Raw genomic sequence first — 57,671 nt, 5'->3', positions numbered from 1 at the left:
GCGCGCAGATTGAATCCGAGTTGGTCGATTTGCCGCCGGAGGACCAGCAGGCGTATTTGAAGGATCTGGGTGTTGAGGAATCGGGTGTCGGCAAGCTGATCCGCGCCGTTTATCATTTGTTAGGCCTGAGGACCTATTTCACCACCGGAGAAAAGGAAACGCGCGCCTGGACGATTCATGTGGGCGACAAGGCGCCGGCTGCCGCGGGTGTGATCCATTCCGATTTCGAGCGGGGTTTTATTGCCGCCGAATGCACGGCCTATGAGGATTTGAAAACGCTGGGCTCCTTTGCCAAATGCCGGGAAGCCGGGAAGCTGCGCATCGAAGGCAAGGAATATCCGGTCGCAGATGGCGACGTGATGGAATTCCGCTTTAATGTCTGATTATTTCGGCAGATCAATCACGGGCTGTTCCGGCTTGTTTTTCAGAGCCTTGAACGTGCCGATGGTTCCCAGCACGCCGCTGGCTGCGGTGATGATGGAGGGCAGGGGAGTCGGGATGGCGGTCAGAATGCCGATAATGATCCCCTTGGCGATGGCCACCTGCCAGGTGTCGCGGTACGCATAGCGTTGAAGGAGGATGCACGGGACGGTGAGGACGGCGGCAACCGCGCAGGAAATGGCCCAGCCGACCGGGCCCAGCGCGGCGTCTTCGCCGAATAGCATGAAGTCCACGGCGATGAAACAAAAAGCCACCAAGGGGTGGAGGCCGAATTTTTGAAGGAGCGGGCTCATGCTTTGATTGGATTCACCGTAGCAGATGGATTTGCATGCGCCAGTTTCAACTCCATTATTTTTAGCTGTGTTTACAAGCCCCGCTATAGCCCGCCCGATTCCGTGGAAAGGGGTCTGTCAACTCCGACATGCGTCGCGAGCGGGCTATAATTGACAGAATTAGCGCCTAAACCCATACTCCATAGTCAGCGGGCAGGCTGTATTCACCACAGCCCGGAGGGCGCCGACGGAACGCTTGCCAGCACACGCGTAGCCCAGTCAATTGCCCCCATGAGCATCACCGAAAACCTCGACGAGCTTCCCAAGCTCAAGAGCGAAGGAACGGCATGTCTTGCTAGAACGGCTCAACGACTTGGGAAACGACGCCATAGAAGAAACTTCTGAAATACTGGCGGCGATTGATGAAGAGGATGCCTCTGCTGACGAGAATGACTTGTCGGCTGAAGAGTTGCGCCAGCGGGTGCCACAGCAGCAAAGACAGGGCTAAAATGTTCATCAACCGTACAGTGAAACATTAGTAAACTGTCCTGCGGCGGTATAGAAATATCTGGGACTTGATCTTCTGAGCTGGCCTGGATAACCGGTCCGACTCGAATCTTTCACAGAATCAATAACTTGCACAATAACCAGGACGGATACATCAGTGGATGTGTGTCTTAAATTCCGCTTATAATGTTGTGAATAACAGCTTATAACTAAACAAATCGTTTCGACCTTCGCACATTTCCGTTCAAAATTGACTCATAGGAAAAGCACGGGATTTACAAGCGCATGTAATAATTCGCCATGAAAAACCGCCTTTCAGTCCATCGCCGGAACGAATCCTCAGAGCGAAAAATCCCCCAGGAAGCTGAGGGGAACGTTGCCCCAAAGCTGCTTGAGTTGCTCAGATTGCGCGTCGCACAGATTCGTCAATGCCCCATTTCCATCATTACGCATCAGGAAGAGTTAAAAGCCAGGGGAGAAACAAACAAGCGGCTCAGTCAACTGGAAACGTGGGCGACATCCGACCTCTTTGACAGCCAGGAACGCGCTGCCCTGGCGTTCTGCGAAAAGATAACGATGGATACGGCAACCCCCCAGTATGAGGACCTTATCCAGGAAATGCGGAATTATTTTACAAAAATGCAAGTCGTTGCCCTGACCCTGGCCATTATCGCGGTGAACGATTTGAATATTTTGGAACTGAGTTCGTGAAAATCAGCGGGAGACGGATTTTTTACGGTGTTCAGGCGGATGCCGGATCATGCGGTACGCAGCTGCATCCAGTCGCATGGCCACCTGGCATGATGAAAGAATACGCAATCAACAAGAGGTATTCTATGAGAAGTGAAAGAAGACAGGAATGGATGCTGTACCAACGAATTCAGGACTCGATAGTGTTTGGCAAGCTGCTGTGTGGCTGGGTGCTCTTTATAGTGTTCGCATGGGCACTCCTCTACACCTGCATTGCAGGCGCAGGTTTTTTGCAAATGTTGTGGATCGTGGTGAGCCATTGGAAATTTTAAGGAGACGGATAAATCAATCTGGCAAAGTTGTCAGTCACATGGAGCAAGCATGGATACAGTATTTAAAATACAAAAAGGCCGTGCCCTGGCGTGGACCCTGAGCCAGGGAGATACCCTCAGGAACCTGCGAGTGGATTCCTATGCCGCGCTCTGCAACCGCGGTGCAATGGAATGCCGCAAAGCCGCGCCCTCTAAGTTGTTGATCTACAATGAAAGTGGAAACGTGCGGCGGGCCATTGAGTTTGCCCTGGATCATGACACGGGCCAGGTCATACCCATGGAGCAGGACCCGTCGGAATTTTAGCCTTATGGGCCCGCGGGGATTCGAACCCCGAACCAAGGGATTATGAGAGCCTGTGCTTAACTATCCATAACCCAATTAATACCAGTGAGTTGCCCGGTGGATTCCGGGGAAAATTTCACGGTATAATTCACGGTTATGGAAGTAGAGCGCATAACAGCACACAAGCTGAAGACCTGGGAGGCAACCAGCGTCCAAGGTATTTATCGGCATAAGTCAGGCCGTCTTTACATGCGCGTTTTTTCCAAGGGTCACGAAACTTGGATGTCGCTTCGCACTCCGCTGATGGAAGTTGCCAAGGAACGCGCTCATGACGTTGCACGCGGTCTGGCGGCCCGTGCCGCAGCCAAGGCTGCCGCAGACAAAGGACGCATGACAGTCGGGGATTGTGTTTTGCTCTTTGAGGAAAAGGTGCAAGCCGGATGGAGTTTCCGGGGGCGAGGTAATCGTAACCGGAGCAGAAACCGCCCCTCCACTAGCCATATGCGGATGCAAACACTGAAAGCGCTTCTCAAAAGCTGGCCGGAGCTGCGTTTCCTCGATGTCCGAAAGGTGACCCCGCTTGATTGCGAGCGCTGGGGTGACCGCTATTGCATGCAGATTTCTCCCGCGCGGTTCAATTCCACTTTGGACACCTTGCGTTATGTCTTTGAGGAGGCCGTCCAGGCCAAGGTACGGATAGACAATCCCGCTCAGAATGTGGGTCGTTGCACGGTTCGGCCCAAACAGGTGACGCTTCCCAATTCGCGGCAATTCCAGGATTTTATCGCCCGTATCCGCAGTGCCGGGGCTTGGTGTTCCCGCGATTGTGCGGATCATGTGCAGTTCCTCGCATATACCGGAGCACGAAAAAACGAGGCCGCGCACGTTGAATGGCGGGATGTTGATCTCTGTGGAGAAACCATCCATTTGCGGGTAACTAAAAACGGGTTGCCGCGCCGGGTTCCTATGATTCCAGCCGCCAAGGAATTGCTACAACGAATGCGCTCACAACGTGCGAGGGAGGCATTGACTGTCCGTGTTTTGCGAGTCCGTGAGTCGCAGAGGGCGATGACCCATGCCGCTGCGAAGATTGGAATGACCAGGATCACCCATCACGATCTGCGGCATCTCTATGCCACGGTCTGCATCGAATCCGGTGTGGATATTCCCACTGTGGCACGCTGGATGGGCCATCTCGATGGCGGGGCGCTGGCCATGAAGACCTATGGACATCTTCGCGATGAGCATTCCAAGCTGTCGGCTCAGAAAGTTTCCTTTGCCATTAACCCTGACGTGGAGGAGGGCAAGATCACGCCCTTTCCATTCCCAGCCACCGCTTGAGCCGGGTTGACGCATGGATTCTTTCCATTTTTTTAAGAACGCTTCCTACTAGACGAAGCTTAATCAAAACCCTACGCTATTTCTAATAGGGCCTGTAGCTCAATGGTTAGAGCAGGGGACTCAAATGGGTCGCTGCCGCTGAAAAGTTGCAGTAGTCAGTCGTAAATTCGGTGAACGGTTTAACCTCCCAACGCCGAGCCAAGTCCCGAGTAATCGGGAAAGGTGTAGAGACTATAATCGACCGCCTGCCCCGAAAGGAATGGCGAAGGCATAGTCCAGACCACGAACGGACCAAACGTCCGGCGGCGAAAGCCGAAGTGGAAAGCATAATCCCTTGGTTCGGGGTTCGAATCCCCGCGGGCCCATACTGTTGTCAGCCTTTGTAAATTTCAGCGGCTTGCTGCACCCGTTCCAATTCAACCCTTGGAATCATCATCTTGCCCATGTCGGGGATGATTTTAACTTTGCCTGCATAGACTTGCCGGTAGGCCCAAGTCTGTTCATGGCCAAAGTATGCGGCGAATTCAGCCGGAGTCAGCGCGACTCGTTCGGATAAGGGCAGGACATGGACGGAAGGGGTGGTTTCGTTCACGGCAATACTTGAACACAAAAAAATAAGGAGCAATAGCGAGCAGCGATAGGTTAACAGAGCCGTAGCTAGACGTTGACCTCTTTAGAAAAGGCTGCTTTTGCCCTTGGGAAGCGGGGCGGGTTTGATCTGGTGGATATCTGACGGAGTAAAAAGAAAAGCATGGAATATTAAAGCAAACAATCTTGGTTGATCTTATAACCGACCGACTCATACCCGCGCACTCGCTTGTCGAACATGGATGCGAGCATGGGTACGCAACCGTCCACATAGTCGTAAACCACGACTTCCTTCTTTTCATCGTGAAGCCGATGCAACCGCCCCACATATTGTTGCAGGGTTCCTTTCCAGGAAATTGGCATGGTCAAAAACAGGGTGTCGAGCCGGGCATCATCAAATCCCTCCCCAAGATATCGGCCTGTTGCCATCAGTATGCGCTTTTCTCCCTGAGGAATTGCGTTGAGCTTTTCCATCATGGCTTTGCGCTGTTTTACGCCCATGCCGCCTTGAAGAATGATCACATTGGGCGTGAAGGTTTCCAGCCGGGAAGCCAGAAACTTGAGATGCTCTGTGCGTTCTGTAAGCAGCAGGGGCGATCTCCCTCGATCCAAAGCATCGCGAATGTCATTTAGGATCATCCTGTTTCGGGCCTCGTCATGAACCAAGGCCGCATAGATTTCGTGAATGGCTTTTTTGCTGCCCGGCGCTTCGGGCAATCTGAAATACGTCAACTTCGGTATAACGATATGCTCGAATGGTCTCGCTGCCGCCTCAATACGGGCATCGACCCGATGACGAATAGGGCCGCACTGCATCATGATGATGGGATGATGTCCGTCTTTACGCATGGGTGTTGCCGTTAACCCCAACACATACTTGGCTTTGACTTGGCGTAACACTTGCTCAAAACTGAAGGCAGAAAGATGGTGGCATTCGTCCACTATGACCTGCCCGTAATTTGCCACCATGTCATTCACCACATTTTTGTGGTTCAAGCTTTGGATAACTGCCACGTCAATATTCCCGTTTGCTTTACGGCGGCCTCCACCGACTTGGCCGATCAATTTGATGGGTAAATCCAAAAATACTGAAAGCCGCTCCCGCCATTGGTCCATGAGTTGCCTGCGATGCACCAGAATCAAGGTGTTGGTTTTTCGCGCTGCAATCATCCAGGCCGCCACTACTGTTTTCCCAAAAGCAGTAGTGGCGGAAAGGATTCCGATGTCGTGCACCAACAATGCATCCGCAGCTTTCTGTTGCTCGGGCCTGAGACTGCCGTGAAATGACACATCGACAGGCTGTCCCAAGAATCTTTCATCCTTCAATTCGACTTCAACCTTGTGCGCTTCCAAAAGTTCGACTACTTCACGCAAGCAGCCACGCGGTAATCCCAGATGTCGGGGGAATTCTTCAGAGCAAGATATGACCCTCGGCTTATCAAAAGTAGATAGTCGCATCGCTTGGGCCCGATAAAATTCCGGATTCTGGAAAGCGGCCAGACGCATCAGGCGATTCAACATGGAAGAAGGAACCCCCTCTTTTTCGATATAAACCAAATTGCCCAATGTAATATGGACTTTTTTCGGCAGGGGTTCCGAGATGGGCTTCTCCTTCTGCTTTTTCGAGGGAGGCAATAGCCAGGGATCTTCCTGTTCGTCTCCATCGCAAAAGCTCGGACGCACACCGATAATATTTCCCCGTTTTTCAGCTTCTTGGACAATTTGCCCCACATATTCGACACTCATTCTTTGGATGGAGGACAGAAAGACCCATTGATCCGGATGAGGTTTGAAATCTTCCGACAGAAAAACGCTATGACCCACGCTTCTGGGGATATGCTGCAGGGGTAGAGCGATCAAATTGCCAAAACCTCCCTGAGGCATGGTGTCTTGATTGGGAAAGAAACGATCATAGGAATCCAAACCCACTTCATGCCGGTGTTCCATCGTGTGGGTGAGAACTGCCGCACCCAGTTTGCGGGCAATACTCGCGGCAACAGGTGTTTCAAAAAAAATCCAAACATGAGCCCCTTGACCCGAACGAGAGCGTTCCAGGCAAGCTGGGATTGCCCATTGAGAGCAGGTTTTTAAATAAGCGGCAACGTCTTCCCGCCATGCCGCTTTGTCAAAATCAGCAGCCAAAAACCAACACCGTTCATCTTGAAGCAACGGATAGATTCCGACCGTCCATTTTCCACTGAGATGGCCATGAATGACCTGATCCGTCAGTGGCAAGAGTTGGCGCTGCGCTTTGGCTTCTGCTTTGGAGATATGAAAATATGCCGAATCTCTGACACATGCGGGCGAGTATCCCGATTTCCCATTTTTGCCTTCCCAGCGCAGGGCATAGACGTCTTCACGCCCGTGAAACAAGCTGCGGAAGAGGTGAATTTTCTCCTCTGTTCCAGATTTGGCATGGATGGAAGGCCGTGTTTTGATAGTCGAATCGAGTTTAAGCCTCGGATACGCAGATTGCGGCTCCAGCAATTTGCCCAACCGGGTATTTTCCGATTTCAACAGCTCAATTTCAGCCAGGGCGTTGGCCAATTTTCGCTGTAGTTCCCCATCCGCATTCATGGTTTAACTCATGAAGTCGAAACTATTTCCAGATAGGGGCGCATTACCATAACCAAGTTTCTGATTCTTTTGTAGCTAGCCCCATTAGACTGTCCATCTCAAGGTCCGTTCTCTCTTTGGCCAGCCACTCTTATCGGTGGACGAAAAAAGGTAATACCTCCTTATAAGGGTAATCATGAGGGTAATGCGTGATCCGGCTCATGGATCGACTCAACCATGATGGCCTTTTTAACTGGTAATAAAGAGTGCATTCCGACTACATTCTTCATACTCGTAATCAGTTGATCTGACTTTGCTATGGCTAATCCTTTCTTTGAGCATCCCATTCTCAACTCTCCTTACGAGATGCCTCTTCGCCATTGGGAGCTTGATGAACACGGGCAGCCGACCCAGCAAATTATTGAACGGCGTCGGCGTGCGGAATTCATCACCCCAATCCCCAAACCAAAAAAGCGTAAGGGAGCCACCGATCAGCAGCAGATTGTTTTTGATGAAGGCAAAGGGCTATCCACCAAAGAGCAGCAGTATGATCCCACATCGATCATCAATGAACTTCGTCAACATGTGGATCAATGGCGTGCTCTTCCGAATCCCAGCCAATGGCAAGTCACTCCAGAGACCACCCGCCTCCTGCAACACTGGAGGCAGCACAAGTACAGCGAGGTTCGCCCCTTTTTTTGTCAGATCGAAGCTGTGGAAACCGCCATTTGGCTGATGGAGGTGGCTCCGCAGGCAGGCAAAGCCGGCAGCCGGATTCTGGAACATCTGGCGAATGCCAATAAGGATGCCAATCCCGAATTGATGCGCTTTGCATTAAAACTGGCCACCGGTGCGGGCAAAACCACGGTAATGGCCATGCTCATCGCATGGCAAACCATTAACGCGGTGCGCCGCCCCACCAGCAATAAATTTACCCGCGGTTTCCTCGTTATTGCGCCCGGTCTCACGATCAAGGATCGGCTGCGAGTCCTCCAACCAAACGACCCAGACAGCTATTACGCAAGCCGAGAGTTGGTGCCAAGCGACATGCTGGATGATGTAAATCGGGCCAAGATCGTCATCACCAACTACCACTCATTCAAACTCCGTGAACGATTGGAGATTTCTTCTGGCGGACGATCTCTGCTCGTAGGCCGGACCGGGGACCCAATCAACACCCTCGAGACCGAGGGGCAGATGATACAGAGGATCATGCCTGACCTCATGGGCATAAAAAATATCCTCGTAGTCAATGACGAAGCACACCACTGCTACCGCGAAAAACCTTCAGAACAGGACGATGAAGACCTGAAAGGGGATGAGAAGAAAGAGGTGGAAGAAGCCAACAAGGCCGCACGGCTCTGGATTTCAGGACTGGAGGCGCTCAACCGAAAACTGGGGATTTTGCAAGTGATCGACCTATCGGCCACCCCGTTTTTCCTCCGGGGTTCCGGATATGCTGAAGGTACGCTTTTCCCATGGACCATGAGCGATTTTTCACTCATGGACGCCATTGAATGTGGCATCGTGAAGCTGCCTCGCGTTCCCGTGGCCGAGAATATACCTGGCAACGAAATGCCAATGTTCCGCGATCTTTGGGAAAATATCCGCAAGGATATGCCCAAGAAAGGGCGTGGAGCAGGAGCAGAGCTTGACCCCCTCGAACTGCCAGCGCGTCTTCAGACTGCTCTTCAAGCCCTCTACGGGCACTACGATAAAACTTTCAAATTATGGGAGGAGAAGGGAATCAAGGTTCCGCCCTGCTTCATCATTGTTTGCCAGAACACTGCTATTTCCAAACTCGTTTACGATTATATCTCCGGTTTCCATCGTAAAAATGAAAATGGCTCCAGCACTCTGGAGAACGGTCGCCTTGCGCTCTTCCGAAACTTTGACGAAAGCTCTGGAAATCCTCTTGCGCGGCCAAACACCCTTTTGATCGACAGTGAGCAACTTGAATCAGGCGATGCGCTTGACGACAACTTTCGAGGCATGGCAGCCGACGAAATCGAACGTTTCCGCCGTGAAATCGTCGAGCGCACAGGCGACCCGCGAGCGGGGGAAAAATTTACCGACCAGGAATTGCTTCGGGAAGTCATGAACACCGTGGGCAAGCCGGGGCAGCTTGGCGGTTCCATTCGCTGCGTGGTTTCCGTCTCCATGCTGACTGAAGGCTGGGATGCCAACACAGTCACCCATGTTCTGGGCATTCGTGCTTTTGGCACACAGCTTCTCTGCGAGCAAGTTATTGGCCGTGCTCTTCGCCGCCAGTCCTACGAACTTAATGAAGAAGGGTTGTTCAACGTCGAGTATGCCGATGTCTTCGGCATTCCATTTGATTTCACCGCCAAGCCGGTCATTGCGCCACCGCAACCACCCCGCATCACTGTCCAAGTTAAGGCAATCCGTCCTGATCGTGATGCCTTGGAAATTCGTTTCCCTCGGGTTGAAGGTTATAGGATAGAATTGCCCGAAGAACGTCTGGAAGCGCAATTCACCCCAGATTCTGTCCTGGAACTAACGCCCGATTTGACCGGCCCCACGAAGAACCGTAACGAAGGCATCATCGGCGAGGGAGTGGATCTTACAGTCGCGCATCTTGGCGAAATACGCCCGCCTACACTTCTTTTCCATCTGACCCAGAGACTGCTTTATACCAAATGGCGCGACCCTGGCGAAGAACCCAAACTCCATCTTTTTGGACAGCTCAAACGCATTACCAAGGAATGGCTGGACGAGTATCTGGTCTGCAAGGGCGGCACCTATCCCGCTCAGCTCATGTATCAGGAATTGGCTGATATGGCCTGTAATAAAATTACCGCCGCCATTACCTTGAAATTCGCCGACTCCCGCCCGATCAAAGCCCTGCTCGACCCCTACAACCCGACGGGCTCCACGGTCCATGTCCGCTTTAACACCTCGCGCACGGAACTCTGGGAGACAGATGCCCGCAAATGCCATATCAATTGGGTGGTGTATGATTCCGATTGGGAAGCGGAATTCTGCCGGGTTGCGGAATCCCACCCGCAAGTCAGGGCGTACGTGAAGAATCACAATCTTGGTTTGGAAGTGCCCTACCGCTACGGTTCCGAGACTCGCAAATACCGGCCTGACTTTATCGTCCAGATCGATGATGGTCGGGGTGAAAACGATCCCCTGAACCTCATCGTTGAGATCAAAGGTTATCGACGGGAAGACGCCAAGGAAAAGAAAAGCACCATGGATGCCTACTGGATTCCCGGCGTCAACCACCTCAAGGAATATGGACGCTGGGCCTTTGCCGAATTCACTGAGATTTATCAAATCGAATTTGATTTTGCCGCCAAACTAGCAGGTGCTTTCGATGCAATGGTTGCCGCGAAAACTGGCCAGGGAATCAATCTTGCGCCCGCACCACTATCGAAAGCAATTAACCCCAATCTGCCTCCCATGCGCCTTCTCGGAGCCGACCCGTTCATCCACATTAGCAAGGCACTATGCCAACGTCTAAGCAAAAATCACGGGCAAAAACTTTCCCTTACGGATATCGACACTGTGGCTCTCCAACTTCAGTGCAGCAGTGAAGACGTTTTAGGGGCTCTCGGACTGATGTCCGCTCCTCCACGCGGACTGTTACGAATGGAGCTTCATACAGTCGGAAACAATAAACGAGTCTCAGTGCCTGAATTCATGGCCAAGCTTCGTGCCTGGTGGCGCGAAAAATCACTGTCTGATGAGGACTGGCATCGCTGGGCTGGAAATATTGAGGTGAGTTGGTGTGCTGCCGATGGAAAGGATTTTCTGACATGAATGCTTTATCGAATAGCGCAGAGCTGTTAATTGAAAGAATCCGCCGCAAAGCGCCGGGCTATCTTGATCTTCTTGCCGCAACAACCGATGCTGAATTTGAAACAGCCTTTGATGAAATCATGGGTCCTGCGGTCGCTCGATTGGAAGAAAACAAAAGAAATTTTGAGAACTTGGACGAAAACGGACTTACAGCGGTACTCGCAGGATATATCGCAGTGCCATGCCTGGATGTTGTCCAGGAGAAAAACTCCAATGGGCATGTCGATATAACTATCGAATTATTAGAAAGCACACCTGTGCGTAAAATGCTTGGGGAGGCTAAAATTTACAACGGCTACGAATACCACATTGGAGGCTTGCGGCAGCTCATCGAGCGCTATTCCACGGGACGTGAAGGCCGTGGCCTGTTGATCATTTATGTTAAGAAGAAAAACATAGCAGGCCTCATTCGGAACCTGCGCCAGAAAATGGATGAAGCATTACCCTGCGAACAACAGGGAAATACGGCTGAACATGTGCATAAATGGTCCTTCTGTTCCAAACATGCCCACTCCAGCGGCGAGTCGCTTGAAGTTGGCCACATCGGCTGCAACCTTTTTGACGGCTAACCCGTCTCAAATACCATGCTTAATAAGCCATTCATTCTCAATCAGTTATACGAAATTCCATGCAACCGAGTGCTTTTAAGCACTTTTATTCTAGACATCTCGTGCTAAAGTATCGATATGTACCCATAAGTGAGCTCGTAGAAGCACACGCTTCGGCGATTTCCTCGATTACGGAGGCATTGGAAAATAAACGTTACGCCATCATGAGCCAGGCCAGCAGATATTTGGCAGGTCCTTGGGAAATGACCCATGCAGGGTTTATTGGCGCAATTTCCGACCACTTATCAAAAGGTTACCGCGTTTTTGAAAAACCCATCAAATCTCCGCCCCCGAATCAACAATTTTACCAGGCAAATGTCCGACTAGACCCCGCTTCCGAAAATGAAGATGACGATGTCTATGTGGAAATCCGCCTTGAGAACAATCGAGTCGTTATTATCTGTGATGCACACAACCACACCACCGGCACCCGACTGCCAAAATAAGCCATGAAAAAAGAAACCCAAGCACTTCTGACCTGTCCCTGCTGCAATAAGGGAAAACTAGAGCCGACAGTCATGGATTACAGAATCACGGTTCAGGATGGGATCGAAATCACGATTCCCCAACTGGCAGTTGAAATCTGCGACCAATGCGGGGAGGTTGCCCTACCTGCTGATTCAACAGTTCGGGTTGACGAAGCAGTTGCCGCACAAAACGAGCAACTGACGCCCAGGGAACTGGAGAATATTCGTGAAAACATGGAACTGGATCAAACCCAGATGAGTGATTTGCTTGGACTCGGAGGCAAAACCTATCACCGATGGGAAAATGGCATCCAAGTTCCCAGCCGTTCCATGGGTTACTACCTCAGGATTTTGGCTGAATTCCAGGAAGCTGCCGACTGGCTGCGGGAACGCGGTTGGAGAAAGAAAAACCGGATTCGGAAGCAACTGAACCTTCCATTTGCGGAAAGCTTCCCGGATCTGGCCAGAAAAAATCCCGGATTTGAACGGACTTATACGGGACTCCAGAATCGGCGCATCAACCCGGCCCGCATCTTCGAGCACACAGATACTAAGTGAAGAGTTATTGGATCACCTTTTATTCCTACAAAGGCGGGGTTGGCCGCACTCTGGCTTTGGCCAATATCGGCGCACTCTTGGCTCGCAATGGCCGCCGCGTAGTTTTGATCGATTTCGATCTGGAAGCTCCAGGTCTGGATAGCTTCAAAGCCTTTGAGAAAACGAAAGGCAAGGATGGCGTAGTTGAATATGTCTCCCAATTCATCCACTCCCACAAAGCACCCAAAATCGAGGACTACGTCTATCCCTGCACATTGGAAAAAAATGTCCGAGGCAAGCTCTGGGTTATGCCGGCTGGCAAGAAAGACTCTGCTTATAACCGGAAACGCTCAGATATACCCTGGTCTGAATTGTTTGAGTCCGGTATCGGACAGCCCTTCATTGAAAACTGGAAAGCCGCCATCGAACAGGCTTATCAACCGGATTACGTCTTGGTGGATTCCCGCACCGGCCTGACTGATGTCGGGGGCATCTGTACCCTCGGATTCCCCAACCTCGTCGTCATGCTCTTTTCGCTAAATGAACAAAACCTGCAGGGCACGGCGGCGGTCGCCAAAGCCTTGGGGAAAGCTGATCCTGAGCGTATCCCGCAAATTTGCTACGTGGCTACTCCGCTGCCGAATCTTACTGCGGATACCAGTCCTCTCATTGCCAGTCGATTTCAAGAAGCCAGCAAAGTTTTAGGAAAACCCATTGATTCCACCATTAGTTATTACTCCGCTGCCGCCCTGGAAGAAAAGCTCTTTGTCCTGATGGAAGAGCAGCCTCGGCCGAAAATCATCGATGATTACCAAACTCTGATCAAAAAGGTCACGCAATACAATAGAACCGGTATCGAATTCTTGACCGAGCAAGTGGATGAGGCTTGCAAGAACCCCAACGACGAACGTATTGATCGATTAATTTCCCTTCTGGAACGGGAATTCCAGCAATCGCCCGATGGAAAATTTCAATTGTCCAGACTGTATGCGGCTCGTCGTGAAATCAACAAAGCGCTCCAATTTGCGGAGGAGTGCCTCGAACTGGACCCTACATACAAACCGGCATTTGATTTTTTACAAGGCCAGCTACAATCCAAGAAAAACTACCAGAAACTCATTGAGCTAATTGCTGCCATTGAGCCAGAGCATGTTCAATTGGGTGGAGAACGATTGGTTATGCTCATGCTGGTTAAGGGTCAAACCTACATGGCTTTAAACAAGGCCGCCGAGGCATCCGTGGCTTTCTCCAGGGCTCACGAGACCAATTCTAAATCTAAAACGGTCACAATTCACTCCCTGCCTTGTCTTTTTAATGTGGCAGAATCCAAACGCCGCTTGACCCAAAAAGTTGACAAAGAGGCTTGGTCTCAAACCGTTAGGGTTTTCGTGGATTCAGGAGCCGCCAGTAGCGCTCCATCTCCAACACAGGCCAATCAACTTCAGGCGATGCACATCCCCTATGCGCTTCATGGTCAACTCCAAAAAGCTAATGAACTTTTGATTAAAGCTCAAAAAGCTGCCGAGTCGGTTGGTGAAATCGATGATATTTTTTGTGTTATTGATTACCAGTTTAATCCAAAATCAGTTTTTCTGGATCACAACAAACGAATGCTCGATGCATTGGACCGTGGTGAACTATGGGACGGCATGAAGCTCCCAAAGACTTAAGCCCAAATCCTGATACATCATGGCCAAGAAACCCTCCAGCCTGAAAACCGTTGAAGCTCTCAAGCATGAGAGTGATAAACGGAAGAACATCCCCACCGCCGAATACCAGGCCATGATCCAGAAGGAACAGGCCGCACCGCTCCAAATCAAGTATCCCCGCAACACTGACCTCGATCCCCAGCTCGTCTGGCGGGGGAAGGATGAACAAGACTGGAGTGATCTCGTCGTACACGCCCCGCCTGTTTATATCCAGGAAAAAGTTCATCCCAAGGTACTGATCGACGACATCCTCCGAACCTCCAAGGAATCGGAGCACGAGGCTGGAACCCTCACACCCGATTTGTTTGCCGATTTCAACGGTATTCCAAAGGGAGTCGATAAGACCGAGTTTTACCAGCACGACCAGAACTGGTCCAACCGCATGATCCTGGGCGATTCCCTCCAGGTTATGGCCAGTTTGGCCGAACGCGAGGGATTGCGTGGCAAGGTGCAGTGCATCTACTTCGATCCGCCCTACGGCATCAAGTTCAACAGCAACTTCCAGTGGTCCACCACCAGCCGCGATGTGAAGGACGGGAAGGCCGACCACATCACTCGCGAGCCGGAGCAGGTCAAAGCCTTCCGCGACACCTGGCGCGACGGTATCCACAGCTACCTCACATACCTGCGGGATCGGCTCACCGTCGCCCGCGATCTCCTCACCGATTCCGGCTCTATCTTCGTGCAGATCGGCGATGAAAATGTTCACCGCGTCCGGGCGTTGATGGATGAGGTGTTCGGGGAGGACAATTTCTGCTCAATCATCCAAGTCCAAAAAACTGGAAGCCAAGCTGGGACGCTTTTGGCGAACACGGTCGATTTCATTCTCTGGTTCGCAAAATCAAAATCCGTCGTCAAATACCGGCAGATCTACAATGAAAGAGTCGTCGGTCATGTGTCATCGGATCGATACGATCAAATCGAACTGACCGACGGAACCGAGCGCCGATTGAAACGTGAAGAACTTGAGCGGCAAGTCACGCTTCCCGATGGACGCATCTTCCAACACACAAGCCTCATCAGTTCCGGCCTCGCTTCGACAGAACAGGTTTTCAAATTCGAGGGCAGAGATTTTCGCCCTGGACTGTCCAGTCATTGGAAGACAACGCTGTTTGGCCTTGAGAAGCTGGGCAAAGCAGGCCGCGTAGCAGCAGGCCCCTCGACCGTTCGCTACAAGCGATTCATCGACGACTTTTCCGTCCTTCCGATCACTGATCGATGGGAGTCTTTGCAGATGGGCACTGGGTTGCTCTATGTCGTCCAGACCGCACCGTCGGTTGTTGAGCGTTGCATTCAGATGGCCACCGACTCCGGCGACCTTGTCCTCGACCCGACCTGCGGTTCTGGCACCACTGCCGCCGTCGCCGAACAATGGGGTCGTCGTTGGATTACGATTGACACCTCCCGTGTGGCGCTGGCTCTGGCCCGCGCCCGCATCATGGGCGCACGCTATCCCTTTTATTTGCTGGCCGATTCTCGTGATGGCCAGATCAAGGAAGCCGAAGTCACCCGCACCGCGCCGAGTTCGCAGCCGGTGCAGGGGAATATCCGCCACGGTTTCGTTTATGAGCGAGTGCCGCACATCACGCTCAAGTCAATCGCAAATAATGCGGAGATTGATGTCATCTGGGACCAATGGCAAACGAAGCTGGAACCCTTGCGCGAAAAGCTGAACACCACGTTGAAGAAAAATTGGCAGGAGTGGGAAATTCCCCGCGAGGCCGATGCCAAATGGTCTGACGAAGCCAAGAAACTTCACGTTGCTTGGTGGGAAGCCCGCATCGCTCGCCAACATGAAATCGACAAGTCCATCGCCGCCAAGGCTGAGTTTGAATACCTCTACGACAAGCCCTACGACGACAAGAAGAAGATCCGCGTGGCCGGTCCCTTCACCGTGGAAAGTCTCAGTCCCCACCGCATGTTGGGTGTGGATGAAGACGGTGATCTCATAGATCCCAAAGTCAAAGAAGATGCCGCTGTCTTCGGCAAGAAGCAGGATTTCCCATCCATGATTTTGGAGAATCTCAAAACCGCCGGAGTGCAACAGGCCCATAAGGAAGACCGCATTTCCTTCACAGCACTGATTCCGTGGCCTGGCGACCTTGTGTGCGCTGAAGGTCGATTCCAGGAGGTTGGCAGCGAAAAGCGAGCCGCTATCTTCATCGGCCCCGAGTTTGGCACTGTACAACGCCAGGACTTGGTCGCTGCCGCCCGTGAGGCTGCCGATGCCAATTTCGATGTCCTCATTACCTGCGCCTTTAACTTTGAGGCCCACACGACAGAATTCAACAAACTTGGCCGTATTCCTGTTCTCAAAGCCCGAATGAACGCAGACCTCCACATGGCGGCTAACCTCAAGGCTACCGGTAAAGGCAACCTCTTCGTCATCTTCGGTGAGCCGGACATTGCCATCCTGCCCGAGAAAGATGGCAAGCTCCGGGTCAAAGTGAACGGCGTGGATGTGTTTGATCCCTCAACCGGGGAAGTCCGCAGCGACGGCGCAGACGGCATTGCCTGCTGGTTTATCGATACTGACTACAACGAAGAAAGCTTCTTCGTCCGGCACGCCTATTTCCTCGGCCAAAACGATCCCTACAGCGCTCTTAAAACGACCTTGAAAGCTGAAATCAACCCCGAAGCCTGGGCCACACTGAACAGTGACACCTCCCGCCCCTTCGCCAAACCCAAGTCCAATCGTATTGCCGTCAAAGTTATCAACCATCTAGGCGACGAGGTGATGAAAGTATTTAAGGTATAAGCTGACAAGAAACTCGTTACCTCGAAGCAAAAAATGAGCAACAACATGCTTGTCGGATCAACGTGGAAAAAGTGGGATCTGCACGTTCACAGTCCTTGTTCCATTGTGCAGCACTTTGGTGGCGACACCAAAGATGCTTGGGAGGGATATCTGGACGATCTAGAAAAACTGCCGTCGGAGTTCAAGGTAATTGGCATCAACGACTATATCTTCATCGAAGGCTATGAGCGGGTTAGGAAAGCAAAGAGGGAAGAGGGAAGACTACAGAATATCGACTTAATTCTTCCAGTTGTGGAATTTCGCTTGAACAAATTTGCTGGTGTTGTCAAGAAGGACGAGCATGGGAAGTATTCACAGTCGGACTGGAACAGAATTAATTTGCATGTCATCTTTGACGAACTCGACCCTGAAATCATCCGCCAGCAGTTCCTTAACGCTCTCGCACCAAGTTACGACCTCATTCCGGATTCAACCCACCTGAAAGGGAAGTGGCAGGCAGTAATTACACGGGACAGCCTTAAACAGCTCGGGCAGATGATCATCGATGCTGCCCCTGCAGATAAAAAGGCAGCTTACGGCACCCCGTTGGAGGAAGGATTCAATAACCTTTGCGTCAGTCTCGAATCCATAAAGGAGGCACTCAATAAGCATCCATTAGCGAATCGCTATCTTCTAGCTGCTGGTAAGACCGAATGGGACAACATGAAGTGGGACGATCAATCGATAGCGGAAAAACGCAACGTCATCAACTGCGTGGATTTGGTATTCACCGCTGCTACAAATCCAGAGTCTTACAAGGCGGCGAAAAAGCGGCTTTTGGAATCAAACGTTAAAAGCACGCTACTTGACTGCTCAGATGCACACGCGCTTAGCGTGTCGGAGAATAAAGATCGAATTGGAAATTGCTTCACTTGGATCAAAGCAGATTCGACATTCGAAGGGCTGCGCCAAGCAGTCACAGAATTTGATCAGCGTGTCTTTGTCGGAGATATCCCGGACAAGTGCAAGCTCGTTTCCAGAAATCGAACCAAGTATGCGTCGAACATCACAATTAAAAAAAATGCGGGGTCAACACTCACCGAAACCTGGTTTGACGTAAACTTGCCTCTGAATCATGATCTCATCGCAATCATAGGAAATAAAGGTAGTGGGAAGAGTGCGCTCGCCGATGTGGTAGCACTTGCTGGAAATACTAAGAACCATGAAAAATTCTCTTTTCTGACCCAGGATCGATTTCGCGACCCCAAAAGCAAACTCGCGGCACACTTTATTGGCACCTTGGAATGGCGGGATGGAACGGACTCCTCGCGGGAGCTTCACCAGAATCCTGCAACGTCCGATGTAGAGCGAGTGAAATACCTCCCCCAGAGCTATCTTGAAACACTCTGCAACGAACTTGGCGGTGGTGGCTCATCCACCTTCGACAGCGAATTACGTAAGATCATCTATACCCATGTACCTGAGGAGGAGCGACTTGATTTCCTTTCTCTCGACGATCTCCTCAATTTCAAGGTGGCTGAGATCGAAACCGAGCGTGGGCAGGTGACGCAGCAATTGTCGAAGCTCAACGAGGAAATCAGCACCATCGAGAAAATGTTAGCGCCGGATTCTCGTCTCAGTCTCGAAACTCGACTGGATAGTAAGCGCAAGGAATTACAGGCTTTAGAAAATGCTAGGCCTGTAACGGTCGATGATCCGACAGCTTACGATGCCGCGATGGTCGAAGCGGCGGCGGCAACCGCACAATTACAGGAACTAGAAGCTCAGCTTAAGGCGATCCGCGTGGAAGAACAAGCGGTGCGCGACAAGAAGGCTTCCGCGATTAAGCGCGCGGCCTTGGTAAATCGTGCTGTACAGTCTCTGAGGAATCACGAAAAAGCTCATGAGCAATTCTTGGAAGGCCTGAGTACAATACTTATAGAAATCGACAGCAATCTATTGATTCATGATGTAGTCTCTCTGCAAGTCAATACCGAGAAACTTGACGCAATTGGCGTCGCAATGAGAGTGGAAATCGAAACGCAAGACAAGATTCTTAACAGCCTGGATATGACCAGTGTTACCAGGCGGCGCGAGGCCGTTGATGCCGAGATCAACGCAATAAAGGGTAGGCTTGGCGAAAAGCAGCGGCTCTTTGTAGTCTATCAAGAGCAACTTTTACAATGGGAGCGCGCGAAGGCGGAACTGTTAGGCCCTAAAGAGAAAGCACACTCGATTGCATGGTTCGATGCGGAAATCCAAGAACTCGCCCGGTTGCCTGAAAAGCGCAATCAATTACGACAGTCTCGCGATGCGACAGTTCGCCGCCTCCATGAGCAGATCGGAAAGACGGTCTCGGAATATAAGCGTCTATACGAGCCAGTGCAGGCATTTGTTCGGTCGGCAGCCAACATGGAAATGCCCCTGCCTCTGGCTTTCAACGTGAGAATTGCTGAGGAGGGGTTTCAGGAGAATTTCCTCTCTCAAATCAATCGCCAAACGCGAGGAAGCTTCTCGGGAGTTGACGAGAGCAATCAACTGATTCACGGCATTCTACTTGAAACTGATTTTGCTGATCCCGAAGCGATAGTTCAATTTGTCAATCGTATTGATGACATGTTACATGTTGATCGCCGCGATGGTAGTACTGAAAATGACATGCAACCTGGCGATCAACTTCGGAAGGGCATAGGGCTTAAAGACCTTTATGACTTCATCTTTGGACTGAGCTATTTGCAACCTCGATACTCATTGACTTATGGTGAGCAGGAGATCGGGCGCCTTTCCCCCGGCGAGCGCGGACTGCTTTTATTGGTGTTCTATCTCTTGCTTGACAATGACGACATACCACTTGTGATCGACCAGCCAGAGGAAAATCTTGATAATCAAACGATCTACAAGATTCTGGTTACCTGCATTAAAGTGGCGAAACAGCGTCGACAAGTGATCATGGTTACTCACAACCCGAATCTGGCAGTTGTCTGTGATGCGGAGCAGATCATTTGCGCTAGCTGTGACAAGACCAACAGTATGTTCGGATATACTTCGGGTGCAATTGAATCTCCCGAGATCAAGGCCAGAGTTGTGGAGATTCTTGAAGGAACGGAGCCAGCTTTCGTCAATCGCAAACGTAAATACGGATTCTGATAACCCATCTTTTTGATCTCGAGTAAAAAATTCAGACCGGCCCCCGCATACTACGCGGTTTTAATGGTGTGTAGGGAGATGCTGGCTGATGGCAAAATCACGAAAGCCCTGCCGTTGCCTTGGCGCATTCTTCCTCAAGGAGTTGCGTGAGATATTGCCAGTAGGAAGCCTTTTCGAGAGTTTCAGCAACCATTGTTGCGGGTAAAAACCGCTGCATCTCCTTCATGAAGTCGCTTCTCATCTCAGACTTTTTCTTAAAATCCGCCAGACGTCCCCGCAGCAGGGAAACAAACTCCGCAGGCTTGCGTCGGTGGTCGTGAATTTTTAAAGGGATTAAAGACACAGGCAATTCAACGCCCTGTTGCTTGAGCCACGCAATATCCCAGAGGTCCCGGTTTTTGAGCCGGTTCGCCCGAAAGGCGAGCGCAATGATCTTGTCGGCCAGAATTTCCTCCCGGCTCTGAGCCTGAATGATGAGGCCGGAGGTGCCCATATCAACGCCATAAATATTGCGCAGCATCATCGGACGTGAGTCATGACTGGGAATGGCGCATATATCGATGTGAATGCGTTGCTGTGGAAGATGTTTTCCCTCGGGACGTGTCTCAACGCTCAGCTTCCAGGTTGCCACCGTCCCTTCTTCCTTAACAGGGTCGCTGACGCTCACTCGAAGGCCGTAACGACTCTTGAGATTCCCCGCCAGAATCCGACCGAGTTCGGAAAGATCACTGCGCTTGAAATGACTCCCGCCCGTAAAGTCAAGATCCTCGCTCAAACGCACAGAACCATAACAAGCCCGCAGGCAGGTGCCGCCGATGAATGTCAACCTGGACAACAGACCCGCGGCACTCATCTCACGCAGGATGTCGTGATGCAAAAGCTCCTTTTCCACAACCGGCCTGAGCGTGGCCAAATTGGGTTGGACCTTGAGGGCCTCATCCACCAGCCGATCAAACAAGCTCATGCGCTGTCTCCATATTCACCAAATCCATGCTGCGGCGGGTGGCCTTCATGTCGCGCAGCGCCTGCCGGACGGAAGCCTTCCAAAGATGGCGTTCCGCATCATAATTCAATTCACTGGCCAAGTCTTCCGGGCGCTGGGCCGTATGCACAAACTCGATGTGGCCAAAATCCCCGCAGTCCACGACATGACTGCGCCCGGATGACATGAGACTGATCCAGTTTATCGGTATTTGAGAAATCACTCCGGCATCGCTCAACGCAGTTTCGAGGCTGATATAGTTGAATTCCTCCGCCCGCAGCCGGGCGGCCGCGTGAAACAAAAGGTGGCCGCCGGGATAATCGGTCCGAGGGTAAAGATAAATGCCGCGACAGACACGCTTGAGAATTCCGGCATTTACGGCACGCGAAAGCAATACCGGCATCTGACGGTAGTCTCCCAAGGCGACAGCCAAGTCCGACGGGGAGAACAAACAGTGATCCCGGTCGGCCAGAGAGTCCAGAACTTGGGCTAGCTTTTTGATGGGCTGCATTCTTAAGACTCTACAAAAGATTACAAAAAGTGCAATCTTTTGTATTGCCAAAAACAGGCCGGATTGCCTTCGAGTGTTTGTTAATGCACATGGAGGCTGATCCCCACTCTTGGTTTCATGGTGGCACGGGCGGCCAGGACCCGTTGCCGCTGCGCCTGCAGGCATCGGCCTGTTCAAACAACCGTTCGCATTCCCGGATATGGGCCGCATCCTGACGGTTTAATTCCATCGCCAATTGTCGGTCTGCATCGGTAGCAAAAGCATCTTTGGCCGCTCTTTCGTCGGAAACATATAGGGCCATGTTTTCCCGAAACCGGGAATGACTGACGTAGGCTTGCCTCAAATTACTGGCCCGGATGCCCTCATCCGACATGATGACAATCCCCCGATCCACGGTTTTTCCCTGGGCTGCATGGGAGGTGGTGGCATAGCCATAAGTGAACTGCCGAAAATCTGTCGGAATCACCCGGCCATCCTTCAACTGGAGTGAACCGTCCCCACCCAAGCCAGACACTTCCACGATGTCCCCGTTTTGCAATTTCTGGAGCTTGCAGTTGCCACGAAGGAGCAGCCTTTCGCCTGAAGCAATGGCCAGTTCCCGTTCCAGCCCGATATCATAGCTGGTAATTTGTTTGGGGTTGAACGCATAGCGGTCACCGTTGGCACGTTCGACCACGACCTGGCGTTCCTGTTTCCCAATGCAGCGCAAAACCTCGCCCTTTTCAAAGACGGCTGTTTTCCGGTGGAAAGCCAGCACATCGCCTGCTTGGTAGTTCCGCACATCTTTTCGTTCCGCCTTGGTCCATTGATGAGACGAGAAGGTTTTGACCGTGTGCTGCTCTGAAGGAAGAAGCTTGGCTTCGCGCAGTTGTACCCGCACCGCATCGGTGAACTGGTGGATTTCAGACCAGACAGGGGAAATGGCCAGGCAGGATTTCCCTTTATGGAGGGTTTTGACGTAATCCTCTGCCGCGCGTTGGAATAATTCCTTCTGGTCTTTGATTTCCCGGACGGCTCCAATGCTGCAAAATTGCTGGAATGCCTGATACGGCTTTTTTGTGGCCAGATACCGTACGGCTATTCGATAGGCCGGATCGACCTGGCGGTGGATGGTTCTTAAACTGGCCACTTCCACCTCGCCGAATTTTTCCAAGGCTCTCAGAGCATCACCCGCCTCCACCGAACTGTGCTGTTTGATGTCGCCAACCAAAACCAGGCGGCAATCGTTTTCTTTTGCCAGACGGCATAAATCCCGCATCTGCCGGGTTGAGATCAAGCCCGCTTCATCAACAATAATGGCCTGTTCCTGCACCCGTGCGTCCAGGGACGGATTGACCAGAAGCTGTTGCAGAGTGTTGGCATCCGCCGTCAGATCTTTTCGCAACACATCGGCGGCACCGGAAGAGGGGGCGCAACAAAAAGGCTTGCCGCCCCTGCGTTCAATCCCTCGAACCACTTCCTTCAAGGTAGTTGTCTTACCCGTTCCGGCATCTCCCTGCAAAACAACGATTCGATCCCAAGAACGGAGGATTTTCTGGACCGCCCGGAATTGTTCCTTGCTCAAATTCGGATTCACTTGGGACGCATCACCCAAGGAGCCCAGTTTGCCCCGGCGCAGCCTGGCCCAGGTGATGTATTCCTGTTCCATGCGGAGTGTTTCCCTGGAAGTGATTTTTTCGCCCTTACGAATCCAAAGACCGGACTTCACCTTTTCTTCAATCTCAGAACGGAGTTGTTCCAATGACACCTGACCACGGCCATACATGAGAGCTTCCCGCAGGATGGCCCGCTCATCGGTCACCGAACACCGCTCAAACAAATGTTCTTCGGCATAACGCACAGATTCCGAAGCTGTGACCGATAAACCGGGGTTGGGCTTGCCATCCGCTGAAGCAATCACCGCTTGAACCGTCGTCAACGCTTCCCCGCTTTCCTTGATCCAACGTGTTTTAAGTTCCGAAGTTTCGATGTTTTGTTTTCCGGAACGGCTGCTTCCGGCAATCTTGTGCAATCCATCCTGGGATTTCACACCCAGGGCGGCGGCTTTTTCGAGGATGTCTTTCCGCCGCTTGCTGAATTTATCCCGCAGTTCAGGTGGGAAACCTTTGACGATGAAACCCAGCGTCCGGGCCTTTTCGAGTTCATAGCCCGCTTCCACCATTCGCTGGGAGAGTTTATTGTAGCAGACTTCTCGGAAATAACCCTGATGCCGATAGAACCCGGAGGGCTCCACACCTTTCCAGCGCTGTTCCACCTCGTCATAGGTCACGTTCATGATGCAGACATGGGTGTGCAACTGGGGATCAAGGCTCCGGCTGGCGTCATGCGTGACAACCGCCGCAACCATGTTGCCGGTCTGACGATTTTCCATCGCCCCGGCTTTACGCACACGGGTTAACGTGGTGGCTTCAATTTCCATCAAGGTGTCTTGTACAGCCTCATTCCACCATCCGGCAATCCGTTCATCGCCACCGACCAAATAGGCAATGGAAACATCTTTCGGTGCCGAGATTTGGCCAAAGAAGCAGACCCTTCGATTCGCCCCCATGTCCCGCACCCCCAGCTTTTCCCCAGTAAACGGATGTTTCCCGGAACACAACTGGGAAAAATGTTGCTCCTGGGCATGGCCCGACAAACCAAGGCGGATCGCTCCTTTCCCCATCCACACCATTTCGGACTGGCCTTGCTGGGTCAGATAATCACCTTTGCCCAAATGCTGGGAAAAGTATTCCATAGCTCCGGCGACATTCCGGCAGGGTTTGTCGAATCGAACCATGCCAACCAACTAAACACATGGCCCACCTTGGCTTCAAAGACTACTTGGTATTACAAAGTAGTATCGGCGTTAGCGACTCGTGAATTCAAACAGTCCCTATCGAAGCATTCGCCAGAACCTTTCAATACTTTGCAACGAACACGCCACTCCGAACGGGGTTCGGTCAAGGGCTGTTCAGCCCCGTTCATTCATGCGTCACGATGCTTCCATGCTGCATCCGCCGTGCTTCATACTTGAAAGAGCCTGCTCCAGTTATGAACCAATTCTGATTCCGCGCCGCTGCCATGCTTGTTCCGTGGTAACTGGCAATGCGGCCCTGCTTTTTCAATCCTGCTTCCATCCTGCATCTGTCGTGCTTCATGGTTCGAGAGGATTTTCCATCGTGAATCAACTCCGCTTCCGTGACACATCGGGTATTCACCCTTGCCAGAGCCATGCCTGTTCTATTCTGACAGGGGGTGACACCGCATTTCATCCATCCTGTTTCCACGTTGCCACTGAATGCAACCCCTCTTCACCCCCTGAATCTGTGCCTCAACAAAAATTGAACCTGCCTCGCCGACTGTGCATCCGGCTCTTTCCTTGCTTCATCCGCGCCGTGACCATCGTACTCCGATTCTGCTTCTTTCATACACTTGCCATGCTTCATGGTTCGAGAACATGCTCCATAATGAATCGATGCTGCTCCTGTGCTGCATCAAGCATTCACCCATTGTTTCATCGTGCCGCCTCCGGCATGGAGCCACGTTGCTCCAATCCTCCCGCCAGATACTGCCATGAAAGGCCAATGCCTCTTTTATCCAGGACGGGCGAAAGAGCGGGCCTTTGGCTTCGCCAAAACCCGCTCCTTCGTTTCCGCCTTTAAATTTCCATTCAAGGCCGCAACCGTGGACGGGCTCGCGCTCGCGTTTTGCACGTCTCGCTCGACCCGTCACCGTCGCTGGTAGGCTTGTTCCAACCAACTATTGGCATTGAATGCCAAAAAACATTCTAATGGAACCATTTCAGCCGACTACTTTTTCAAAATCATGAGCAAGCCCCGCGCCCCTCCCTTGCGTTCGCGTCACGGCGCTTGCTGTCACCGGGAGAGGATTTCAGAACACCCATCCACCGCGCCCCGTGACGGAGGAGAGGCGCGTCGGACGGGTGTTGAATTTTGTTTAGGTGCCCTCATTGCCGGGCGCGCTAGACAGAGAGAGAATGGGAAAGAGATTCTATACTCTTATCCAGCATCGTGCCGCCTGGAGTGGATTTCAGAATACATGCCTGTCGCAGTCAGAAGACGTAGGGCAGGGGAGTCGTTGGATGTTAGGAACGCACACTGCCGGGCTGATTGGAAGATGTAGAGATTGTGAGAAAAAGGGAGCCAAACGTTCACGGTCAAATTCACGGTTATAGGTGATTTTTTGGCAAAACTGCACAAAACCGTGAACAATCACGCAAAACAGAATCTGATATAACCGTCAGACTGGCAAGGTCTTGCAAGAATTTGAAAAACCTTGAAAAAAGCGCTTGCCCCTTATGAGTCCCCTGCTCTAACCATTGAGCTACAGGCCCATTAAAGGGTCAAGGTAGCTGTCGGAAATTTTTCGACAAGTGGAATGATGCAAATCATCAAGCACAGCCATTTCGGGGTCTCCGAACTCCCGGCGCGATGGCCTTGGGCGGAGGCGATGCTTCGTGAGATATTCGAGTCTGCCGACATTCGAATCGGCGGTGGACGTCCGTGGGACATTCAGGTCCATAATGACCGGTTCTACCGGCGGGTTTTGGCCGATGGACTCCTCGGCTTCGGCGAAGCCTATATGGAGGGATGGTGGGACTGTGATGCCATTGATGAAATGTGTTTTCGGGCCAAGCGCGCGAATCTTGAAAAACATTGGGGGAGCAATGTTCGTGTGCTGATGGCGGTAGCGCTTTCGGCAGTGATCAATTTGCAAAGCAAGAGCCGGTCCCGTCTTGTGGGGGAACGGCATTACGACCTGGGCAACGACTTTTTCGAAGCCATGCTGGGCCCGACGATGCAGTATTCCTGCGCGTATTTCCAAAACACCGCCGATCTTGACGAAGCCCAGCGGTTGAAAATGGATTTGATCTGCCGAAAGCTCGATCTTCGGCCCGGCATGCGTTTGCTCGACATCGGCTGTGGTTGGGGCGGATTGGCGAAATACGCGGCGCAGCGGTATGGCTGCACGGTCATTGGCATCACGATTTCAAAGCAGCAGCAAAGCTATGGCGAAGAGTTCTGCCGCGGTTTGCCTGTTGAAATCCGTTTGCAGGACTACCGCGATGTTTCGGAACCCTTCGACCGCATTGTGAGCGTGGGGATGTTGGAGCATGTCGGGTACAAAAATTATCGCCATTATATGAAAGCCGCCGACCGTTGTTTGAAGGACGACGGCCTTTTTCTTTGCCACACCATAGCGGATATTGAATCCATTCCACGTCCCGATCCCTGGATCTCAGAATACATTTTCCCGAATTCCATATTGCCTTCGGCGTCGCTGGTGGCGCGGGCTGCGGAGGGCTTGTTCGTCCTCGAAGACACCCATAATTTCGGCGCGTACTATGATCCAACCCTGCTTGCGTGGGAAAACAGGTTTCGCAAATCATGGCAGCGCTTTGAAAACCGTTTTGGCGGGCGCTTTTACAGGATGTGGCGGTATTACCTGCTTGGGTGCGCGGGCGCATTCCGAGCGCGGGGTATTCAACTTTACCAATTTGTTTTTTCCAAAGGAGGTCTTGTACATGGCTATGTCCCGATCCGGGCATGTTAGCCGGATTTGAAATTCATGTTGCGTGACTTTAGCCCGGATGTTTCACACGCTTCTGAAATCCCGGGCAAAGTGTCCTGCTCCAAAGTGTGGCAGAAACCGAGTGTGTGGCAACATCCGGGCTACAAGCAAAACCGCCTGAATGGGTATTTTGTTTTGATTTTTGAATTGGAACCGCCTTATTTTGAGGCGGTTTTGCAATAACCTGCATATGCTCAGCACATGTCTTGCCGCTGTTACGTCCCGGCGCTAACAGGTTGACCATTGAAATGAGTATGAAATATGCAGGTTAGGCCTTGCGGAACATAATAGTACTCCATGAGCAAGACACTTTCCAAGCCCGACGGCTCAGCGGCTGAATTGTGCATCTATCAATTTTAACCGCACCGGTGTTGTTTCAGGCTTTTAATAGCGGAACAAAGCCGGCCTGGCGGAAATGGTGGTCGGTGGTAAAGGCATCGCGGATTTTCAGTTCATTCATGAGAGCGAAGCTCACGCAATCGGTGAAGGACCATTCCTTGTCATGGTGTTTGCGGAAAACAGAAGCGGCGGCCTGAAACCGTTCAGAATCGACCCACTCCAAGCGAAGGATTTCGCTGGCTTGCATCGCATCGAGAAAGCTGCATGCGGCAGCGTGGCTGTGACGTACCCGTAATAATGTGACAGTTTCATCCACTATATAATCGGTCGTCAGGAAGCGTCGTTTATGGTGTGCCAATTCTTGTTGTAGGCGGACGGCTGAGCCGTGGTATTCATCCGCAGCGTCCCAAAGCGCAAGAAAGCCCGCGCTGTCCATGAATACATCAGCGGCGGCCATAGAGGATCGCATCAATATCTGCGTGGCGGGTTTTGCCCTTGGGACTGGGCTTGGCGCGGGCGCCAATTGTAAGGAAGGGGTCGTTGAGCGGCGATTGGGATGCCGTGGCATGAATTGGCTCCAGTCGAGCGGCGGGCCTGCCGCGATGGGAAAGCAGCATGCGCTCGCCTTTGGCCAGGCGTTTGAGGATGCCTGCGGCATTCCGGCGAAATTCCAGCATGGTCACGGTTTTCATCAAGTTGAAGTTTAAGTTGAAGTTTAAGTTGAAGTTGACTTTGCGTCAAGTCCGGGATGCAGAGATAAACAATTTTGGGCACACAAACAGCAACGCTTTTCAGGATGTCCGGCGTAACTTCCGTTTTTGCTTTTTTCCAGGTTTTCCTGCCGGTGACGGTTTTCGGCGTTTGCTGGCAACTTTTGCAGAGCGCGCGTTTTCCTCTATGATGTCGCGCCGGCCTTTTCGGTTCTGCGCTGTGGCTGCCGGGAAATGGTTCTTATAGGCTTGCCCCACCTTGTTAAGGACGGCGAGGAGACCCTCGGTGTAGCGGGCCTCCTTGAAATGTTCGGCCAGAATAACCATCAGATCATCCCACCACTTTTGACCGACTTTTTCATGTAAAGCGGTACCGCCCACAACCGCGAACTTCTGTGATTCGGGCGCCACAAAAATCAAAAGGCTGTTCTTCCCGCCGACGCTTTTCAAATGAAGCTTCCCAAACGCTTTATGCGCCGCGGCAAGTGGGTCATTCGTCCGGCGATGGCTGATCAACAGTACGATGTCGCCTGTGGTCCCTTGTTCTGCCGCGCGGATTGCGTGCAACACGCGCTCATGTTCGACGCCGTTAAGAAAATGTTTGAGTTTCATGAGATGGATCTCGTCTGATTGGCAAATCGCATCACCAGCCGCCGCCTGCGCCTCCGCCTCCGGAACAGCCGCCACCCCCGCTGAATCCACCGCCACCACCCCCGCCGCCGAATCCTCCTCCCCAGCCTCCACCGCCACTTCTTCCATAACTGCTGCCGGTATAAATGAAGGGCGAACCGCCTCCCAGCCTAGGGAGAATGGCTATAATGAAAAAAAGTATCAGCAGAAGGCCAAGTATCGGCGGAAAACCGCTATTGCCAGAAGTACGTTGCTCCGCCCGCGTCTGTCCGGTGCCGTGATACTCGCCCTTGGTGGCGGCCAGCATCGCGTTGACCCCGGCCCGAATTCCGCCGGAATAATCGTTTTGCCGGAAGCGCGGCGCAATTTCGCGGGTGATAATGGTCTTGCAAATGGCGTCGGGCAGCGCGCCTTCCAGTCCGCGGCCGGTGCTGATGAACATTTTATGGTCCTGGACGAAAACAAAAAGAACCGCGCCGTTATCGCGGCCTTTTTGGCCCACGCCCCAGGTGTTAAACGTGTCGGTCGCGTACTGGGCGATTTCCGCGCCCTCGGGCAGCCGGGGATAAATCGCGACCACGATCTGATTTGACGTGCTGCGCTCAAAATCGACGAGTTGCTGGTTGATGGCTGTTGCGGTTGCCGTGTCCACGACGCCTGCCTGGTCGTTGAAATAGCGAAGAGGCTTGGGTGGAAGATTCTGGGCGTGGAGCGCAGATCCGGCGCCGACACTCAAGAGAAGGGTGGCAAATAACGCAATCCGTGCAAGGAAAGCCCTATGAATGATTAATCGCAAACTCATGATTAAAAATTCATCGTGGCAGTGGCATTATTTGCGGCTGTTGAAATCAAAATGCACGGGCGGGGGAACTTCGTTGCCTTCTTTTGCCTGGAAATAAGGCCGCGGCGTGAACCCGAACATTCCCGCCAGGACAACTCCGGGGAATTGCTGGACGGCTGTGTTGTAGCTTTGGGCTGCCACGTTGAAATGATTGCGGGCGGTGGTGATCCGGTTTTCCGTGCCTTCCAATTGCGCCTGCAGGTTTTGGAAATTCTCATTGGCTTTCAATTCGGGGTAGCGTTCGGAAACGACCAGAAGGCGGGACAGCGCATTTCCCAGCCCGGCCTGGGCTTGTTCAAAGGCCTGGAGCTTGGCTGGATCGGAGGGGGCCTGATTCGGGTCGAGGCGCATCTGGCCGACGCTGGCGCGGGCCTGGATGATGTCCGTCAGGGTCGATTTCTCGAAATTGGCAGCGCCGGAAACGGTCTGGACGAGATTGGGAATCAGGTCGGCGCGGCGTTGGTATTGGTTTTGGACCTCGGCCCACTGGGCATCCACGCCCTGTTTGAGGCCTACCATACTGTTATAACTACCCACCGCCCAGCCGGCAAGGACCAGGCCCAGAAGCACGATTGCGGCAATAATCAGCCCGATTCCGCCGAGAATATATTTGCTCATAATATGCAGGGTTGAATGAGCGTGCCCGGCTTGGTTTGGACAGGCGCCGCTCTTATGGGGAAAAGGATAGGTTTGAATCCGCTGATGGCAAGCCCGCAACTACGGAGGGCGGGGGCTCATTTTGGCTCACGAACAAGGATATGCCGCATCAAAACACAAACGGAATGCCGAGTTCCTTGAAAGCGTCCTTTTGTTGTTTCAGGTATTTGTCTCCCAATTTTTCAAAACCGCCCTGCCTGCGAAAATCCGCCAGGAAGGCGTTGATGCGCGCTTTCAAAGGATCGTTTTTGCGCAGGCCGATGGCCCAGAATTCGGTTTGAATGGGGGTGAGGATGGCTTTGAGATGCGCCGGGTCCTTCTGCCAGTGTTCAAAAACCGACATCTGGTCGTAAATAAAAGCGTCCGCCTTGCCTTGGGAAACTTCAAGCACTGCGGCGGATTCCTTGTCGAAAACCAGAATCTGGGCCTTGGGAAAGCGTTTGCTGGCAAACAGATGTCCCGTGGTGCCTTTTTTTACGGCAATTCTTTTCCCGGGCTGTTCGAGATCGGAGGCAGTTTGCAAGCCGGAAGATTTCGGAACGAGAAGGCAGAGCCCCGTGGTGAGGTAGGGCTCGGAAAAATCAATCGCCGTGGCGCGTTCGGGCGTGGCCGTCATGGACGAAATGACGAGGTCGATTTTTTTTGTTTGAAGGGCGGGGATGAGGCCGTCAAAGGAAGTGTTTTGGATCTCGACGCTGCGCTGCAGGCTATGGCCCAGGGCTTGCGCCAACTCAACGCTCACGCCCGAGGGGCGGCCCTGGACATCGGTCATTTCGAACGGCGGATAGGAAAGTTCCATGCCGACCTTGAGGGGAGGAAGCTCCGGTACAGCGCGGGAGCTTGCCGTAAAAGCAAGGAGGCAGAAGGCGATGAAGATAAGGCGCAATAGCCTGCATGCCCCCAGCACTTGCTTTCCTGCCTGCAGACAAGAAAAAGAAGCGGCGTGATTTTCCAGGAGTCTGTGAGACATGCAGGCTAAGGTAATGGATGGTGTGATATCTGCAAAACCATTTTTGGCGCTTTAGGTTATGCACAGGCGCGGCGGTTGTTTTAAGGAAAACCCTTGCCAATTGTTAATTGCGTTACAAACTTTACTGGATGTACAAGCCTGATTGGATTCGTTTTAGTTGGGAACTCAAAAGTCTGCCGGCAAAGGAACCGAAACTGAACGGCGGATTCGTAATAAGAAAGGCCGAGGAGGATGAGCGGGAGGAAGTTTACAATGTTGTAGAACGCTCCTATCTGGCTGAGCTGGCCTGGGGCATCGCCAGCCTGGAGCGATTGGCCGAATTGAAGGAGGCCATTCTCAAGGGCATGGGCGAAAAGGACTTCCGGGTTTTGATTGTGGAGGATGGCAAACGCATCATCGGGGCCAGCGCCTTGCTGACCGATCCCACCGCGCCGCGCCAATTGGTGAGCGGAATTTGCGTGATGGAAGAATACCGCTGCCGCGGGGCCGGAACGGCGTTGCTCTGGCAAAGCCTGAAATTGCTGGCCGATGAAGGCCTGGATACCGCCTCGGTTGTCACGCGCAGCAATGTCCCCGCCTGCAAGTTTCTTTACACGAAATTCACCAGCCGCCGCGAACGGGTTGAGGAAATGCCGGTGCTCAAGCAATTTGCCTGAATAGTGAATAAAAGAACACGTTCCTAACGCCAAGGGTCCTCCAAAGGACGGATTCGTCCGGTGTGCGAACATAAGACGCCAAGGCGCAAACACTTTTTTACAGGGAGATCGCAGAGTAACACTGTGGCAAATCACCTCTGTGTAATTTAAATTTCAGATTTTCCAGCTTCGCCACCAAGGTTGTGGAGGCCGAGTAGGCTATGGCAGACAGGCAGGTTTTCAGTTTCAAGTTGCTGCTTTCACCTTCGCGCTTATCCGATTCAACCGTGGTTAAAAATAAGTTTCTTTTGCGGCTTTGCGTCTTGTGCCCTTTGCGTTAAATGTTTTTACCATGACGAGCTTACAGGGTATCAAGGAATACGACGTTGTCGTCATTGGCGGGGGCAGCGGCGGCTATGCGGCGGCGCGCAGCGCAGTGGCATTCGGGGCCAGAACCGCTGTCATCGAGGGTGGAACCCAAGTGGGTGGTTTGTGCATCCTCCGCGGCTGCATGCCGACCAAGGCTCTGCTGGAATCCGCCCACCGTCTTCAGGCCATCCGCCGGGCTGGCGAATTCGGATTGTCAGCCTCAAAGCCCTCGGCCAACTGGAAAAAAATCATTGCGCGCAAAAACCGTCTGATTGAGGACTTTGCCGGGCATCGCCGGGGTCAATTGGAAAAGGGCAATTTCGACTTTATCCGCGGGATGGCGTCGTTTGTCGATGCCAACACGCTTGAAATCCGGTTGAAAGGCGGCGGGAAAAAAATCGTGAGGGGAAAAACTTTCGTGCTGGCAACGGGCTCGGAGGTGGCGGTGCGGGATATTCCCGGATTGAGGGAAACGGGGTTTATCACCAGCGACGAAGCCATCCATTTGGACAAGCCGCTGAAAAGCATCGCGGTATTGGGAGGCGGGGCCGTTGCGTTGGAATTCGCGCAATATTTCCATCATCTTGGTGTCAAGACGACGTTGATCCAGCGCAGCCGGCAGGTGCTGAGATCGCAGGATGCCGATCTGGCCGGCGTGTTGACCGATGTGTTTGCGAAGGAAGGCATGAAGGTCCATTTGGACACGGAATTGGTTAAGATTGAGAAGTCAGGCAAAGGCAAGAAAGTCGTCTTTCGCAAGGGTGGCAAATTGATGTCGGTGGAAGTGCAGGAAATCCTGTATGCCCTGGGCCGGAGGCCTGCGATAGCCGCGTTGGGGCTTGAAAAGGCCGGGGTGAAGATTGAGCAGGGCGCGGTGAAAATTTCACGGACGATGCAGAGCAGCCGGTCTCACATTTTTGCCGCGGGCGATGTCTGCGGGCCGTACGAAGTGGTGCACACGGCCATTGCGCAGGGGGAAACAGCGGCGCGCAACGCCGTGAGATTGTTGAAGGGCGAGGGAGAGAAACGTCTGGAAAAAATGGATTACCGCCTGAAAATGGAGGTGGTTTTCACCGAACCCGAGTTGGCGGCCATTGGGATGTCGGAAAAGGAAGCCGCGCAAGCGGGCAGGGTGGTTCGGGTGGCGAAGTATCCGTTCAACGACCATGGAAAATCGATGATCATGGGGGCGGAGGACGGGTTTGTTAAGATCATTGCCGATGCGAAAAAGGGCGAAATTTTGGGCGCGCAGATTGTGGGGCCGCATGCGTCGGACTTGATTCATGAGTTTGCCGTGGCGATGCACTACCGCGCGACAGTGGGGGAATTTTTGAAGATCCCGCATTATCATCCGACCCTGGCGGAGATTGTGACTTATCCGGCTGAGGAGATCGCACAGGAAATGTAGAATTCAGAATGCAGAATTCAGAAACTGAAAGCAGAAGACTTTTTTACAGGAAGATCGCAATGGAACGCGAAGAGAAACTTAAAAACCGAAAACTGGAACAAAGTTGGCCGCGAAAAGGCGCAAAAGGCGCAAAGAAAATCCAAAACAGATTTTTTTGGATTTAATACAAGCAACCGCTTAGCGCGCTTGGCGTTCTTGGCGCGAAACGGTTTTTGTTATTCCACAGTGTGATAGAGCTCGGGCTTGGAAGCCCAGACCCAGTCGCCCTGGTCCTTGTGCTTTTTATTCACGACTCCGCCGTCGTCTTTTTCATTCCAGCCCACTGAGTAAAGAATAAAATCCTGCTCCCCGACGCGTTTGTAGATGAGCGGCTGGCCGTTGATGATGTCGTGCGGAACGCTGTCGAGATAGGCCGGAACGAGAGCCTGGAGCGAGTCGGGCAGGGTGTGGTATTTCAGCCGGTAGCGTTCCAACGCACAGACAATATCAGCCTCGGAAAGCAGGGTTTGATACTGGCTTGTGCGAATGACTATTCCATCCAACGCGGGGAGGATTAAAATAGTGCTGTAAAGGCGGTAGCACGCTGTAAGCAGGAGATTTCTTCGAGAGTCGGCAACTAGATGATTTTCAGCGCGAATCATAGATGGGAATACTCGATGATTCTTAGGATCAATTGCGGCAATATAGTACTTTTGGATGGTTTCGTTTCCGAATGCGCGGTCAAAATCAGTCCAGCCTTGAGGTCTGAGCCGCAAAAACAGATAGGGGAATGAAATAACATTCGTTTGAGGTTTGGTATTGGACTCGTCGGGGATGGATGAAAAGAGATTTGCTTGCTCTTCGGAGGGCAGGCGAGTGTATTGGTTGAAACTTGCCCGCTCGATACGGAAAGATTCTTGATAAGTTAGTAACGGAGTTTTGTTGTGAAGCAGGGTTTGGACTTCGGCGAGTTGGGTATCAGACCATGAATGCTCGAATAATCCCGTCTGAAACATTCCCAATCCGATGCTGTCTGTGACCAGAGCAACCAAATGACCTATCAGTGTTCTGTTTGAACATGCGGAATCGCAGAGTCGGAAAATGAGTTTTAAGTCATGAAGCGCCTTGTCGCTGTTTCCAATTTTTTGCTCCGCCCCTGCTGACAGTGCCAGCACTTTTGCTGTATTGAGTACGACGCCCACATGAGGAACTTGGGTTGCATAGGGGTCTTTTTTATTGAATGGCCATTGGGCATAGGGGCGGTCCAATGCGACTCGAAGTTCTTCAGTCAAGCTGTCGTACTGCGAAAGATATTTAAGTATGTCCTGAGCTGCGGTCTTTTCGTTGCGGACACCGGTCAAAGCCTCCTGCCAGGCTGTCAAATCAACATCCCTGTTATCAGTGGCAAGCGAAGGCATTTTTTTGCCGGGAAGTGGAGTGAGTTTTAATTTAAGAAGCCGCGCATCTTTATTGTCGGGAAAGAGTTCCTTGAAAATTGGCGCGGCGGCCACGTTTTGCTCGTCGGGCACCGGCGGCGGGAGAAGTTCGTCCAGGGTCAGTCGTTCGCCCTTGGCGCGCAGTTCCTTTTCCACCCGCGCCCATTCGCGAGCCCCGCGCCAATCCTCCTCGGCATAGAAGAGCGCGATCAGAACAATGAAGGCCAGAAGAACAATGCCGGATCGGAAGAGCCATTTTTTGGATTTCATATTCTTACAGCCTCATTTTTAGATCAAAAACACAAACCCCCTTGTCAGGGGGATGGATCAATGGTGGCGCAACCTTCAATGTCTTTGTGTCCTTTGCGATCTTCCTGTAAAAAAGTCTTTTGCTATCAATTGAGCTTTAACAAAATCTTCCCGCCGCGTTTTTCCTGCAAGGCCGCACCGACAGCCGTCTTGGCTTCGGCCAGCGGAAAAATTTTGTCGATGGCGATTTTAAGTTTCCCAGCGGCGAAGAGCATGGCCAGTTCGTTGAACAGCGCGTCGCGTTCGGCAGCCGCTGCGTTTTTGTACCAGCGCGTCATCCAAAATCCGTGAAATGTGATGTTTTTGAAAATCAGAAACCCGTTGGAGAGCTTCAGGGGTTGTTTCGACATCGCGCCGTAGGTCACATGATGGCCGCCGTCGGCCAGGCATTTGGCCAGGAGTGAAGCGCTGTCGCCGCCGACCGCATTCAGCGCCAGGCGTGGCGGCTTCCCTCCGGTCCATTCCTTGATTTTTTTGGAAAGATCCGGGTCTTCGACCGCCACGATATCGCCCCCGAGTTCCCGGAGTTCGGAAACGAGTTCTTCGCGGCGGACCAGGTTGATCGTGCGCCAGCCGAGGGCTTTGGCGATTTGGATGACGGAACGGCCCACGGCCGAATTCGCGGCGTTTTGGATGACCCATTCACCCGGTTGCAATTTGACGGTGTCGTGCAGCATCCGCCAGGCGGTGGGCGGATTGACGTAGATCATCGACGCATTTTCGGGTGAAAGAGATTCGGGCAGGCGGATGCATTCGCTTGCGGGGCAGGTGAGGCGTTGCCGCCAGGTTCCGCGCGAGGCGGGGGGTTTGACGAGGTCGCCTGTTTTGAATCCCGTTACGCCGCTGCCGAGGGACAGTACCTTGCCGCAGCCTTCATTGCCTGCGATGGCCGGGAGGGTGGCTTTGATGCCGTAGGTGCCTTCGAGCATGTTGATGTCGGAAGGATTGATGGAGGCATAGAGCATCTCGATGAGAATTTCACCGGAAGACGGCTGTGGCTGGGGTTCGTTGACGATTTCAAGCACTTCAACGGGGTTTCCGTTGACAGAATAGCGGGCGACCAGGTTGTCTGACATGCCTCCGATGGTAGGAGGCGGTTACCGGGCTGCAAGAGGTTAAATTGCGCCCTCCTTTTTCAGAAAAGCTTCAAGCTCCTCTACACCAAAATCCGCCAGCACCTTGCCATTCCAGCGCAGTGTCGGGGCTTTGCTCTGGCCTGAGACCTTGACCATCTCATTCATGGCGGTGTGGTCGCCCGTGACAACAATTCTCTCGTAGGGAATTTTATGCCGATCCAGGAATTCGGAGGCCTCGTGGCACCAAGGGCAGCCCTCCTTGACATAAAGCCTGGGTTGAACGTTGTTCATAGCATTAAAAGTGAACCCAAAACCCGGACTGCGCAATGCATTACTTGTAACTCATTTGTATTCAATATCTTATATTTTTATCCAAACCCCTATTTTTCTGCTGCCGCAAATTTGACAACGGCAAAGTGAGGGATATCCTTAACACAGCTAACCTTCAACTCGAATTGAGCAGGATACGTTTTAATTCATCATACCCCGGTTTTTGGGGTTCCGTCTCTCCCACAGACTGGAACGACTGGGGCTGGCAATTGCGCCATCGCATCAACTCTCTGGAAGAGTTGGAGCGGTATATGGGCCTGACTCCGGAAGAACGCGCCGGGATCATTTTGACGGGCAGCAAGCTCGCGATGTCGATCACGCCTCATTTTTTCAATCTGATTGATGTGAATGACCCCGACTGCCCGATCCGCCGACAGGTGATTCCCCGGCTGGAGGAATCCACCTATTTGCGGGAAGAGATGGCGGACCCCTGCGGGGAGGACTCGATGATGCCGGTGCCCGGCCTGGTTCACCGCTATCCAGACCGTGTTTTGTTTCTGGTGACGGATCGCTGCGCTTCCTATTGCCGTTATTGCACGCGGAGCCGGGTGGTCAGCGGTGTCGGGGAGCAGGAATTGGAGACGGACTTTGAGGAGGCCTTCCGTTATTTGGAAAAGCATGAAGAGATCCGCGATGTGCTGTTTTCGGGCGGGGACCCGTTGTTGTTGTCGGACGCCAAGCTGGAAAGCCTGCTTTCGCGCGTGCGCAGGATTCCGCACATCGAATTTGTCCGGATCGGTTCGAGGGTGCCTATTTTCCTGCCGCAACGCATCACGCCCGAGTTGTGCGCGATGCTGAAAAAATACCATCCGCTGTGGATCAGCATCCATAGCAACCATCCAAAGGAACTAACCAGCGAGGTCCGCGACGCCCTGGGCCGATTGTCGGACGCCGGCATTCCCCTGGGGAACCAGGCCGTGCTGCTGCGCGGAGTCAACGACGATGCGGATGTCCTGAAGGAGCTTTTGCACAAGCTTCTGATGTGCCGTGTGCGCCCCTATTATCTTTACCAATGTGATTTGATCCGCGGCTCGGCGCATCTGCGCACGACGATCCAGGAGGGGCTGGAGATCATGGATAAACTGCGCGGATTTACGACGGGTTATGCCATTCCGCAATATGTGGTGGACGGACCGGGCGGCGGCGGGAAAATCCCGTTGAATCCGGATTACATTGTGGCCCGCACGGGCGAAAGAATCCTGCTGCGCAATTACAAAGGGGACATCTACGAGTATCCCGAGGCGGGGCCTGAAATCGAGATCGGCGCGGCGCGCAATCACCACACAAGCGAATTTGGCCCTGGGAAGGATTAGGAGTGAGAGGAGGACGGAACCCATTCAGGGTTCAGGATGATTTTTGATTTTACCCAGGGTATCCGCCTCCGCGCAGGCTTCGGCGTGAAACCCTGGGCTGAAGGACGAAACGGCCTTGCCGTTTTAGCCTGCATATTTCATACTCATTTCAATGGTCAACCTGTTAGCGCTTGGACGTAACTGGGAAAGACACGAGCTGGGCTATGCAGGCTATCATGCCATCTTTCAAGGGAGTTGCGTCGTCATGAAACCAACCCCTGGGTTTTTTTGCGCCTTAGAATTGTTGCCACCGAATTCAGCATTTCGTTTGTTTGATAGGGTTTTGCAATAAAGCCGTCGATCCCGATTTCGTCCATGCGTTTTCTAAAGCCGGTTTCGGGATAGCCGCTTGCCACAAGCGTCTTCAAGTCCGGTTTTATCCCCTTTAGAACAGAGCAAAGGGTCAGTCCATCCAGTTTGGGCAGGCCGATGTCCGTAAACACGAGGTCGATTTTATTTCTTTTGCCCTTGAAGAAGCGGATGGCTTCCTCGTCGTCGCCCGCCAGCAGAACGTGGTACCCCTGTGATTCAAAGGCGATCTTTTGGAAACGCAGGATGACCGGCTCGTCCTCGACAATCAAAAGGGTTTCCGTGTGCTGCTTGTCCTGCACGATCAATGTTTTGGGTTGCTGCTGGGGCTCCCGCTTTTTTGCGGTTGGGAAATAGAGCACTACAGTCGTACCCTTGCCAGGCTCCGACTCAATCCGGATCGTGCCGTTGTTGGATTGCATCAGACCGTAAACCACGGGGAGGCCGAGGCCCGTTCCTTTCCCAGGCGCTTTGGTTGTGAAAAAGGGCTCAAAGACATGCGGCAGCACGGCCTGGTCCATGCCGGAGCCGGTGTCGGTGATTTTGAGTCGAATATAGGATTGTTCCGAACTCATATCCAAATCCGGGGGAAGCGGGATATCATCGGCATGGCTCGTTTCCAGTGTGAGCGTACCGCCCTGTGGCATGGCGTCCCTGGCGTTGCTTGCGAGGTTTACCAGGATGCGGTCGATTTGTGCCGGGTCCGCCAAAACGGAGGGCAGTGCCTCATCCAGATGCAGGTTAAATTTGATGTTGCTGGGAAATGCCTCCTTCAACATTTTGACGGTTAATTGGATGCGGTAGTTGAGGTTGGTGGCCTTTTGACGGCCCGGACTTTTGCGGGCAAAAGCCAGCATTTGCCTGATAAGATCCGCGCCGCGGTTCGCCGCATTGTGGATGATGACGGCGATTTCATCGGCCCGTTCCTGATTTCCGGAAAATTCCTTAAGCAAGTGGGCGTGGCCGATGATGATGGTCAGAATGTTATTGAAATCATGAGCGATGCCGCCTGCCAGCGTGCCGATGGCCTCCATGCGCTGCGCCTGTTGGAGGCGCTCCTCAACCAGTTCCAATTGCGTGCGCTTTTCCACCTCGGCAATGGCCCGCAGAACGGCAGGCGTCAGCCGGGAGAGCCGGTGTTTGAGCACATAATCCGTCGCGCCATTGTGCAGGTATTCAATGGCTGTTTCTTCGCCGATGGTTCCGGACACAAAGATGAACGGAATCTGCGGCGCCCAGAGCCGGGCCATCCGCAGCGCCTCCTGTCCGCTGAACGCGGGCAGGGTGCAGTCGGCAAAAATGAGGTCGAATTTTGCGCCGGAAAGGCCGGACTGGAATTCAGGCTGGGTTTCGACGCGCTGGATATCGCAGGAGACGCCGTCTTTGGCAAGTCGCTGTGCGACAAGTTCGCAGTCAGCGGGCGAGTCTTCCAAAAAGAGAATTTTCAGGGGCAGGTTCATATTTATGTTCCGATGGGGCGGTCGGGCGCCGTTTGGTTCACCAAAGCCCAGAATACGCCAAGCCTGTGGATGGCTTCAACGAACTGGGAGAAATCGACCGGTTTCACAACAAAGGCGTTGACCCCGAGGTCATAACTCCGGATCAGATCCTCCTCCTGGGTGGACGAGGTCAGCATAACGACGGGCAGGCGCTTCAAGCCGGGGTCTGATTTGATTTGTTGCAGGACTTCCAGGCCGTCCATCCGGGGCATTTTGAGATCCAGCAACATGACGGAAGGCAGTCCGTTGGGCCGTCCGGCGTGAACGCCCTTCCGGTAGAGATAATCCAACACTTCAGCCCCGTCCCGGACCACATCCACTTCGTTGGCCAATTTGCATTTTCTGAGCGCAGCCAGCGTGAGTTCGATGTCGTTTTCATTGTCCTCCGCAAGAAGAAGCCGCTTGAGGTTCATGATGCGCTCTCCGGTTGTTTTTTGGGCAGGCAGAAATAAAACGTGGCCCCCTGTTCCACCTGGCCCTCCGCCCAGCAGCGGCCCCCGTGGCGGTGCAGGATGCGCTGGACGCTCGCAAGGCCGATCCCGGTGCCTTCAAATTTTTGGGTGTTGTGAAGGCGCTGGAATACCCCGAAAAGTTTGGAGGCATAGCGCATGTCAAATCCGACCCCGTTGTCGCGCACATAAAACACGACATCATCGGTGACCGGGGTGTTGGCGCTGGAAAAATGCCGGCCTATTTCAATCGTGGCCTCAAAGCGCGTCTGCGTGTATTTGACGGCATTCGATATCAAATTAATCCACACCTGCCGCAGCAAAGCCGGATCTCCTTCCACGGAGGGAAGCTCTCCGATTTTCCAGAAAATTTTGCGCCCGCGTGTTTCCGGCTCCATTTGATGGATGGCTTCGTCCACAAGTTTCCGCATTTCAAAGCGGATGGGTTGCAGCGACGAGCGTCCAAGACGGCTGAACTCCAGCAGGTCGTCGATCAACTGGCTCATTTTACGCGCCGAATTGGAGATGACGTCCATGTGGCGGCGGCTCACGGGGTCTGATTCCAATGCGGGGTTGCTTTTCAGCAGGTCGATGAATCCGTCAATATGCCGCAGCGGCGCCCGCAAGTCGTGTGAGACCGAATAGCTGAAGGCTTCGAGTTCGTCATTGGCGGCTTCCAACAGTGCGGCCTGCTTCCTCAAATGCTGGTTGAGTTTTTGGACGGCCTCGGAGGCTTTTTTGTGCTCGTGAATTTCGCACTGGAGGGCCTCGTTGGTTTCCTTCAACTGGCGCGGACTGGGGAGGACGATCACCTTGGGCATGAGCCGGATCAAAAGCACCGCGGAGATGAGCGAGGAAACGGCTGTTAGCGCTTTTGTCAGGCCGGACAGCCAGTAGTCCGGGTGCCAGATGTTCCAGATTTCCATGAGATGCGTCATGCCACAACTGAGGATGAAGATGGCAAACGAGATGTAGATCCAATCGAATTCCACGTCCTTCCGGCGCGAGACAAAATAAACAAGGGTGATCGGGATCGAGTAATAGGACAGGGCGATGAGGCCGTCGGAAACCACGTGCAGCCAGATCAGGGCGGGGTTCCAAAGGTAGCAATGGCCGTGGGGCATAAAGTTGTTGTTGGAAAACAACTGGTTGAAAAAATCGCTCATGAATCCCGCCCCTGTGTGAATTTTACGAAGGCAAGGGTATTGCGGTTTGACACTAGAAAACATCCGCCGTCCTGATTCCAGAAAACCTGGGAATTCAGGAGCGCCATGCCCAGAGCATAGTCATGAAACAAATCCAGCATGAGGTCTCTCACAAAGTCTTTCCCAAGCAGTGCTTGTGCTTCACCGACCCCGGCTTCGAATCAAGCCTAAGTCGATATATGGCAGTGGCAAGCAGCAATGCGCCTGCGTCCTCATTAAGCGTTGCACTTGGCGGGGCTGGAACGCAGAATCCGCCCATGCGCCGGGTGATCGTTTCCCTCCTTTTCTATTTTTGCGCCATTGTACTGCTGAGCATATTGCTGACACCGCCAATCTGGTGGCTGGTGGATCATTTCTCGCACGGCCACGTTCCGGTGAAACGGGTGTTCAATCGGACGCTGATGGTTGCGGCAATGGCACTGCTCTGGCCTCTGGCCCGCTATTTAAAACTTGCGGACTGGAGGCGTTGCGGATTGTTCTTTCAAGCCTACGCCTTTAGCTGCGTGTGGCCCTGGTTTGCTCTCGGCTGCTCCTCCATTGCTGTGTTGTATGCGGGGCAGGGCATGGCCGGGCTCATGATCTGGCAGCCGCATCTGAATTGGCGCAATCTGGCCGGCTATGGCTTGAGCGCCGTTCTGGTGGCCTTACTGGAGGAAACCATGTTTCGCGGTGTCCTTTTTCTGGCGTTTCTCAGGAGAAACCCAACTGGCAACATTGTGCAGGCGTTGTTGGGTTCCGTTTTTTTTGCCACGGCCCATTTTTTGAAAGCTGAAAATCCTTCTCTCCCGGTGAGTTGGGGTACGGGGCTCGAAATCTGGCATGGCATGGCTTTGCATTTGCTCAACCCGCGGGAATTTTTCATGCACTGGCTGACACTATTTCTAGCCGGGTTGCTGCTTTGCGCCGTTGCATGGCGCTACGGGCATCTTTGGGCGGCCATGGGCCTTCACGCGGGCTGGGTTTTTTCCCTGAAAACATTCAATCAACTGGTGGAAAATCGCCCCTCGGACGCCGGGCCGTGGTTTTCCCGGGATGTCATGGCCGGAGCATGGGCGGATATAGTGTTGATTGTCTTGTTAGTTCTGGTATTGAACTTCCGCCGGAATGAAACTCTGGATCGAAAGCTTTCTTAATCTGCTTTACCCCGAAGCGCCCCTCGAGGGGGATTTGACCCCGGTTCGGGAGCCTTTTTGTTTTCTCTGCGGAGAGCCCTTTCAGGGGGAACTGAACGAGGAAAGCATTTGCAGCAATTGCCGCAACCGGAGATGGTATCTGAAATGCGCTCGGGCGCCCTACCGGGCCGAAGGGCCGGTGCGGGAACTGATTCATAGATTTAAATACGACCAGCAGTTTCACCATCTCAGGAAACTTTCGGCATGGCTGATCGAGGGCTATGAACGCTTTTACCGGAATGCGCAGGAGCGCTGCGACGCGCTGGTGCCGGTGCCGCTCTACCCGGTCCGCAGGCGGGAGAGGGGCTTTAATCAGGCCGAGGAATTGGCCGGCGTGCTCGGAAAACATGCCGGGTTGCCGGTCTGGAAAGCCCTGGAACGCATCCGGGCAACCGACACCCAGGCGAACTTGCGGCGCAGCGAGCGTCTGCGGAACCAGGCCGGGGCCTATGCATTAAAGAGGGGGTTTGACGTTGCCGGAGCCAGGCTGCTAATCATAGATGATGTGTTTACAACAGGGGCCACGATCAATGCCTGCGCCCAAGTTCTGCATAAGGCGGGGGCGCGCCGCATTGATGCTCTAACCGTTGCACGAGGCTGACCATGTCCAATTTTGAGAAACCCCAATACTCTCCCAAAAGCTCCATCCGCACCAAAAAGAAGGAAATCCCGGAAGGGCTTTGGACCAAGTGCCCCTCCTGCGGCGATGTGCTGTTCAACAAGGAGTTGGAAACCAATCTCATGGTCTGCGCCAAATGCAGCCATCACATGACCTTGCCGGCCATGCGCCGCTTGGAGAGCTTTTGCGATCCGGAAACGTTTGAGGAACTCGACGGCAATTTGAAATCGGTCGATGTTTTGAAATTTACCGGCGTGACCAGCTATGCCGAGCGCTTGAAAAATTACCGGGAAAAAACCGGAATGAACGAGGCCGTGATTGCAGGTTGGGGCAGGCTGGATGGAATGCGGGTTTCGATCGCGGCCATGGAATTTAATTTTTTGGGCGGCAGCATGGGTTCCGTCGTTGGTGAGAAGATCACCCGGGCCATTGAGCGCGGCGTGGAGTCAAAAAGGCCGGTCGTGATTTTTTCTGCATCGGGCGGCGCGCGCATGTATGAGGGCATGTACAGCCTGATGCAAATGGCCAAGACCAGCGGGGCCCTGGCCAAACTGGCTGAAAAAAAGCAGCCGTTTATTTCCGTCCTGACCAATCCCACCATGGCCGGTGTCATGGCGAGCTTTGCCTCGCTTGGGGATCTCATTGTGGCCGAGCCCCGGGCCATGATCGGATTCGCCGGCGCCCGGGTCATCAAGGAAACCACCCAGCAGGAGCTTCCGCCGGGTTTCCAGACCTCCGAGTTTCTTTTGGAGCGCGGGTTGATCGACCATATTATAGACCGCAAAAATATGCGCCCCATGCTCTCAAAAATCCTCCGTTCCTTTGGTTGCAAATAGCTGAGGCGACAAATCCTTGACCTACCGAGACAGCATCGACTGGCTTTTCAACCTGCAGAAGTCGGGTGTGAAGCTGGGCCTCGACAATATGCGGCATCTCTGCCGCGCGATTGGAGATCCTCAACACAGGCTCAAATTTGTCCACATTGCCGGCACCAACGGCAAGGGTTCGTGTTCGGCATTCCTGGAATCCATTTTACGGCAGGCCGGTTACCGGGTCGGTTTGTTCACATCGCCGCACTTGGTGGAATTTGTGGAGCGCATCCAGGTGGATCGTGCGCCGATGTCGCGCGAGGAATTGGTGCGTCAGATTGGTTATTTTATGCGCGTGGTGGAGGACTGCCGGGCTGAGGGGGTTGAACCGACATTTTTCGAAGTGGCCACGGCCATGGCTTTTCGATGTTTCAAGGAAGCGGGGGTGGATATTGTGGTGCTGGAGACGGGGCTCGGAGGGCGGCTCGACTCATCCAATGTTGTGGAGCCGGAGTGCTGCTTGATTACGAGCATTGGCTACGATCACATGAATTACCTGGGCGACACGATCGAGTCGATTGCGGCCGAAAAGGCGGGGATTCTGAAAACGGGGCGCCCGGTTGTTTATCCTGCGTCGCTGCCCCCGGAGGCTGGGCGGGTGCTTTGTTCCCGAGCGAAGGAACTCGGCTGTCCGATTGTAGTTTCCGGCCGGCCCGGCAAAGTTTTTGCCGACCAAGGCAGCGGCCTGCTGGAGTTTGAGTCGGATGGGCATGGCTATCAGATCGGGCTCAAGGGTTCCTATCAACCCGATAACGCGATTTTGGTGTTGAAGGCCTGTGACGCGCTGGAAACGCTGGGCTGGAAAATTCCGCAACAGACAAAAGTGCGTGGCTTGTTGCAGGCGAAATGGCCGGGGCGCTTTGAAATCATTGCAAAAAATCCGCCGCTTGTCGTGGATGGCGCGCATAACCCGGACGGATTGAGGCTGGCCCTGGAGTCCTGGACGCTTTGGTGCGGCGCCGGGCCGGAAGAAATTGTGTTCGGCTGCCTGGCGGACAAGGATGTGGAGGGCATGATCCGGCTCATCGACCGTCCGGGGACATCTGTGCGCCTGGCGGCGCTGGCTTCGCCTCGAACGGCCTCGTTGGAGGAAATGCGCCGCAGCTTTCACCGGGCCGAGGTGTCGATGCACGCGGACGTGCGCGGCGCACTGGAGCGGGCGCGGGCAGGGGGAGGGGGGGTGCTGGTGACCGGGTCTCTTTATCTGACTGGCCAGGTTCTGGCGCTACTCCATGATAGAGAGCATGAGGTGCCGCTCAATGGCTAACCGGATTCGAGTCGTCTTTTTTGACGCAGGCGGGACGCTGATACGGACTGCGGCGCCCGTGGGTCATTACTACGCGTTGGTGGCTTCCCATTATGGATTGCATGCGGATGAGGAGGCCTTGCAGAAGGAGTTCAAACGGGCCTGGCAGGAAATGAAACCGCGCGACCCGGTGCAGGGCGCCCGTGTCATGGATGACCAGGCTTGGTGGAAAGGATTGGTCCGGCGCAGTTGGCGGGGCCAGGGGATGCCCGATGATTTTCCATTTGAAGACTACTTTCAGGAGGTCTATGCGATGTTTGCCAGGCCCGAGTTGTGGAGAATTTATCCGGACGCGCTGCTGGCCTTGGAAAAACTGCATGGCATGGGTTTGCGTTGCGGGGTGCTTTCGAATTGGGACCGGCGTTTGCGCGGGATATTGGAAGGGCTGGATTTGAGCCGGCATTTTGAGCATCTGGTGATTTCGAGCGAAGTGGGCGTAGAAAAACCGCACCCGCTGATTTTTCAGCGCGCGCAGGAATTGTTTGGGATCCGGGCGTCGGAGGCGTTGTTGTTGGGGGACGACGATTTGTTTGATGGAGAAGGCGGGCGGCGGGCGGGCTGGCGCTTGGGGCTGTTGCAGCGTCCTGAAACCGACCTAATGGATGTATTAGATAAAATCGATATGTTGTGACTCAAACTAATAATTTCAAACCCTGTCCGATTGTGTTTTGACATAAGTCTGTAACCTCATATTTTTATCCATTATTACTGTTGGTAATAGACCCCCATACATATGAAAGTCTTATTGCAGATCGTCACTTCTTCCATTGGTAAAAAAATCCTCATGGGTCTTAGCGGCATCGCCCTCGCCGCTTTTATCGTCATTCATACCCTCGGTAATCTCCAGATTTTTCTGGGCTCCAATACCCTCAACGCCTACGCCGCTCTCCTCAAAGCCTCCAACGAAGTCCTCTGGGGCTTTCGCATCTGCCTCCTTCTGACTGCATCCGTCCATATCCTTGCCGCGATTGGCTTGGTTCACGACAACTGGAGAGGCCGTCCGATCGGTTATAAAAAGGAACGCAGCGCCGCCAGCCTCGCTTCCCGGACCATGATCTACAGCGGCCTCATCGTTTTGGCCTTCCTCGTATTTCACATTTTGCATTTCACGGTCGGCACGATCCTGCACGAACATTTTGCCCACAATCTGCCCCCCGATGCCGCAGGCCGACCCGACGTCTATTCCATGGTGGTCCAGGGTTTCAGCATTCCCTGGGTTTCGGCTTTCTACATCATTTCGGTCGCGCTGCTCAGTTGGCACTTGAGCCACGGCGTCGGCAGCATGTTCCAAACCCTCGGGCTGCGGAACAAGCGCTCCGCCCCGTTCATCGACGCCTTCGCAATCCTGTTTGCGGTCTTTATTTTTCTCGGCATGTCGGCCGTCCCAACCGCCGTACTTTTGAAAATCGTCAGCTAAGGCAAAGATATGGAACTGAATGGCAACGCTCCCGCTGGTCCGCTCTCGCAGAAATGGGACCAATACAAGAAGGACTCAAAGCTCGTCGCTCCCAACAACAAGCGCAAATACGAGATCATTGTCGTGGGCACGGGCCTTGCCGGTTCCTCGGCCGCCGCTTCCCTGGCCGAACTCGGCTACAAGGTCAAATCGTTTTGTTATCATGACAGCGCCCGCCGCGCCCACAGCGTCGCTGCCCAGGGCGGCATCAATGCCGCCAAAAACTATCAAAATGATGGTGACAGCGTGTACCGCCTCTTTTACGATACCATCAAGGGTGGTGATTTCCGCGCCCGTGAATCCAACGTGTACCGCCTGGCGCAGGTCAGCGCCAATATCATCGACCAGTGCGCAGCGCAGGGCGTACCCTTTGCCCGTGAATACGGCGGCATGCTGGCCAACCGTTCCTTCGGCGGCGCGCAGGTTTCGCGAACCTTTTACGCCCGCGGCCAGACCGGCCAGCAGCTCCTCTTGGGCGCCTATCAAGCCTTGAGCCGCCAGATCGGCCTCGGCACAGTTGAATTCTTCCCGCGCTCCGAGATGATCGATATTGTGCTCGTGAACGGCCACGCCAAGGGCATCATCACCCGCAACCTGGTCAGCGGAAAGGTCGAATCCCACTCTGCCGACGCTGTTGTGCTGGCAACCGGCGGTTACGCCAATTGCTGGTATCTCTCGACCAATGGGCGCCTCTGCAATGCCACCGCCATCTGGCGTGCGCACAAGAAAGGCGCTTTCTTCGCCAATCCCTGTTATGCGCAGATTCACCCCACCTGCATCCCGGTTTCGGGCGATTACCAGGCCAAGCTCACCCTGATGTCCGAATCCCTTCGCAATGACGGGCGCGTCTGGGTGCCGAAGCGCAAGGAGGACTGCGGCAAGAAACCCTCCGAAGTCGCCGAGGCAGACCGCGACTACTATCTCGAACGCAAATATCCCAGCTACGGCAACCTTGCTCCCCGCGACATCTCCTCGCGCGCGGCCAAGGAAGTCTGCGACGAAGGCCGCGGCGTGGGCCCGGGCGGGTTGGGGGTCTATCTGGATTTCAGCGATGCCATCAAGCGTCTCGGACGCCACAAGATCGAAGAACGCTACGGCAACCTGTTCGATATCTACAAGGAAATCACCGGCGAGAGCGCCTATGAAGTGCCGATGCGGATTTATCCCGCGTTGCACTACACGATGGGCGGCCTCTGGGTCGATTACAACCTGATGAGCAACCTGCCCGGTTTGTTCGTCCTGGGTGAGGCGAATTTCTCCGATCATGGCGCAAACCGTCTTGGCGCCAGCGCCTTGATGCAGGGCCTGGCCGACGGCTATTTCGTGATTCCCAACACGATCAACAATTATCTGGCCGCCAACAAGGAGAAGCGCCCGGCGCCGACGGACGCCGCATTCAAGAGCGCGGAAGCGGAATCCGCCGCCAAAGTCGCGAAACTGCTTTCGATCAAGGGCAAACGCACGGTGGATTCGTTCCACAAGGAACTGGGCAAGATCATGTGGGACTACTGTGGCATGGCGCGCACCAAGGAAGGGCTCGAAAAGGCGCTCCAGTTGATCCCGAAACTGCGCGAGGAGTTTTGGAAAAATGTCACGGTTACCGGCAGCGGCGAGGAATTGAACCAAACCCTCGAAAGAGCGGGCCGCGTGGCCGACTTCCTGGAGCTGAGCGAGTTGATCTGCCGCGATGCGCTGCACCGCGAAGAATCCTGCGGCGGCCACTTCCGCGTCGAATACCAGACCGAGGACGGCGAGGCGCTGAGGCAGGATGATAAATTTTCCTATGTTGCCGCCGGGGAGTATGGCAATGGCAGCGGTCCCAGGATGCACAAGGAAAATCTAGTGTACGAAGAAGTCAAATTGGCTCAACGGAGTTATAAGTGATGAACGTGAAGCTCAAAGTGTGGCGTCAGCCGTCGAAACAGCAGCCCGGCCACTTCGAGGAATACGAGGCCAAAAACCTCAACGCGAACATGTCGTTCCTGGAAATGCTGGACGTGGTCAACGAACAGTTGACCTTGGATGGCAAGGAACCCATTGCCTTTGAAAATGACTGCCGCGAAGGCATCTGCGGAAGTTGCAGTTGCATGATCAACGGCGACCCGCACGGTCCCGAATTCAAAGTGGCCACCTGCCAGACGTACATGCGCAGTTTCAGCGATGGCGAAACCATCACGCTGGAACCGTTCCGCGCCAAACCCTTCCCGGTGCTGAAGGATTTGATTGTCGATCGTTCGGCCTTCGATCGCATCCTTCAAAAGGGCGGATTTATTTCGGTGTCCACCGGTTCGGCCCAGGACGCCAACGCCATCCCCGTTCCCAAAGTGGCGGCGGATTTGTCCATGGACGCGGCGGCCTGCATTGGCTGTGGCGCCTGTGTTGCGGCCTGTAAAAACGGTTCAGCCATGCTGTTTGTCTCAGCCAAGGCGGCACATCTCAATTTGCTGCCGCAAGGCAAAGCGGAGAAAGACCGCCGCGTCCTTGCCATGATCGACACCATGGACGACGAGGGATTTGGCGCGTGCAGCAACACCTACGCCTGTGAAGCGGCCTGTCCGAAAGGCATCTCCGTGGATTTCATCGCCAAACTCAACCGCGACTACGCGTTGGCAGCCGTCCGCACGAGGTTGTTAGGGGCGCGGGAATTTGTCGATACTGCCGCGTAATCCCCTTTATCAAGAAGGGCAGATCTGGCGGCTACCGGGCGTGATCTGCGGTCATTTCACTCGCGCTGCCTGTCGGAGTTCTATCTTGATCCCGCAGCACAGGCAGCATGCCTGGGTTTCAGGCATTCAAGGGCTCATAGTTCGTGTGGCGCAACATGTTGCACGCCGATTCTATTGCTAATGCATGCATTGCTGGCGAATATATTAACATCACCATTTTTAGTTTTTTTTGCCACAGGAACGGAAACTGCCTAACAGAACCTTTTGAACATCATGAACCCCAAAGCAGCCGTCCAGCCTTCAACATATCGTAATTGGACCGCCGCAGGGAAGGGGGCCATGCGTCTTGCCTTTGCCATGCTGGCACTCCAGGTTTCAAGCGTTGTACTTCATGCCGAGACGGCGGCGGATCACGCGGTGCAAGCCAGTGCCATCGTCAGCGAATCCCCGGCTCGCATCACTCTTTCCTGGCCGGGCGACCCAAATGCGACGGGTTGGACGGTGGAGCGCAAACTCCATAGCGATGCGAATTGGGGTACCCCCACCAGCCTGCCTGCGGGCACGACGAACTGGGCTGACAACGCTGCCAGCTTGGGCGCGCTCTACGAATACCGCATCACCAAGCAGATCAGCGGTTACACTTCACATTGGGGTGATTCCGCAGCCAGCCTTGGCTATCTTTGCTCCGGCATCCGCGTTGCCCTGCCCGATCATCGCGGCACGGTGATTCTGCTGGTGGACACAACCATGGCGGTGCAACTCGACGCGGAGCTTGCCCGGCTCAAACAGGACCTGGCCGGGGACGGCTGGACGGTGATCCGGCACGATGTTTCCCGCGGCACGGGGGATGATACCCGCACGGTGGATAGCGCGGCGCTGGCGGCGACCAAAGCCATCATCCAGGCCGATTGCAATGCCACGCCAGGAGAAGTGCATTCTCTGCTGCTGTTCGGCCACATTCCGGTGCCTTATTCGGGACTGATTTCTCCTGACGGACATAGCGAGCACAATGGTGCCTGGTCGGCTGACGTGTATTACGGCGATATGGTCGGGACTTGGACCGATTCGACGGTGAATGATCCGCATACCGACTGGTGGCCCCTGATTGCAAATATCCCGGGCGACGGCAAGTTTGACCAGAGTACGCCACCGCAGCCCATCACGCTGGATATTGGACGTGTGGACATGTGGCGCATGCCGGCCTTTTCCAAAAGCGAAGCCGAATTGCTGCGCCAATACCTGAACAAGGACCATAACCATCGTTATGCCATCAATGTTCTACCGCGCAGGGGCTTGATCGACGACCGGTTCAGCGAAAACGGGTATTACATGGCCGCCAGCGGTTGGCGGAATCTGGCGTCTTTTTTTGGCGCGGCCAATGTGACCGGCAGCCTGGATAATTTCAACGTTCTGGGCAGTAATGGTTATCTCTGTTTTTATGGGTGCGGAAGCGGGGACCCGACGGACTACGGGCTGAACCGGACTCCGCCAGCGGTGAGCACGTCCACCTTCGCCAGCACCGATCCCAAGGCCGCGTTTTTCATGTTGTGGGGCAGTTGGTTTGGGGATTGGAATGTCGGGAACAACCTGCTGCGCGCGCCGCTTGCCACCACGACCAACGGTCTGGCCAGCGTCTGGTCGGGTTTGCCGAATTGGTTCATGCACACCATGGCGATGGGGGGCACGATCGGTGAGACGGCCCGGATGACCCAGAACAACACGGCTTCCAGCGGCATCTACCTGCCTAAGGCTGGATCTGACGGCCAAATTCATGTGGCGTTGATGGGAGATCCCACGCTGCGCCTGTTTGCGGTGGTGCCGCCGACCAATGTTGCTGTCAGCCTGGACGGCAGTCATCATCCGGTCCTGACCTGGACCGCATCGGCGGACGCTTCATTGGGTTATCATGTTTTTCGTGGCAGCAGCACGGCCGGTCCGTTTGTCCGTGTCACAACCAACCCGGTAATCGCCACCACCTATACCGACAGCTCAACGACGGCTGCGTGGGTTTATCAGGTGAAGTCGGCAAAACTGGAGACCACCAATGGCGGCACCTATGTCAATTTGAGCCAGGGCGCGACGGTGAACATGTTGCCGGAAATCACAAGCCCGGCTGCGGCCTCTGTTCCGGTCAACAGGTCGTTTTTCTACCAGATTGCCGCGAACGGCAGTCCGACAAGTTTCAACGCCACCGGATTACCTGCGGGTCTGTCGGTAAACACGACCAGCGGCGCGATCAGCGGAGTGCCTACAGCGATTGGTGTCAGTGTGATCACACTAAACGCGACCAGCGCGAGCGGCACGGGCACGGCCATGTTAACGCTGACCGTGGACAACTCCAGCGTTGGCCTGCCATCGCCATGGGTCAACAAGACGGTGGGCGATGTGGGTCTCATTGGCACCGCAAGCTATTCAGGCAGCACGTTCACGGTTCAGGGATCGGGAACGATCATTTGGGGCGCGGCTGATAGCTGCCAGTATGTGTATCAACTTGTGAGCGGGGATTGCACCATCATCGCCCGGGTGACGTCGCTGCTGAACATGACCGATGCGCATGCGCAAGTCGGCGTGATGATTCGCGAGTCACTGGATACCGGCGCCATTAACGCCAATCTATGCGTGTCCCCCTCGAGCGGGTTGATCTTTGAGTGGCGCACGGCAGTCAACGGCAATAGCAGCAGCTCCGGAAGCTGGGTTTCAGGCCAGGCGCCGGTCTGGCTGAAATTGGTGCGCAGCGGCAACACGTTTACGGCATCCAGTTCCACCGATGGCAGCACCTGGACCGGTCGTGGTTCGACGACCTTTACCATGTCGTCGAATGTTTTAGTCGGCCTGCCGGTGTGCAGCCGGGTCAACACCGTGTTTGGCACCGCCACATTCGATAATGTGAGCGTTACGACGACTTCAATCCCGCCGGTGATCAACAGTGTGTTGACGGCCATAGGTACGGCGGGGAGCACATTCAGCTACCAGATTACAGCGGTCAACAATCCGACGAGCTACAACGCCACCGGCCTGCCCGCGGGCCTGACGGTGAATACGGGCACAGGTTTGATTTCAGGAACGCCTGGTGCGGCGGGAACAAGTACGGCCACGATTAGTGCCACAAATACGTACGGAACCGGAACTGCCGCGCTCACCCTGATAGTAGCCCCTTCCGGCGGCAGCTTGCCTGTGCCCTGGGCCAATGCGGACGTTGGTGCGGTGGGAGTCGCCGGAAACGCCAGTTATGTGGCGGGGACGTTCACGGTTCAGGGAACGGGAGTGCAGATTTGGACCGCGGCCGACACCTGCCAGTATCTGTATCAGCAGATTGCCGGGGATTGCAGCATCACTGCCCGGGTGGCGACACTGCAGAATATGACCGATCCGCATGCGCAAGCGGGTGTGATGATGCGCGAGTCGCTGGCGGCGGGCGCCATCAACGTTAATCTTACCGTATCATCGGCCAGCGGTTCGATCTTTGAGTGGAGGTCAGGCACCAACAGCAGCAGCAGCACGATCAATGGAGGTTGGGTGGCAACCCCGGCCCCGCCGATCTGGCTGCGCCTGGTGCGCAGCGGCAACACGTTTACGGGATACAGGTCAGCGGATAATATCACCTGGACGCCGATGGGATCGACCACCATGGCCATGGCAACGAATGTCTTGATCGGCCTGCCGGTGTGCAGCCGGGTCAATACCGTCCTAGGCACGGTCACCTTTGATAATGTGAGCGTCTTGGCGCTGCCTGCGATCAACAGTGCGTTGACAGCCACGGCCACCGCCGGGAGCCCATTCAGTTACACCATCAGTGCCACAAACAGCCCCGCGAGTTACAGTGCCACCGGGCTGCCTTCAGGCCTGTCGGTGAACACGATCAGCGGCTTGATCTCCGGTACGCCGGGCATGAAGGGAACCAGCAGTGTGACGATTAGCGCCACAAATATGATTGGTACGGGCTCCGCCACACTGGCGCTGAATTCACTTCCGGCAAGCTTCGCCACGTGGAAGGCGGCCTGGTTTACCACAGCGCAATTGAGCGACCCAACCGTCAGCGGTGACCTTGCCAATCCATCGGGGGATGGCATTTGCAACCTGCTTGACTATGCATTCAACCTCGATCCGACGCCTCACAACAGCGCCTTGTTTCTGCCGCAACCAACCGAGCAAGGGGGATTTCTTGCCTTGACCTATACCGTCAATAAATCAGTGGGTGACCTGGTTTATTTGGTTGAGGTGTCAGGTGACCTGCAAAACTGGAACTCCGGCCCGGTTTATACGTCCAGCCCTGTCGTGTTGAGCGACAATGGGGTAACACAAACTGTTCAGGTTACCGATTTGACTTCCACTTCCGCAGCCAGCAGGAGATTCATCCGGCTTCGCGTTACCAAGCAATGAAAATAAAGGGTAAACTTCTTCTAATGCATTTCGCGATGGTTAAAAATATGCTTTTTAAATAGCAGCATCCAAGACTACGATGCTTCCATGTTTGTGGTCACCGATTCCGAATGCACCGGTTACGGAAAGCCGGGACATCCGGAAAACCCCGAGCGCATTTCCCGCACGATCCGGCATTTGCAGAAACAGATTGAAATCGACGTGTTCTGGGAACATCCGCTCGGAGTGGCGGATCCGATCCTTGAACTCGCGCACACGCGGGAACATCTGCGGGAGCTCGACCGGGGAGACCGCGATTTTGACGGCGACACGCCTTTTTACCCTGGAATCGGCGACTACGCGAGGCGCTCGGTGGGCGCTGCCATGAAGGCATTGGAACTGGCCGGGCAAGGCAACAATTCCTTTTCCCTCATGCGCCCGCCGGGCCATCATGCCACGGCTTCCCAGGCCATGGGCTTTTGTTATCTCAACCAGGCGGCCATTTGCACGCTGCATGCGAGGGCTTGCGGAGTGCCGCGCGTCGCGGTTTTCGATTTCGATGTCCACCACGGCAACGGGACGGAGGCGATTCTGAAGAATAAGGAAGGTGCCGCCTTTTTTTCCATCCACCAGCATCCCTGTTATCCGGGCACGGGGGCCAAGTCGCAGGGCAACTGCCGCAACTACCCGGTCGCGCCCGGAACGAGCGCGAAGCAATACCGTGAAATCGCTGTCGAAGCCCTGGAGGATTTGACAAAGTTTGAGCCCGAATTGCTCATCGTTTCCGCGGGGTTTGACGCCTACGCGAAGGACCCTCTGGCCCAACTGCAATTGACTGAAACTGATTTTCACTGGATCGGTTTGCAGCTCCGGCAATTTGGTATTCCGGTTGTGAGTATTTTGGAGGGGGGCTACAGCCCCGATCTTCCGGAGCTGATTTTGAGTTATCTGCGGGGAATAGACGGATTGTAGAAAATTTCATTTTTGTGGAATTTTGATGAAATAATCCAAATCAACTCATACGGATTATCTTGATTTTAATGGATTTATCCAAAATAATGCTTCCTCTGAAACGAGCAGATTCACATTGATTTAGAGCGGCAATTTATATAAATTATTTTCCATGAGCGACATACGCATAGGCATTGCCATTCTGGGCTTTGGCACCGTCGGCCAGGGTGTGTACAGCGTACTGCAACAAAAGTCGAAATCGCAGGGGAAACACGGAGCGCTTTTTGAGGTGGTTCGCATTTTGGCCCGGAATCCGAAACAGGAGAAATTCCGGAATATTCCCAAAAATTTGATTACAACCGATTTTGCGGAAATTCTCAAAGATGAGCGCATCGATGTGGTGATAGAAGTCATGGGAGGCACGGACCCCGCCTTGAAATACGTCCAGGACGCCCTGGCCCAGGGGAAACATGTTATTACGGCCAACAAGGAAATCATGGGCAAAAGCGGCAAGAAACTGGTGGAACGCGCCCGCGCCCATGAACGGTTTTTCGGTTATGCCGCAACGGTCACCGGTTGCCATCAACTCTGCAGCGCCGTGGGCAGTTCGATGGCTGTGGAGCGGATCGTGGGAATTTTTAACGGCACCAGCAATTATATCCTGTCGCGCATGGAGGAAGGCCTCTCGCAACCCGAAGCTCTGGCCGAGGCCCAGGCCAAGGGCTACGCAGAATTGGATCCGAGCAGCGATATCGACGGCCTCGACGCCCGGAACAAGCTGGTGATCATGTCCAAGCTGGCCTTTGGCCTTTTCCTGGACCGCGACCAAATCGATGTGCAGGGCATCCGCTCCGTCACTCTGGACGACATGGAGTATGCCAAGGGCCTGGGTTATGTGATTAAATTGTTAGGCGTCAGCGAATTGCTCCCGGACGGGAGGCTGGACGCCCGGGTACATCCCGCTTTGGTTCCCGCTCATTCCCTGCTTGCCTCGGTGAAGGGGGTCGGCAATGGAATCGTTGTGGAGGACAGGCTCAGAGGCGTGCAGGGTTTGGTTGCGGAAGGCGCCGGCAGCCGGCCCACTGCAATGGCGATTTACACCGACTTGATTGCGTTGGCGGAGGGCCGGGCCATTCTTTGGCCGCAGGAACCGCATGAATTGCGCGGCGAAAAGACCCGCTATTTGCCCCGCCGCCAGGCGGAAGGCCGTTTTTATCTCGGGGTGGAACTCGGGAACAATCCGGGCGCCCTGGCTGAATTGACGAAGCTGATTGCGCGACGCGGCATTAACATCGCCAGCATTCTTCAACGCGACCTGGCGGAAAACAAAATGCTGCCGGTTGTGGTTTTGACCGATCAGGCAAAGGTCAGGGACGTGGACACCCTTGTGGAAGACCTTCGCTCCAACAAGGTTGTCGGTCGAATCCAGCTCATCCGGGTGGAAGAACCGGGGCTGGGCGGCAACAGGACCATGGAAGGCTCAATAGCGCTTGCGGCTAGATAGTCTAATATCCAGATGAATTGGCCCGGCGTCATCCAAGCCTACAGGAGCTTTTTACCTGTTCCCGCAAATGCGGAAGTCATTACCCTCCTGGAGGGCAATACACCGCTCATTCCAACGCCGCGTTTCGTCGATCAGATCGGCGGCAAATTCCAGCTCTTTGTCAAACTCGAGGCGCTGAACCCCACGGCTTCGTTCAAGGACCGTGGCATGACCATGGCTGTGACCATGGCCAAGGCCCGCTCCGCGGAAGTGCTGGTCTGCGCCAGCACGGGAAACACCTCCGCGTCCGCAGCGGCGTATGCCGCGCGCGCGGGCATGAAAGCCGCCGTCATTTTGCCGCATGGCAAGATCGCGATGGGCAAGCTGGCCCAGGCTCTGATTTATGGCGCGCGGATCGTGCCCATTTCTGGAAACTTTGACCAGGCCCTTGACTTGGTGCGGGCTCTGGGCGAGCGGCCGAATGTGGCAGTGGTGAACTCGATCAACCCGGTGCGCATCGAAGGCCAAAAAACCGCGGCGTTTGAAATCAGCGATAACCTGGGCCGCGCGCCCGATTTTCATTTCATCCCCGTCGGCAACGCGGGAAACATCACCGCTTATTGGAAGGGGTTCCGCGAATATCATGCCGGGGGCCGCATCAAATCCCTGCCCAAGATGATGGGATGGCAGGCTGCCGGCTCCGCGCCGATTGTCGATGGCCACATCATTGAAAATCCGCACACCGTGGCAACCGCGATCCGGATTGGAAATCCGGCCAGTTGGAAAGGGGCCGTGGCTGCGGCGAAGGATTCCGGGGGCAAGATCGACAAGGTCAGCGACGAGGAAATTCTGGATGCCTATCAGTTGATCAGCCGGAGCGAGGGCATTTTTGTCGAACCGGCCTGTGCGGCGCCATTGGCGGGGCTTATCCGCTGTGTCAGGGAAGGGCTGATTCCGAAGGATTCGATTGTGACCGTGACGCTGACCGGGCATGGCTTGAAAGACCCGGACACAGCCATTTCAGTATGCAAGCAGGAGCTCATTCCGGTCGAACCGCGGGTGGAAGCGGTGCTTGAAGCTATCCAAGGGTGAAGGGATGCGCTTTCTCGCATCCCATTTATTCAGAAAGCAGACAGCCTGACGGGATTCACTTGTCAGGAGTCAAGGACTGACCCTATAA

49 protein-coding genes (1 of these 49 running past the window's edge) are annotated in these 57,671 nt (G+C 54.0%); 30 read left to right on the top strand and 19 right to left on the bottom strand.

From position 1 onward, the window contains the following. On the top strand, nucleotides 1–383 hold the end of the coding sequence (ychF, locus tag PHD76_05375) for a redox-regulated ATPase YchF (protein MDD5261264.1). The gene continues 742 nt to the left of window position 1, outside the view; the window shows 383 of its 1,125 coding nt (coding positions 743–1,125); its start codon lies off the left edge, out of view; it ends in the stop codon at nucleotides 381–383. Here ychF and PHD76_05370 read toward each other — a convergent pair whose 3' ends face one another. Continuing rightward, entirely contained in the window at nucleotides 384–734 is a 351-nt protein-coding gene (locus PHD76_05370) for a hypothetical protein (GenBank protein ID MDD5261263.1), read from the bottom strand. It lies immediately after the preceding gene. A 331-nt stretch (nucleotides 735–1,065) separates the two neighbouring features. Between PHD76_05370 and PHD76_05365 the strand changes: the two genes are divergently transcribed. The 5 genes from PHD76_05365 (at nucleotide 1,066) to PHD76_05345 (ending at nucleotide 3,866) form a co-directional block, all read left to right on the top strand. Then, on the top strand, nucleotides 1,066–1,221 hold the full coding sequence (locus PHD76_05365) for a hypothetical protein (protein ID MDD5261262.1): 156 nt from the start codon (nucleotides 1,066–1,068) through the stop codon (nucleotides 1,219–1,221). A 299-nt stretch (nucleotides 1,222–1,520) separates the two neighbouring features. Beyond that, on the top strand, nucleotides 1,521–1,931 hold the full coding sequence (locus tag PHD76_05360; protein MDD5261261.1) for a carboxymuconolactone decarboxylase family protein: 411 nt from the start codon (nucleotides 1,521–1,523) through the stop codon (nucleotides 1,929–1,931). Then, a complete protein-coding gene (locus PHD76_05355; GenBank protein MDD5261260.1) occupies nucleotides 1,928–2,242 on the top strand; it encodes a hypothetical protein in 315 nt (104 codons plus the stop codon). The genes PHD76_05360 and PHD76_05355 overlap by 4 nt, the downstream gene beginning before the upstream one ends. 49 nt (nucleotides 2,243–2,291) lie before the next feature. Continuing rightward, nucleotides 2,292–2,546, top strand: coding sequence for a hypothetical protein (locus PHD76_05350; GenBank protein MDD5261259.1), 255 nt, complete (start codon nucleotides 2,292–2,294; stop codon nucleotides 2,544–2,546). 261 nt (nucleotides 2,547–2,807) lie between these two features. Next, nucleotides 2,808–3,866, top strand: a complete 1,059-nt coding sequence (locus PHD76_05345; protein ID MDD5261258.1) for a site-specific integrase — start codon at nucleotides 2,808–2,810, stop codon at nucleotides 3,864–3,866. Nucleotides 3,867–4,239: 373 nt separating this feature from the next. On the opposite strand, the gene PHD76_05340 is transcribed toward PHD76_05345, so the two are convergent. Together PHD76_05340 and PHD76_05335 are read right to left on the bottom strand one after the other, a co-directional pair. After that, nucleotides 4,240–4,458, bottom strand: coding sequence for a hypothetical protein (locus PHD76_05340; GenBank protein MDD5261257.1), 219 nt, complete (start codon nucleotides 4,456–4,458; stop codon nucleotides 4,240–4,242). A gap of 167 nt (nucleotides 4,459–4,625) precedes the next feature. Next, complete coding sequence (locus PHD76_05335) at nucleotides 4,626–7,031, bottom strand: DEAD/DEAH box helicase family protein (GenBank protein ID MDD5261256.1); 2,406 nt, start codon at nucleotides 7,029–7,031, stop codon at nucleotides 4,626–4,628. 297 nt (nucleotides 7,032–7,328) lie between these two features. Between PHD76_05335 and PHD76_05330 the strand changes: the two genes are divergently transcribed. The 7 genes from PHD76_05330 (at nucleotide 7,329) to PHD76_05300 (ending at nucleotide 20,043) form a co-directional block, all read left to right on the top strand. Beyond that, nucleotides 7,329–10,799, top strand: coding sequence for a DEAD/DEAH box helicase family protein (locus PHD76_05330; GenBank protein ID MDD5261255.1), 3,471 nt, complete (start codon nucleotides 7,329–7,331; stop codon nucleotides 10,797–10,799). Continuing rightward, nucleotides 10,796–11,407, top strand: coding sequence for a hypothetical protein (locus PHD76_05325; GenBank protein ID MDD5261254.1), 612 nt, complete (start codon nucleotides 10,796–10,798; stop codon nucleotides 11,405–11,407). Before PHD76_05330 ends, PHD76_05325 begins: the two co-directional genes overlap by 4 nt. Before the next feature lie 203 nt (nucleotides 11,408–11,610). Next, a complete protein-coding gene (locus PHD76_05320; protein MDD5261253.1) occupies nucleotides 11,611–11,892 on the top strand; it encodes a hypothetical protein in 282 nt (93 codons plus the stop codon). A 3-nt stretch (nucleotides 11,893–11,895) separates the two neighbouring features. Next, nucleotides 11,896–12,471 (top strand): type II toxin-antitoxin system MqsA family antitoxin, encoded by a 576-nt coding sequence (locus tag PHD76_05315; protein ID MDD5261252.1) that lies wholly within the window; start codon nucleotides 11,896–11,898, stop codon nucleotides 12,469–12,471. Continuing rightward, the gene (locus PHD76_05310) at nucleotides 12,468–14,120 is read left to right on the top strand and encodes an AAA family ATPase (GenBank protein MDD5261251.1); all 1,653 of its coding nucleotides are present in this window, start codon (nucleotides 12,468–12,470) and stop codon (nucleotides 14,118–14,120) included. Before PHD76_05315 ends, PHD76_05310 begins: the two co-directional genes overlap by 4 nt. A 19-nt stretch (nucleotides 14,121–14,139) precedes the next feature. After that, nucleotides 14,140–16,917 (top strand): site-specific DNA-methyltransferase, encoded by a 2,778-nt coding sequence (locus tag PHD76_05305; GenBank protein MDD5261250.1) that lies wholly within the window; start codon nucleotides 14,140–14,142, stop codon nucleotides 16,915–16,917. 33 nt (nucleotides 16,918–16,950) lie between these two features. Further along, a complete protein-coding gene (locus tag PHD76_05300; GenBank protein ID MDD5261249.1) occupies nucleotides 16,951–20,043 on the top strand; it encodes an AAA family ATPase in 3,093 nt (1,030 codons plus the stop codon). Nucleotides 20,044–20,140: 97 nt separating this feature from the next. On the opposite strand, the gene PHD76_05295 is transcribed toward PHD76_05300, so the two are convergent. From PHD76_05295 to PHD76_05280, 4 genes are all read right to left on the bottom strand, one after another. Continuing rightward, nucleotides 20,141–21,007, bottom strand: coding sequence for a nucleotidyl transferase AbiEii/AbiGii toxin family protein (locus PHD76_05295; GenBank protein ID MDD5261248.1), 867 nt, complete (start codon nucleotides 21,005–21,007; stop codon nucleotides 20,141–20,143). Continuing rightward, nucleotides 20,994–21,536 carry a type IV toxin-antitoxin system AbiEi family antitoxin domain-containing protein gene (locus tag PHD76_05290; GenBank protein MDD5261247.1) on the bottom strand — a complete coding sequence of 181 codons (543 nt, stop codon included), beginning with the start codon at nucleotides 21,534–21,536 and terminating at the stop codon, nucleotides 20,994–20,996. Before PHD76_05290 ends, PHD76_05295 begins: the two co-directional genes overlap by 14 nt. Before the next feature lie 115 nt (nucleotides 21,537–21,651). Further along, nucleotides 21,652–24,312, bottom strand: coding sequence for a MobF family relaxase (gene mobF, locus PHD76_05285; GenBank protein ID MDD5261246.1), 2,661 nt, complete (start codon nucleotides 24,310–24,312; stop codon nucleotides 21,652–21,654). A 184-nt stretch (nucleotides 24,313–24,496) separates the two neighbouring features. Then, nucleotides 24,497–24,748, bottom strand: a complete 252-nt coding sequence (locus PHD76_05280) for a hypothetical protein (protein MDD5261245.1) — start codon at nucleotides 24,746–24,748, stop codon at nucleotides 24,497–24,499. 1,165 nt (nucleotides 24,749–25,913) lie between these two features. On the opposite strand from PHD76_05280, the gene cfa reads away from it, so the two are divergent. Beyond that, nucleotides 25,914–27,089 carry a cyclopropane fatty acyl phospholipid synthase gene (gene cfa, locus PHD76_05275; GenBank protein MDD5261244.1) on the top strand — a complete coding sequence of 392 codons (1,176 nt, stop codon included), beginning with the start codon at nucleotides 25,914–25,916 and terminating at the stop codon, nucleotides 27,087–27,089. Between the two features lie 15 nt (nucleotides 27,090–27,104). Beyond that, entirely contained in the window at nucleotides 27,105–27,290 is a 186-nt protein-coding gene (locus tag PHD76_05270) for a hypothetical protein (GenBank protein MDD5261243.1), read from the top strand. Nucleotides 27,291–27,483: 193 nt separating this feature from the next. Here the strand turns inward: PHD76_05270 and PHD76_05265 are convergent, their stop codons facing one another. From PHD76_05265 to PHD76_05240, 6 genes are all read right to left on the bottom strand, one after another. After that, the gene (locus tag PHD76_05265; protein MDD5261242.1) at nucleotides 27,484–27,903 is read right to left on the bottom strand and encodes a PIN domain-containing protein; all 420 of its coding nucleotides are present in this window, start codon (nucleotides 27,901–27,903) and stop codon (nucleotides 27,484–27,486) included. Next, nucleotides 27,890–28,138, bottom strand: a complete 249-nt coding sequence (locus PHD76_05260; GenBank protein ID MDD5261241.1) for a type II toxin-antitoxin system prevent-host-death family antitoxin — start codon at nucleotides 28,136–28,138, stop codon at nucleotides 27,890–27,892. The genes PHD76_05265 and PHD76_05260 overlap by 14 nt, the downstream gene beginning before the upstream one ends. Nucleotides 28,139–28,237: 99 nt before the next feature. Next, nucleotides 28,238–28,768: a TPM domain-containing protein gene (locus tag PHD76_05255; GenBank protein ID MDD5261240.1), complete on the bottom strand. Its 531-nt coding sequence runs from the start codon at nucleotides 28,766–28,768 to the stop codon at nucleotides 28,238–28,240. A gap of 31 nt (nucleotides 28,769–28,799) precedes the next feature. Then, a complete protein-coding gene (locus PHD76_05250; protein ID MDD5261239.1) occupies nucleotides 28,800–29,588 on the bottom strand; it encodes a TPM domain-containing protein in 789 nt (262 codons plus the stop codon). 27 nt (nucleotides 29,589–29,615) lie between these two features. Then, nucleotides 29,616–30,245 carry a LemA family protein gene (locus PHD76_05245; protein MDD5261238.1) on the bottom strand — a complete coding sequence of 210 codons (630 nt, stop codon included), beginning with the start codon at nucleotides 30,243–30,245 and terminating at the stop codon, nucleotides 29,616–29,618. Between the two features lie 148 nt (nucleotides 30,246–30,393). Next, entirely contained in the window at nucleotides 30,394–31,083 is a 690-nt protein-coding gene (locus PHD76_05240; GenBank protein MDD5261237.1) for a transporter substrate-binding domain-containing protein, read from the bottom strand. Nucleotides 31,084–31,382: 299 nt separating this feature from the next. Between PHD76_05240 and PHD76_05235 the strand changes: the two genes are divergently transcribed. Both PHD76_05235 and PHD76_05230 read left to right on the top strand, forming a co-directional pair. Then, nucleotides 31,383–31,910, top strand: a complete 528-nt coding sequence (locus PHD76_05235; GenBank protein ID MDD5261236.1) for a GNAT family N-acetyltransferase — start codon at nucleotides 31,383–31,385, stop codon at nucleotides 31,908–31,910. A 331-nt stretch (nucleotides 31,911–32,241) separates the two neighbouring features. Continuing rightward, on the top strand, nucleotides 32,242–33,666 hold the full coding sequence (locus tag PHD76_05230) for a dihydrolipoyl dehydrogenase (GenBank protein MDD5261235.1): 1,425 nt from the start codon (nucleotides 32,242–32,244) through the stop codon (nucleotides 33,664–33,666). A 215-nt stretch (nucleotides 33,667–33,881) separates the two neighbouring features. Here PHD76_05230 and PHD76_05225 read toward each other — a convergent pair whose 3' ends face one another. The 3 genes from PHD76_05225 to PHD76_05215 form a co-directional block, all read right to left on the bottom strand. Next, nucleotides 33,882–35,237, bottom strand: a complete 1,356-nt coding sequence (locus PHD76_05225; protein ID MDD5261234.1) for a hypothetical protein — start codon at nucleotides 35,235–35,237, stop codon at nucleotides 33,882–33,884. Nucleotides 35,238–35,476: 239 nt separating this feature from the next. After that, nucleotides 35,477–36,466 carry a 2-enoyl thioester reductase domain-containing protein gene (locus PHD76_05220; GenBank protein ID MDD5261233.1) on the bottom strand — a complete coding sequence of 330 codons (990 nt, stop codon included), beginning with the start codon at nucleotides 36,464–36,466 and terminating at the stop codon, nucleotides 35,477–35,479. Between the two features lie 39 nt (nucleotides 36,467–36,505). Then, nucleotides 36,506–36,757 (bottom strand): glutaredoxin domain-containing protein, encoded by a 252-nt coding sequence (locus PHD76_05215; GenBank protein MDD5261232.1) that lies wholly within the window; start codon nucleotides 36,755–36,757, stop codon nucleotides 36,506–36,508. 164 nt (nucleotides 36,758–36,921) lie between these two features. On the opposite strand from PHD76_05215, the gene PHD76_05210 reads away from it, so the two are divergent. After that, complete coding sequence (locus PHD76_05210) at nucleotides 36,922–38,109, top strand: KamA family radical SAM protein (protein ID MDD5261231.1); 1,188 nt, start codon at nucleotides 36,922–36,924, stop codon at nucleotides 38,107–38,109. Between the two features lie 242 nt (nucleotides 38,110–38,351). Here PHD76_05210 and PHD76_05205 read toward each other — a convergent pair whose 3' ends face one another. From PHD76_05205 to PHD76_05195, 3 genes are read right to left on the bottom strand one after another with little or no spacing between them, the layout of a single operon-like run. After that, nucleotides 38,352–39,917 (bottom strand): response regulator, encoded by a 1,566-nt coding sequence (locus PHD76_05205; protein MDD5261230.1) that lies wholly within the window; start codon nucleotides 39,915–39,917, stop codon nucleotides 38,352–38,354. A gap of 2 nt (nucleotides 39,918–39,919) precedes the next feature. Next, the gene (locus PHD76_05200) at nucleotides 39,920–40,369 is read right to left on the bottom strand and encodes a response regulator (protein ID MDD5261229.1); all 450 of its coding nucleotides are present in this window, start codon (nucleotides 40,367–40,369) and stop codon (nucleotides 39,920–39,922) included. Continuing rightward, nucleotides 40,366–41,571: an ATP-binding protein gene (locus tag PHD76_05195; GenBank protein MDD5261228.1), complete on the bottom strand. Its 1,206-nt coding sequence runs from the start codon at nucleotides 41,569–41,571 to the stop codon at nucleotides 40,366–40,368. Before PHD76_05195 ends, PHD76_05200 begins: the two co-directional genes overlap by 4 nt. Before the next feature lie 218 nt (nucleotides 41,572–41,789). Here PHD76_05195 and PHD76_05190 point away from each other — a divergent pair, with 218 nt between their 5' ends. The 12 genes from PHD76_05190 (at nucleotide 41,790) to thrC (ending at nucleotide 57,583) form a co-directional block, all read left to right on the top strand. Next, entirely contained in the window at nucleotides 41,790–42,743 is a 954-nt protein-coding gene (locus tag PHD76_05190; GenBank protein ID MDD5261227.1) for a CPBP family intramembrane metalloprotease, read from the top strand. Next, nucleotides 42,715–43,383, top strand: a complete 669-nt coding sequence (locus PHD76_05185) for a ComF family protein (GenBank protein ID MDD5261226.1) — start codon at nucleotides 42,715–42,717, stop codon at nucleotides 43,381–43,383. The genes PHD76_05190 and PHD76_05185 overlap by 29 nt, the downstream gene beginning before the upstream one ends. 2 nt (nucleotides 43,384–43,385) lie before the next feature. Then, nucleotides 43,386–44,237: an acetyl-CoA carboxylase, carboxyltransferase subunit beta gene (accD, locus tag PHD76_05180; protein MDD5261225.1), complete on the top strand. Its 852-nt coding sequence runs from the start codon at nucleotides 43,386–43,388 to the stop codon at nucleotides 44,235–44,237. Between the two features lie 16 nt (nucleotides 44,238–44,253). Beyond that, on the top strand, nucleotides 44,254–45,537 hold the full coding sequence (locus PHD76_05175; GenBank protein ID MDD5261224.1) for a bifunctional folylpolyglutamate synthase/dihydrofolate synthase: 1,284 nt from the start codon (nucleotides 44,254–44,256) through the stop codon (nucleotides 45,535–45,537). Continuing rightward, nucleotides 45,530–46,207 carry an HAD-IA family hydrolase gene (locus tag PHD76_05170; protein ID MDD5261223.1) on the top strand — a complete coding sequence of 226 codons (678 nt, stop codon included), beginning with the start codon at nucleotides 45,530–45,532 and terminating at the stop codon, nucleotides 46,205–46,207. Before PHD76_05175 ends, PHD76_05170 begins: the two co-directional genes overlap by 8 nt. A 102-nt stretch (nucleotides 46,208–46,309) precedes the next feature. Further along, a complete protein-coding gene (locus PHD76_05165) occupies nucleotides 46,310–46,993 on the top strand; it encodes a succinate dehydrogenase cytochrome b subunit (GenBank protein ID MDD5261222.1) in 684 nt (227 codons plus the stop codon). A gap of 9 nt (nucleotides 46,994–47,002) precedes the next feature. Then, the gene (locus PHD76_05160) at nucleotides 47,003–48,916 is read left to right on the top strand and encodes a fumarate reductase/succinate dehydrogenase flavoprotein subunit (GenBank protein ID MDD5261221.1); all 1,914 of its coding nucleotides are present in this window, start codon (nucleotides 47,003–47,005) and stop codon (nucleotides 48,914–48,916) included. Continuing rightward, the gene (locus PHD76_05155) at nucleotides 48,916–49,698 is read left to right on the top strand and encodes a succinate dehydrogenase/fumarate reductase iron-sulfur subunit (GenBank protein MDD5261220.1); all 783 of its coding nucleotides are present in this window, start codon (nucleotides 48,916–48,918) and stop codon (nucleotides 49,696–49,698) included. Before PHD76_05160 ends, PHD76_05155 begins: the two co-directional genes overlap by 1 nt. A 273-nt stretch (nucleotides 49,699–49,971) precedes the next feature. Further along, nucleotides 49,972–54,078, top strand: coding sequence for a putative Ig domain-containing protein (locus PHD76_05150; protein ID MDD5261219.1), 4,107 nt, complete (start codon nucleotides 49,972–49,974; stop codon nucleotides 54,076–54,078). 87 nt (nucleotides 54,079–54,165) lie between these two features. Beyond that, entirely contained in the window at nucleotides 54,166–55,029 is an 864-nt protein-coding gene (locus PHD76_05145) for a hypothetical protein (GenBank protein MDD5261218.1), read from the top strand. Nucleotides 55,030–55,180: 151 nt separating this feature from the next. Next, nucleotides 55,181–56,512, top strand: coding sequence for a homoserine dehydrogenase (locus tag PHD76_05140; protein MDD5261217.1), 1,332 nt, complete (start codon nucleotides 55,181–55,183; stop codon nucleotides 56,510–56,512). A 12-nt stretch (nucleotides 56,513–56,524) separates the two neighbouring features. Then, the gene (gene thrC / locus PHD76_05135) at nucleotides 56,525–57,583 is read left to right on the top strand and encodes a threonine synthase (GenBank protein ID MDD5261216.1); all 1,059 of its coding nucleotides are present in this window, start codon (nucleotides 56,525–56,527) and stop codon (nucleotides 57,581–57,583) included. The last annotated feature ends 88 nt before the right edge of the window (nucleotides 57,584–57,671 follow it).

This window comes from Candidatus Methylacidiphilales bacterium (genome assembly GCA_028713655.1).
Taxonomy (GTDB): Bacteria; Verrucomicrobiota; Verrucomicrobiia; order Methylacidiphilales; family JAAUTS01; genus JAQTNW01.
Note: the sequence above shows the minus strand (reverse complement) of the source record. Positions and strands in the feature narration are given on the sequence as shown.

What these genes read in the sequence shown, in the direction of transcription:
- PHD76_05215 (MDD5261232.1), bottom strand. Translation starts at nt 36,757, where the DNA reads ATGAACAACGTTCAACCCAGGCTTTATGTCAAGGAGGGCTGCCCTTGG.
- thrC (MDD5261216.1), top strand. Translation starts at nt 56,525, where the DNA reads ATGAATTGGCCCGGCGTCATCCAAGCCTACAGGAGCTTTTTACCTGTT.
- PHD76_05190 (MDD5261227.1), top strand. Translation starts at nt 41,790, where the DNA reads ATGGCAGTGGCAAGCAGCAATGCGCCTGCGTCCTCATTAAGCGTTGCA.
- PHD76_05235 (MDD5261236.1), top strand. Translation starts at nt 31,383, where the DNA reads ATGTACAAGCCTGATTGGATTCGTTTTAGTTGGGAACTCAAAAGTCTG.
- PHD76_05300 (MDD5261249.1), top strand. Translation starts at nt 16,951, where the DNA reads ATGAGCAACAACATGCTTGTCGGATCAACGTGGAAAAAGTGGGATCTG.
- PHD76_05360 (MDD5261261.1), top strand. Translation starts at nt 1,521, where the DNA reads ATGAAAAACCGCCTTTCAGTCCATCGCCGGAACGAATCCTCAGAGCGA.
- PHD76_05255 (MDD5261240.1), bottom strand. Translation starts at nt 28,768, where the DNA reads ATGAAACTCAAACATTTTCTTAACGGCGTCGAACATGAGCGCGTGTTG.
- PHD76_05305 (MDD5261250.1), top strand. Translation starts at nt 14,140, where the DNA reads ATGGCCAAGAAACCCTCCAGCCTGAAAACCGTTGAAGCTCTCAAGCAT.
- PHD76_05165 (MDD5261222.1), top strand. Translation starts at nt 46,310, where the DNA reads ATGAAAGTCTTATTGCAGATCGTCACTTCTTCCATTGGTAAAAAAATC.
- PHD76_05250 (MDD5261239.1), bottom strand. Translation starts at nt 29,588, where the DNA reads ATGAGTTTGCGATTAATCATTCATAGGGCTTTCCTTGCACGGATTGCG.
- PHD76_05145 (MDD5261218.1), top strand. Translation starts at nt 54,166, where the DNA reads ATGTTTGTGGTCACCGATTCCGAATGCACCGGTTACGGAAAGCCGGGA.
- PHD76_05295 (MDD5261248.1), bottom strand. Translation starts at nt 21,007, where the DNA reads ATGAGCTTGTTTGATCGGCTGGTGGATGAGGCCCTCAAGGTCCAACCC.
- PHD76_05245 (MDD5261238.1), bottom strand. Translation starts at nt 30,245, where the DNA reads ATGAGCAAATATATTCTCGGCGGAATCGGGCTGATTATTGCCGCAATC.
- PHD76_05205 (MDD5261230.1), bottom strand. Translation starts at nt 39,917, where the DNA reads ATGAACCTGCCCCTGAAAATTCTCTTTTTGGAAGACTCGCCCGCTGAC.
- PHD76_05150 (MDD5261219.1), top strand. Translation starts at nt 49,972, where the DNA reads ATGAACCCCAAAGCAGCCGTCCAGCCTTCAACATATCGTAATTGGACC.
- PHD76_05265 (MDD5261242.1), bottom strand. Translation starts at nt 27,903, where the DNA reads ATGGCCGCCGCTGATGTATTCATGGACAGCGCGGGCTTTCTTGCGCTT.
- PHD76_05315 (MDD5261252.1), top strand. Translation starts at nt 11,896, where the DNA reads ATGAAAAAAGAAACCCAAGCACTTCTGACCTGTCCCTGCTGCAATAAG.
- PHD76_05195 (MDD5261228.1), bottom strand. Translation starts at nt 41,571, where the DNA reads ATGAGCGATTTTTTCAACCAGTTGTTTTCCAACAACAACTTTATGCCC.
- PHD76_05270 (MDD5261243.1), top strand. Translation starts at nt 27,105, where the DNA reads ATGTTGCGTGACTTTAGCCCGGATGTTTCACACGCTTCTGAAATCCCG.
- PHD76_05345 (MDD5261258.1), top strand. Translation starts at nt 2,808, where the DNA reads ATGTCGCTTCGCACTCCGCTGATGGAAGTTGCCAAGGAACGCGCTCAT.
- accD (MDD5261225.1), top strand. Translation starts at nt 43,386, where the DNA reads ATGTCCAATTTTGAGAAACCCCAATACTCTCCCAAAAGCTCCATCCGC.
- PHD76_05325 (MDD5261254.1), top strand. Translation starts at nt 10,796, where the DNA reads ATGAATGCTTTATCGAATAGCGCAGAGCTGTTAATTGAAAGAATCCGC.
- PHD76_05140 (MDD5261217.1), top strand. Translation starts at nt 55,181, where the DNA reads ATGAGCGACATACGCATAGGCATTGCCATTCTGGGCTTTGGCACCGTC.
- PHD76_05200 (MDD5261229.1), bottom strand. Translation starts at nt 40,369, where the DNA reads ATGAACCTCAAGCGGCTTCTTCTTGCGGAGGACAATGAAAACGACATC.
- PHD76_05160 (MDD5261221.1), top strand. Translation starts at nt 47,003, where the DNA reads ATGGAACTGAATGGCAACGCTCCCGCTGGTCCGCTCTCGCAGAAATGG.
- PHD76_05330 (MDD5261255.1), top strand. Translation starts at nt 7,329, where the DNA reads ATGGCTAATCCTTTCTTTGAGCATCCCATTCTCAACTCTCCTTACGAG.
- PHD76_05155 (MDD5261220.1), top strand. Translation starts at nt 48,916, where the DNA reads ATGAACGTGAAGCTCAAAGTGTGGCGTCAGCCGTCGAAACAGCAGCCC.
- PHD76_05335 (MDD5261256.1), bottom strand. Translation starts at nt 7,031, where the DNA reads ATGAATGCGGATGGGGAACTACAGCGAAAATTGGCCAACGCCCTGGCT.
- PHD76_05260 (MDD5261241.1), bottom strand. Translation starts at nt 28,138, where the DNA reads ATGAAAACCGTGACCATGCTGGAATTTCGCCGGAATGCCGCAGGCATC.
- mobF (MDD5261246.1), bottom strand. Translation starts at nt 24,312, where the DNA reads ATGGTTCGATTCGACAAACCCTGCCGGAATGTCGCCGGAGCTATGGAA.
- PHD76_05185 (MDD5261226.1), top strand. Translation starts at nt 42,715, where the DNA reads ATGAAACTCTGGATCGAAAGCTTTCTTAATCTGCTTTACCCCGAAGCG.
- PHD76_05240 (MDD5261237.1), bottom strand. Translation starts at nt 31,083, where the DNA reads ATGGAACTTTCCTATCCGCCGTTCGAAATGACCGATGTCCAGGGCCGC.
- PHD76_05290 (MDD5261247.1), bottom strand. Translation starts at nt 21,536, where the DNA reads ATGCAGCCCATCAAAAAGCTAGCCCAAGTTCTGGACTCTCTGGCCGAC.
- PHD76_05350 (MDD5261259.1), top strand. Translation starts at nt 2,292, where the DNA reads ATGGATACAGTATTTAAAATACAAAAAGGCCGTGCCCTGGCGTGGACC.
- PHD76_05170 (MDD5261223.1), top strand. Translation starts at nt 45,530, where the DNA reads ATGGCTAACCGGATTCGAGTCGTCTTTTTTGACGCAGGCGGGACGCTG.
- PHD76_05230 (MDD5261235.1), top strand. Translation starts at nt 32,242, where the DNA reads ATGACGAGCTTACAGGGTATCAAGGAATACGACGTTGTCGTCATTGGC.
- PHD76_05320 (MDD5261253.1), top strand. Translation starts at nt 11,611, where the DNA reads ATGAGCCAGGCCAGCAGATATTTGGCAGGTCCTTGGGAAATGACCCAT.
- PHD76_05370 (MDD5261263.1), bottom strand. Translation starts at nt 734, where the DNA reads ATGAGCCCGCTCCTTCAAAAATTCGGCCTCCACCCCTTGGTGGCTTTT.
- PHD76_05220 (MDD5261233.1), bottom strand. Translation starts at nt 36,466, where the DNA reads ATGTCAGACAACCTGGTCGCCCGCTATTCTGTCAACGGAAACCCCGTT.
- cfa (MDD5261244.1), top strand. Translation starts at nt 25,914, where the DNA reads ATGATGCAAATCATCAAGCACAGCCATTTCGGGGTCTCCGAACTCCCG.
- PHD76_05280 (MDD5261245.1), bottom strand. Translation starts at nt 24,748, where the DNA reads ATGGCTCTGGCAAGGGTGAATACCCGATGTGTCACGGAAGCGGAGTTG.